Raw genomic sequence first — 57,671 nt, forward strand, 5'->3', positions numbered from 1 at the left:
CAGTTAGAAATAAAAGGATTTTTATAATGCATAAATTGTGAAGGGTTTTATAATAGGGGAAAGAAAATGAAACCAATTTTTTATACGTGATAAAGGAAGCATCACTGAAAAGACAATTTAGATACGAGTTCTCAACCATTCGAACTTACGATAGTTCTAAAACTCTCTCTATCCAACTAACAGTATTAACTAATGGTATACTAACGAAATTCGTTAAATCATCATAATTCTCATTTTTGGGGGGTTGTTTGATTAGGTTCTAATACGGTAGAGGATATTAATATAGATAACAAGCACACTTCCGCTATTGGATTTACCAATATAACCTGAGTGCTAATTTCAATTTATATGAAACTCTAGAAAAAATAATTAATTAAAAAGGCTAACAAGGTTTTCGCCTTAATCGACTCCTCAAAAATCAGTTTAACATTAAGTGCAGTGTTTACTATAAATGAGATTGTCTATCTAAACACCGTAAATAAATGGATGTTGAAGTAACCACAAAAGTGGGGGGGAAATTATTGCTACCTAGTTTAAGAGACTAAGGGAACAAAAATAGTTTGCTTTTTTATTCCCTTTTTTTAGACTCCCATCTCATGGTGAAGATGAATTCCTTACTTCTTTCATACCCTTATAAACAAAATAGAAACTTTAATTACTGAACTCTATTCACATTAATTTGATACTTTAACAATTAGCTTTATTGTCTACAAAGTTTAAGAACGTTGATAAGATTAAATATGCAGAAGTTGCACCAGGATCCTGGGCACCTATAGAACGTTCACCTAAACGGCTTGAACGACCTTTTTTGGATACGATATCTTTCGTTGATTCCATACCTTTTTTCGCTTCTTCTACCGCCGTACTGAAGGACGGAAGGAAATCATTAGACTCAGCAAATTGTTTCTCTAGGCTAATAAAGAATGGCTCAAGTGTATCAATCATTGTTTTATCGCCAACTTCTGCTTGTCCACGCTCTTTAATTCCTTTTGCAAAAGCAATCCAGTATTCAGCTAAATCAATATCGTTCATTTCCGTTTTACCTTTAACAACTTTGGCACCTCTCATAAATCCTGTAGCATAAAGTGGACCTACAGATGAGCCAACAGCACTAAGAAATGTTTTACCAACTGTTAAGCTGATTTTTGCACAATCTTGTTCTTCCGCAAGTTCATTGTTTAATTTTTCATTTACTGCTTGCCAACCGATAGACATAGTAACACCATGATCCCCGTCACCTAGTTTACGGTCAAGCTCACAAAGATAGTCTTTTTCCTTTTCAATCATTTCTACAATTTCTTTAAAATAATCTTTTAATTGTTTAGCTGTTAAATTCATCGTTGTTTCCCCCTATTGTATTCTTACTTTTGAACGAACATTGGGCAATCTACTGGGTGGTCGATTGCTCTTTCTAACTCTTCGTCTAATTTCATTAATGTAACGGAACATCCTCCCATTTCAAGAGAAGTAATATAATCACCAACGTATGAACGGTAGATTTCGATACCTTTTTCACGTAAAATTTGTTCTACTCTTCTATATACAATATATAGTTCCATTCTTGGTGTAGATCCAAGGCCATTCACTAGAACCGCTACTTTATCTCCTGAGTTAATTTCAATATCAGCTAAAATATCATGCACAAGACGATCTGCTACTTTATCAGCTGATTCTATAGGACCTTTTTCAATTCCGGGCTCACCATGGTGACCTAATCCAATTTCCATTTCATCATCACCGATTTCAAAGCTTGGCTCACCTGTTTGCGGTAATGAACATGGAGATAAACCAACACCCATAGAACGTGTATTTTCATTTGCCTTTTTTGCTACTCTTACAACGTCATCTAGGTTGTAACCAAAGTCTGCTGCTGCCCCCGCCGCTTTATAGATAAAGAATTCTCCGGCGATACCGCGACGTTTTTCTTTTTCTTCTTTTGGTGCAGATGCTACGTCATCTGACGCCAATGCTGTACCAACCTGAATATCTTCTTCTAGGTCAGCCATCTCTGCAGCCATACCAAAGTTCATTACGTCTCCAGCATAGTTACCATATAAATAAACAACTCCCGCACCTTTATCGATAGCTTTCGTTACTTCCAGAATTGGATCTGGAGATGGAGAAGCAAAGATGTTACCTACTGCTACACCGTCAGCCATTCCATCGCCAACATAACCCATAAATCCTGGCTCGTGACCTGAACCACCACCGATAAGAACGCCCACTTTTCCTTCACGAGTTTCTCTTGCTGTTACTAGTGCTCTATCATTTTCTGGAAGTTGTTTTATATGATTAGGATGTGCTTTTACATACCCTTCTACCATTTCTTCTACTACGTTTTTAGGATCATTGATCATTTTTTTCATACATTTCACTCCTTAATAACTAGTAATTTTGATTAATTAATTAATTTTACTGTCTTTTCAATGTCTCAACCACGTAACGTGATATTGGGGTATAAAAATTAATAATTCCATCCGTATCTATACATGCCGCAATTACACCATTTTCTGTTTCACATTGAATTACGACCAATTCAACATTTTCGTAATTAAGGATTTATAATCTTTATATTCATGATCTGCTATTACAATTTTCACCCTATCTACCACCATTGTTTTTTTTTGGATTTGAGAGCCTGTGTTTACAAATAAATCATTTTAGTACAATCCCTACCTGTGGATTTAAAAGCAAAAGGCGTCCTTAAATGCTAAACTTACTAGACTTATAAGTTAGTTAGTCCTTAATGATAGGATATAAGTTCCTTTCTACATATTTACCAATCTCTATGATTACTTCACTCGTGTTTGTTTGTGCTTCTGGTGTTTCTTCTTCAACGATCATCCAACCATCATAACCATAATCTTTAAGTACTTGTACACATTGAGGAATATCAATATCCCCTTCCCCCATTTTCTTCCACTCATGTTTGATAGAAGCATCTTTAAAGTGTACATGTTTGATTAATGGTAATGCTTCTTTAATAATTTCTACTGGATTCATATCTCCGAATTGGATGTGGCCGACGTCGGGAGTGTAGCCCATATACTTAGGGTCTAGTCCATTAAATAGCACATCGTAGTCCTCTTTATATATCCAATAAGAAGTTTTATAAGATATAGGATGAAGCGCTGTTACAATTCCATTCTCGTATGCACGTTTTCCAAGTTCGTTGGCACCTTTTATTATTTCCTTTTGTCTTTGTAATAAATTGTCCCTATTCGGTCCAACTCTCGAAGGTACATTTAAGATTGCTCCAGGAAAGTGATTTAGATATTTAAAATAGTAATCTTGCAATTCTCTCTCATTTTGGGATGACTTCCCATCTATAAATGAATGTGGTAATGTCAAAGAAGCTAATTTAAGACCTCTTTTGTCAAGCTCCTCTTTAAAGCGTTTTGGTTCATTTTTATATCTCCCTAGTAAAGCGACTTGCATATCTAATCCAGTGAAACCACCTCTCTGAACATCATCCATTATTTTATCCATAATATCAGCTTCAACATCATAATCTAAAACCCATGTAGAACCATGACATCCAAATTCTATCGCCATAATTTTATCCCCCTAATTCTCATAATCTTTGATTACTTAATTATAATAATAGATACTGTTGTAAACGTTTGCAGTTACATTCGTCTTTATTTTATCATTTACTTTCAATTTGTCAATATTGTTGTTGGTATTTATGTTAAACAAATATAATTGATAATACTAAGTAACTACAAAAATAAATAGGTAAGTTATCCTTATTCCTTGTTAACACTTATATATACCATAGATGTAGTATAGATTTATGGACACAACTTGGTTAAGTCATTAATATTAAACTAACGAAAGGTTGTGTCCGAATCATGAGTCAAAAACGGTATAATCAAGAATTTAAACAAACAGTAGTTGAGCTTTATCGCTCAGGCACTCCAGTCAGTCAACTCTCTAGCGAATATGGTGTTTCAGAAGTAACGATTTATAAATGGATTAAGCAACTCTCTCCAATTGAATGTGAACAGGAATTAACTTTGGCTGATATAGAAGCCATTCAAAAGGAAAATCTTCGATTAAAACAGGAGATCGAAATCTTAAAAAAGGCTATGACCATATTCGCGAGAAAATAGATGAGCAAGAACTGATTGACTTGATTACAAAAGAAAGCGAACATCATCCAATCCAAATGATGTGTCGTGTTTTAAAGATGCCTAAAAGTACGTATTATCAATCGTACGTATTATCAATCGTTTCACAAGAAGCCGAATAGCTATCATGTCGCCAACGAACAACTGCTTGAACGAATTCGAGCAATCCATAAAGAAAGTAAGGGTCGTTATGGGGCCCCTAAAATCTTTGAAATACTTAAAAAAGAAGGCTATACAGGCAGTATCAATCGAGTTCAACGTTTGATGAAACAAGCAGGCATCCAATCATGTATTGTAAAAAAATTCCGCCCAACACCAACACAAAAGCCCGTAGAAGAACGAGAAAATGTATTAAATCAAGATTTCACTACAACAACAATCAACGAAAAATGGGTAGCTGATATTACATATGTCCATACGCTTCGTGATGGTTGGTGTTATCTAGCGTCCGTTCTTGATTTACATACAAAAAAAGTGGTCGGATATAAATTCTCTCGTACCATGACAACAGAAATTGTGCTGGAAGCACTTCAGAATGCGATTCAAGATCAAAAGCCCGATCCCGGTCTTATCGTGCATACAGATTTAGGAACACAATATACAAGTGAAGCCTTTCAAAAACTACTAAAAAAACATGAAATGGTTCCGTCATTTAGTCGAAAAGGATGTCCATATGACAACGCTTGTATTGAATCTTTTCATGCCATATTGAAAAAAGAAGAAGTGTATCTAACCAAATACGAAAGCTTTGAGACAGCGAGAATTGCGTTATTTCAATTCATCGAAGGTTGGTATAATCGCAAACGAATTCATGGAAGCATTGGTTATTTGACACCGGATGAATACGAAAAAATGTGCCGAATAGCAGCGTAAAACATGGGGTACAGAACACTTCCCCCTTCACATTTTTTTGGCACAACAGCCATGGGTTTATTTCTCCACGTCCCAAGTAGATTGTCAAAGGATCTTTTCACTTTGACAATCTACTTGGGACGTGGAACAATCCATGAATGGTTGTTGTGCAAAAAAACTTAATCTTTTTGTGTCCAAAAACTTGACGTAGATCCACCATTTAATGGCTACCTTTATAGATATTAATTCCTTAAAAGTTCATTTTTCATCTTTTAATACTTTCAAATAATATCATTTTATTTACCTTTTAATTGTAAATCACACCATTTTGTTTTAATATAAAATAAAAACATAAAGTAAACACTTACATGGAGGTAGTTAATATGAAAATAGGATTTATTGGATTAGGCATTATGGGAAAACCAATGGCAAAGCATTTAATTAATACAGGATTTGATACATATCTATTTGATTTGAATAAAGATGCGGTAAATGAATTAGTAGAATTAGGAGGAATTGCTTGTAACTCAAATAGAGAAATGGTAGAAATGTGCGATGTGATCATCACTATGCTTCCAACAGGAAAGCATGTTGAACAAGTGTTATTTGCGGATGACGGTATCGTTAAAAACGCAAAATCCAATACATTAATTGTGGATATGAGCTCTGTATCACTAGAAGAGTCAAAATCCTTTGCTAGTAGATTAAAAAAATTAGGAATACATTATATAGATGCACCAGTGAGTGGTGGAGAACCTATGGCTATAAAAGGAAGCCTAGCAATTATGGCAGGGGGAGAGGAAGAACAATTTAATCGAGTTTTACCACTCTTTGAAGCGATGGGGGATAAGATCGTCCACGTAGGGACAAATGGAGCTGGAACAGTTGCTAAACTAGCAAATCAAATTATTGTAAGCATCAATCTAACTGCTTTGTCAGAAGCGTGTGTTTTTGCTAGTAAATCAGGTATCGACTTAAATAAATTATATGAGGCAATAAGTGGTGGACTTGCTGGTAGTGCTGTAATGGAAGCGAAAATGCCATTAATTATTGATAGAAATTTTGAGCCTGGTGGACGTATTGAAATAAACTTCAAGGACTTAGCCAATGTTCAATCTTCAGCAAACGCAATTGGTTTACCACTACCTGTCACACAGTTAGTTAAAGAAATATTTAGCTCAGAAATTGCTAATGGATACGCTAAAAAGGACCATTCATTTATTATTGACTTTTTTGAAAGGATGGGGAACCATCGAATACCAAAAGGTGGGAAAGAGATAGTTTGACAATTGGTTATCTAAGAGAGGCTAATCATGTAGATTAGTATATATTTTACCATTAATTTAGCCCCTAGTGGCCAATGTATTGGTTGCTAGAGGCTATCTGTTTCATTAATTTACGTGAATCAAATGATTTAAGCTCATACTAACTGAGAAAATTTCACACAATATTTATATATTAAGATTATCGATGGGATAATTTATTTAAAACTGTTATAAAAAGGTTCCAAAGTTGATACCGTAAACTCCTCCAATAGATTATCCCTCTATATAAATAGAAAAGAACTCTATGCTCATAGCTACAGAGTTCTTTTAAAAGTTTCCGAAATCTATTAAAGGAAAAGACTGATTAAAAGACTCATTGCGAAACCTACTAAAGAAACTATAACTGACATCATTGTCCAGGATTTAAGTGTATCACCAACACTCATTCCAAAATAACGGTTTACCATCCAGAAACCGGAATCATTTACATGGGATGCAATAACCGCACCTGAAGCGATTGATATTACGATTAATCCTAACATTGGTTCACTTACAGAAAGTGTAGCCAAAATTGGTCCAACAATACTCGAAGTTGTAACCATTGCTACTGTTACGGATCCTATAGCAATTCTTAGTACAGCTGCTGTTATAAAAGCAAACACGATAACTGGTAAATTTGCAGTTTCCATAAGGTTCGCTAACATTTCGCCGATTCCTGAAGCAACTAACATTTCACCGAAGATCCCACCAGCACCTGTAATTAGAATTATAATACCTGCAGGCTCAAGCGCTTTCGTAGTAATGTTTTGAATATCATCTTTAGTATAACCACGTCTTGTTCCAAAGATATACATTGTCAATAATGTTGTAATTGCAAGTGCTATATACGGATGACCAATAAACACTAATGCGTTATACAATGTTGAACCTTCAACCGTTAAAAACGGTGCGAGTGTATTCAATAAGATTAGTAAAAGAGGTAATAAAATAATAGAAAGAACACTAATAAAACTAGGTAATTCTTTTGTCTCTTGTCCATTTTCTCTCTTTTCAATTTCTTGCTCAATCGCTGCCGCTTGTTCATCCATCATTTCTGGAACTGGGACATAAATCTTTTTGGCGATATAATTACCGAATAATGGTCCAGCAACAATCATACAAATTATACCAATGATTAAACCAAAGATAATAACCCACCCAATATCTGCCCCAATAAGTGAAGCTGCTGCCAACGGACCTGGTGTAGGTGGTATCATACCATGTGCCGCTAATAGTCCAGCACATAACGGGATACCATAAAGTAATAATGATTTCCCTGTTTTCTTCTGTAATGAATATAAAATTGGCATTAGAATAACCAGAGCCACATCAAGGAATATTGGAATGGAAATAACTAAACCAGCAATAGCAAGTGCCCATGGCGACCTTTTTTCACCAAATTTGTCAAGCATTGTTTTTGCTAGACTTTCGGCACCTCCTGATACTCTTAAAATCTCACCAAACATCGCACCTAATCCAATGACAATTGAAATAAAGGCAACCGTTTCCCCCATCCCTTTGTCAAAAGTTGCAAATAAATCCTCTGGTGTCATCCCGAATGCTAGTCCGACAAGTACACTAACTACAATAAGTGCAAGAAAAGCTTGGAATTTCTGCCTCATTACAAGAAATAGTAGTAATGAGATACCAATTACCGCTACGGCTATTAGCCAAGTTAAAGAATCCACAGAATTACCTCCATTTTAACATAAGGTACTCCCAATATTGGGAATATTCAAATAATTATACTGAAAAGAATTAAAGAAGAAAGAGAAGTTAGTAGGGAAAACGAATATAATGGTATACGAATAAAAGTCTATGAATCTATACATACAACGTGATTAAACTTATCTATCTTCTCTTCCCTTTAAGAAATCTTTCAATTTACATAAATAATGACAAACACTCTTTTTATAGAATTAAAATTCTACTAATTATTAGTTAACAGATACTTTTGATTTCTTTGCTTCCTTCAGATCCTTTTTAACCCAGTGAATTAGTTCTTCTTCGCGTTCTTTTTCCATTTTTTCTGTCATTTCAGGTGTCCAATCATAGAATCCTTTTCCAGTTTTCGGACCAATGTGGCCATTGTCAACTAATTCTTTCATTTGTGGGAAAATTACTTTTCTATCACTTAAATCTTCAAAAAGATAAGATGTAATGGAAGCATTCGTGTTTAAACCACCCATATCCATAGTCATAAAAGGTCCGGTTACCCCAAAACGTCTTCCCAAACTATATCGGATTGCTGCATCAATATCTTCCATAGAAGCAATTCCTTCTTGAAGAATATATTGAGCTTCTCTAAAAATAGCGTATTGTAATCTATTACCAACAGATCCTAATACATCTTTCTTAACAAGGATTGGTTTCTTATTCATTGATTTAAGTAACGCTAAAGCGCGTTCTGCAGTCTTATCAGAAGTATGATCCCCACGAACTACCTCAACTAATGGCATTAGGTGTGCCGGAAGCCAAAAGTGTGTAACAACTGTTCTAGATGGGTTTTTCGTCAACTTAGCAATTGCAGTAGCACTTAGACCTGATGTATTACTTGCAATAATCGTATTTTCAGGACACATATCATCCAACTTTTGGAAGTACTCCTGTTTTAATTCGAGAATTTCTGGAATTGCCTCAATAATAAAAGTTGCATTAGCGACGCAGTTTTCCAGTGATTCTGTAAAATAAATTCTATTTGTGATGGCTTGCTTTTCGTCATTATCAAAAACTTCATACCCCACTAATCCATCTAATTTAGATTCAAGACTCTGTTTTGCACGATTGATATCCTCTTCATTCATTCCCCAAACTTTTACTTCAAAACCCGCCCATGCAGCTGTTAAAGCAATGGAATGTCCCATAATTCCTGATCCAACGATTGATAAATTTTCTTGTACTACCATAATAACACCTCATTAATTAGTTTTTATATTTTATGGTGATGCTTAGCTTAGTTTTTAGCATATATAACTGGCTCTAAAGTATGAACCACATAATTTCTAATTTGATTTACTGTTTTAGTTGGGTTTTCAAATGTTTCTTCCGTTTCTTCTTCTGTCATAATCCAACCAGAATATCCATAGTCTACTAGAGTTTGTACAAGGGCTGGAAAGTCTATATCGCCAGTACCCATCTTTCTCCATTCTAACGTGCTTGAGCAATCTTTAATATGAACATGCTTTATAATATCTAGATTATCTCGAACAACTTCAACTGGATTCATACCCCCCATTCTAATGTGCCCAGCGTCAGGAGTATAACCTATGAATCTTCTATCTAAACCATCAAATAAAACATCATAGTCTTCTTTGGTTCTAAAATAAGAAGTTGCCGGTGATGCAGGATGAAAAGAAGCTGTAATTCCTTTCTCAAAAGCTCGCATTCCCACAGAATTTGCGCAATTAATAATTTGCTTCTGTCTTTTTAATAGGTCATCTCTATTTTTTCCATTTCTAGCCGGTAGATTCAAAATTGGATTTGGAAAATGAGATAAATAGTTTATATAGTAATCTGCACGTTCCTTTTCCTCTTTTGTTTCCTCATCATGTTCCCAAGAAAATGGAATAGTGAGCGCCGCTAATTCTATTCCTCTTTTATCCAGAGCATCTTTAAGTCGCTCAGGATCATTCTTATGCCTTCCTAATAAGGCTACTTGTACATCAATACCTTTAAATCCAACATTTGCAACAGTATCCATAATGTCGTCAAGATAGTCTTCTTCCTTATCGTAATCTAATTCCCAAGTGCAACCATGACACCCAAACTTTATCATCACTTAGCCCCCCCTAAATTGAAATCGCTTTCCTTACGCTATACACTTATATTATCACTTATTATCAATTTGTCAATAATACTGTCGTTTGCTTTCATATTTTTTTGCTGTTTTCGAGTAATAAGGGGATACAGGACTTCCAATCATTAAAATAAATATATACATTACAATTATTCATTAATCAACATAAATGACTAATGTGATAGGATATTCTATTTAAGATATTAACTTAAAATCTAAGCCCTTAACTTGTGATCACTTTTAATCACATTTATAATTATATTAAATATTATCATTTGCTTTTGAATTAACAATACAGAAGTTATTATTGATTTTTTAAATATCCAATGAATGTGCATTATTCTTATATTGCAATTAATAGTCTTTAGAATTAAGATTAAATTACAATTACTCGGGGATGGGATTAAGGATGAAGATGTTTGTAAGTGAAAGAAGAAGCATTATAATGGAAACCTTGAAAGAGAAAAAGCGGGTTACTGTAAAAGAGTTAGCTGAAAGGATTGGAGTTTCGGAAGCAACATTACGAACCGATTTAAACCAACTTGAACAAGATGGATTACTTACAAGAACACATGGCGGAGCAGTATTAAATGGTGAATTAGAAATAGAAACAAGGTTTTCTGTTCGAAAAATGAAAAATAAAAAAGAAAAGCAGAAAATCGCATTAAAAGCATTAGAATTGGTACAAGAAAAACAGTGCATAATACTAGATGCTAGTTCCACAGTATTAGAGTTAGCAAGTTATATAAAAAAACAATCTACTCAATTAACCGTGATAACTAGTGGAATTCAAACAGCATTAGAATTAATAGAAAACCCAGAAATAACTGTCATTCTTGTTGGCGGAGTCATAACAAAAGGATCAGGTGCTATAGAAGGAACTTTAGGATTAAATATCTTGGATTCTGTCAACATAGACACGATGTTTACTTCGTCCAATGGGTTCACTTTCGAATCAGGGCTAACGGACTTTAATTTATATGAAGTAACTTTAAAAAAAGAAATGATTAAAAGGGCAGAAAATGTAATCGCTTTAATCGATTCCACCAAAATTGGGAAGAATTCGAGCGCAGTATTTGCTGAAACAGAGCATGTTGATACTTTAATCAGCGATAAGGAAATTGATAAGGAATTACTAGGAAAACTAACAAATAGTGGAGTGAGGGTAGTAATTGCGGAATAATATTATATCAAAAAAGGACTGTCAAATCGATTTGTGAATATGATAGTCCTTTTCTTAAAGTATAAAAGTATAAAAGTTTAAGGGCACTGACTAGTGTTCTTATGACAACAAATGCTTGTCTAAACGTCGAAGAATTTGTTCGAAACTCTTTGTATTCCACGCTGATCGTCCGATAAACAATCCATTTACATCTTCAATATCGCTATATTCTATAAAATTATCTAGATTCACACTTCCACCATACAATAATGGGATAGTTGATCCAACTTCACCAAACATTTCTACTAATTGCTTACGTAAAAATTGATGGATTTCTGCAACATATAGGGAATCTGCTGGAATTCCCCCTTCCCCAATTGCCCAAACTGGTTCATAAGCTACCATCGTATTTTTTACTTGTTCATTCGTTAAATCTTTCAAACAAACTTTTAATTGTGCTGCTAAAGATTCTTTAGATATACCATTATTTTTTTGATTAATATTTTCCCCAATACATACAAGGGGCTTCATGCCATATTTTAGTCCTGCATGTACCTTTTTATTAATATCTTCATCATTCTCGTTATAGTATTGTCTACGTTCAGAGTGCCCTAATTCAATAATATCAATGCCAATTTCGTCTAACATTTTAGCAGATATTTCCCCAGTATAAGCACCTTGATCCTCCCAATGCATATTTTGTGCACCAATATGAATTCTTGATTTTCCGGTTATTTCTTTAATCGGAATTAGCGCAGTGTAAGAAGGAATGATGAAAATTTCAATATTAGTATTAACGTTTTCTGAAATCCTTGCAAGTTCTTCCGTATAAGATAGACCTTCTTTTAAAGTTTTTGTCATCTTCCAATTTGTCCCAACCCAGAATTTATTTTTCATCCTTGTGTCTCCTTTGCCTTTTATTTTTATTATTACATGTTAAAAATAAAAAAAGCAATTATTTTCATTTGCCTTTAAAATGAAAACAATTCTATCAAATGTATAGAGAAATTATATGCACTTATATTATTAGCTTGACTAATTTTGTATTTGTTTTTAACCTTTAATCATATCTCCTACTTTCTTCTGTTGGAGCATTAAATCAACTAAAGAATTAATTCTCATGGGGGCACTTTTACGATTTACATTACACCTGGACTATTCTCATTTACTTTTTGCCGTCCGTACCATTCATAATTACTTCATAAGCTTCCAGTACATATAGTACAGTAATTTTTATGTACTCGAACTATTTATCAACTTTGTTTTAGGTATAGTTAAAGTTCTTTAAATGTGTTAATATTCCATTAATAAACCTTTTTCTTAATTCAAACATAGTTTTATCATTATTTGATAGCACTATTAAAACACGAAGTTGTAAGGATTGATGCTGGAATTCTCAGACCGTAGATTACAAGGGAAATATCTTAATTGCTCTTACTTTTAAAAAGGGGGATTATTAGAGTTAATACATCCACCGTACCAGATGAGTGTAACGGATTTTACGAACCTAATTAAAAAAGCACTCAAATATATGAGACACTCTTCCTGTTTTATAACAAATCTATCAGAGTACAAATGGTTTAAATAATATGACTTTGGCAAAGTTCCGTAATCAGAGGGGGTAATATACATGAGACTAGATCATGTTGGAGTTATGACTCAAGATATTGAAAAGGCTATTAAATTCTATGAAGAAATTGTAGGTATGACATTTAAACAAAAGGTATATCAAAATGATGGGGAAAAAATACTCGCTTTTCTCGGTTTTAAAAATGAACCTGAAACAGATCTTGAATTAGTACAGGATAGTGGCGAATATCCGATTGAAGGAAAAGTGAATCACATCGCTATTGCTATTGAAAATATTCAAGAATTCTTTGAACATATTAAAGAAAAAAATGTTAACTTTATTGAGGAAAAAATAATTACCCTTCCAAATGGGTATCAATATTTTTTCATTAGTGGTCCAGAAAATGAGAAGATAGAGTTTTTTCAAAGATAATATTATTAAGGGACACAATAAAAACATTTTCCATCAGTTACCCCACTGCTAATTACGAACAGCACTTGTATAGTCTACTTAGTGCTGTTCTTTTCTTTTGGCCACATCATTTATTTTATTTTTGTTTTCACTAGCGTTGCATAAAGTTTTCGGTAAAAAGTCAAGCGAAACATTTTATGTCAATATTATTAATAATAGGAACTTTCACTACAAAAATCCATAAAAAAACCTTATAATTAGGGTATGATAGTCCTGTCCAAATCCCTAACTATAAGGAGATAACCATGGACAATCATACCATAAAAACTGTATTCAAGGAATACATTCATCCATTAGATTCAAAAATAATACAAAAAATGATTGATCACGCCAAGATTGACAAATATGTCAAAAAGTTTGATGTGCTTACGTTTATGAACACGTTTATTTATGCGCAATTGAAGCAACTAGATAACCTTCAGCGGATAAGTGACACGATAAAACGCAAGAAAACCGTCCAAAGATTGGTTGGCATAGAAAGCATTAGTAAATCACAGCTATCTCGAAAAAATGGGGATATACCATCCGAGATTTTCCAGGTTATCCTGCATCATCTAATTCAAAAACTGCACCGCATACTTGGACCAAAAACGGCAGGCAAAGCACTTGGAAAGCTTCATCTGATTGATTCATCAACGATTTCGATGTGCCTTAGTCAATATGAATGGGCAGATTTTCGAGATACAAAATCGGGTGTGAAAATGCATACTTCCATTACTTTTTGCGAGGGCATTTCTTACCCAAATGAAGTCATTCTCACACCTGCAAGACCTGCAGATGAAACACAGCTAGATTCATTAATCGTATTAGATAAAAACGTTCTTCATGTATTTGACCGAGGCTATTTCAATTTTAAAAAGTTTGATACCTACTGTGCAGAAGGTATTCGATTTGTCACACGAATTAAAACGAACACGGTCGTACATGTCATCGAGGAATTACCGATTGATTCCTCTTCACCGATCACCCGTCATGCGGTAGTAAAGATCGGAAAGATGAAGAACCCGCTGCAACTCGTTGAAACTGTAGACAGTAAAGGAAATCAGATTCGAATTGTGTGTAATGATGCTAAAGTCAGTGCACAGGAAATGAGTGATCTCTACCGCAACCGCTGGCAGATAGAATTATTTTTCAAATGGGTCAAGCAGCATATGGTTATTAAAAAACTATATGGAAAAAGCGAAAATGCGGTATATAATCAAATCTATTTGGCAATGATTTCTTTCTGTTTAACCCTTTTAATGAAAAACAAAATTGGCTATAAAGGGACCTTGCTGGAAATGTTACGTTGGATACGGGATTTCTGTTCTCACTCCATCACAACCCTTATTTCTAAAGTATTCAAGGAACCAGAGCGATCATCCCGTGGTCGACGAAGGCTTGATCACGAAAAGGTCTTTCAAGTAACTGTTGCACAATACGAATTAGGAGATGTTTTGCTCTTAGACGATTTAACCTATGACCCAATCATCTAAAATGTTATATAAAATTCAGAAAATGGATAAAGGACTACCTTTAGAGCCCTGTTAACCTTTTTTCATAAATTAAATATAATTTATATCTGAAAATTTGTACATTTAAATTAAAGCTATAAATTAAATGGTTGACTTCTACAATTATTTTTTATGCAACGCTAGTGTTTTGTTTTATAGTAAGGAGAAATACTACAGATTACATTATAGTTTGTTTAAAATATAACGTTCTACATTTAAGTATAACTTTTTTCTTTATATAGATATACAAGTGAAGAAAAGTACCACAGAAACAGGCTACTTGTCCCATAACAAAAAGTATTGTCATAATACTGGATAATCATTGCCAAATGCTCCTTTATGAATGAAATGTCGCTTCTCAATCAATTTTCCGGTTTACCATTCGTTTCCATCCCCGGTACACACTAGCAATCTTAATCTCCCTGACTTTTTGTATTAACCTCGACGAATAAAGCATCATGTTCAAGTGGCCCGTCTTTTTCTAGAACAACCTCCGTATTTAGAATCTGTTAACGTATACCATATCAATGGAAATAAATCTCAAATATAAAAGGTCTACTAAACGCAACTGATGATAAATCCTATTAACATGAAAACAAATAGAAGAGGTACTCTTTTTCGAAAAAAGTACCTCTTCCATACTTTTCAGAGATAAATTACCTTATATTTAACTTATCTCTTGCAACTCTTTTTATATTTGGGTTTGTAAAAATATCAGAAGCATCATCACTAGGTGAAGAAAATTCCGTAATTACAGCTCCTTCAGGTCCTGCTTTAAACCAATGACGGATATCTGGATCAATGGTATATTGTTCTCCGGGTTCTAAAACTATTTCTTTACTGGATGTGTAAAAATTCCTATGTTTCTCTGGAAGAACTCCTTGTATTTTAGCATCTTCTAATTCTTCAGTACCCTCCACATATAAATATACCTTCCCCCACCTACATCTAAACGTTTCTTGTTTACCTAATTTATCATTAAATGATGGATGCATATGCTCGGGACATATTTGATCTGGTAATAATACCATTTCTTTTGCACAATACCTTTCATTATTTACATAAACTACTAAGTTTAGTGCTTCCTCTCTAATATTATTTAGACCAAAATCAGCATAATCAATATTCTCTATCTCTTTATCTGAAAGAACTACATTCGCCTTTTTATATAAGTTAATAACATCTTTCTTGTATTCTCCTGATATATAAGACATAATACCTCTCCTTTAAGGTGTTAAGAAATTTTAATTGAACTTAAATCAATATCTACCTCTTTATCATCACCAATATTAACTTGATCTCTACTTACCGGTTTCTTCAGAATAAATAATACTATTGCAGTGGCTAATGAGCCTATTAATAATGCTAGTAGGAATGCCCATGGCTGAGTCATGGTTACCATAGCTAGCATCCCCCCATGTGGTACTGCTGAATCAGCTCCCCATAGCATCGATAAGGCTCCACCGACCGCGCCACCAACACCTGTTGCAATTATACAGCGGAAGAGATCATTTAAAATAATCGGATAACACCCCTCTGTAATCATCACAATTCCCATAGGAAACGCCGTTTTTAATGTTTCCACCTCATTCTGTGAATAAATATTTTTCTTAAATGGTTTTTGGAAGAAGTATGCCATCGTCATTCCAAATGGTGTAACCATTGACGCTAACATTAAAACTGTAATTGGTTCGTAAATTCCCTCTACTTGCATACTCAACACAAAGGCAAATACAACCTTATTTACGGGTCCACCATAATCTATTGATGATAAAATTCCTATAATGATACCATAAAGCACTTTATCTGAAGTATCGAGTGCATTTAGGTAATCTTGCAAGAGTATTGTTCCCGCTGCTACAGGTTTTCCAATAACAAAGTACATGATGAGCCCAGACAAAACGGAAGATATAAGTGGAATTAATAGCATTGGTTTTAATCCCTCTGCCCAAAAAGGTACTTTTAATTTATCTGTAATGTACTTTGTTAAATAGCCAGTAATAAAACCTCCCAAAATTCCACCTAAAAAACCAGCTTGAATATTTATTGCAGCAAGCCCAATAACCATACCAGGTGCAATACCTGGTTTATCAGCAATGGAGTATGCAATACCAACAGATATTACTAACGGCAATAAACCTAAAACGAGTCCACCCATCGTAGTTAAAGTATCAAAAAATCCGAATCCCACTTCAATATCCGTAATCTGATTTCCGCCGCCGATATTACCAATTGCCAGCATAAATCCTGCGCCCACAACTACTGGGATTAGATAAGATATAGCAGTCATTAAATGTTTTTTTATTTGTAAATTTTTCACTTTCATCTACCTTTCAAGGTATAATTGAAACATGCTAGATTATAAAAAATAAACGAATCAAAAAACTTCTTTAACAAGCTACTTTTTTCTACACATTTAAAACTAGATAATTGTGATTCAGTTATTTACTTGATTTGATTCCTCAACAAGTTCCTCTACCCTTTTTATTAATTTCTTTGGAGCTCGAATAACAATTTCGGTTGGAATCTCTATTACCTTTTTATCTTTAAAACGTTCTTTTCCGGATACTTTAACATCCGCTGCAATAACCACAACATCCGCTTCCCTAATTTGTTCTTCTGTTAATTCATCTTTACGTCCAATAGTTCCTTGTGTTTCCATATGAATTTCGTGTCCAGCTTGCTGGGCGGCTTTTATTAACTTTTCCTTGGCGATATAAGTATGTGCAATTCCAGCAGTACATGCAGCAATTCCTATAATTTTCATACATATTCCTCCTTAAGAAAAACATCTTTTATTTCTTGAACACTTTTTGCATCTAACAAAGCGTCAACTGCAGAGTCATTTCCTAATTTTGTTGCAAATTCCGATAAAAGTAATAAATGATTATCTGCTGATTCTCTATCCTGATTAACTGCAAACAAGCAAACTACTTTAACCCCATTGTCATCTAGTGTTTCCCATTTGATTTCGTTTTGAAACTTACCAATGGCTATCCCAATATTGGTAACGCTCTCACTTTGACCATGAGGAATAGCGATATAATTCCCTATTCCTGTTGGTCCTTGCGCTTCCCTATCATATATATCTTTTTTAAAATTATTGACGTCATTAATATAACCAGCATCTTTTAATTTTTTAGAAAGTAAGGTTATAGCTTGATCCTTATTTTCTGCTACCAAATTAACAGCTATTATTCTTTCATCCAAAATTTCTCCTATTTTCATATAAGTCCCCCTACCTTCTCCTTAAAACTATCTAGAACATAGCATTTCGCCTTGTTAGCAGTATTAAAAATATCAATTTTATGATTGGCAGTTTTCCTAGCTTCGTAAATACAATTAGGAAATATTACATTTGGTTCTCTAATTTCTGGGTTATCTCCATTTAGGATTTCTCTTAATTTATTTGTAAAGGAGATCTTAATATCGCTCGAAATATTGATTTTTGCAATTCCTAATTTTATTGCTTCTATTACTTCATGATCAGGATTACTTGATCCCCCATGCAAAACTAAAGGGATATCTGTCACCTTGGATATTTCCTCTAAAATGTCTAAACGTATTTTAGGTTTAACATCTTTTGGATAAATACCATGCGCTGTTCCAATCGCTACTGCTAACGAATCAATATTTGTTCTACTTACAAATTCTTCTGCCTTTTTAGGGTCCGTATAAATTACTTCAGAAACCCCACCCTCTACTGTATTGCCAGTATCTCCAATTGTCCCCAATTCTGCCTCTACTGAAACTCCTTGCGCATGTGCAATCTCAACCACTTTTTGTGTCATTTTTATATTTTCTTCAAAAGGCAAGTGAGAACTATCAATCATGACAGAAGTAAATCCTAATTTAATAGCATGTATGACTTGCTGAATCGTAGATCCATGATCTAAATGTATGGCAATTGGAACCTTTGTATGCTGAGCCTCATAGATTACTTGAGATACAAAACTATCACGTAAAAATTCTAGTTCAAGAGGATGGATAGCCATTATAAATGGTGCATGTTTTTCTTCAGCACTCTCCATTACCGCAGTCAATAATTGACCACTACCAGCATTAAAAGCAGGAACAGCAAACTTATTCTCCTTGGCTACATCTAACATTTCCTTCCCAGTAATTAGCAAATCAAATCTCCCTCTCTATTTTTATTTAGAAAAGAATTGCTTAAGTACAATTCCTTTTCTTAAAAAGTATTTCTTCTGCGAATAGTCCAAGCCCAACTCTAACCTTCCCAATTTTTTGAATATTAACTATAGTCACATAATAATTAGAATATTTTCTTTTGTCAACGTTTTTTTACTAATTTTTTTCTTTAGTTTTTTTAACTTACTAAAAATATTGTAAAATACATTCCCATCCCCTATACTTAAATTAAAATAATAATTTTAAAAATTTTAACTAATGGAGAGATTCTTATGTTCGCTGAAAAAAGAAGAAGAAGAATTCTCGATATATTAAAAGAAGAGGAATCTATCTCAGTAAATGAATTAGCTCATTCCCTTAATGTTTCCCTTCCAACAATCCGGTCAGACTTAAACCTTTTACAAAAAGAAAATAAACTGGAACGAACTCATGGGGGGGCTGTTTTAGTGAACCCCAGCCCAAAGACTCCACATGAACAAAGTTATGATACTCGTGAAAAATTAAACATTCACCAAAAAAGGGAAATTGCTACTAAAGCTTATTCTTTAATACAAGATTCCGAGTGTATCATTCTTGATTCTAGTTCAACCTGCTTTGAACTAGCTAAACTATTAGAAAACAGTGAATTGGAAATTACAGTACTAACGAATGGCTTTAAAACAGCTGATTTGCTTAGGGAAAACTTAAATCTAACAGTTATATTGATTGGCGGAATCATTCGAAAAAAATCAAATGCGATCGAAAGTCTTTTAGGAGAAGAAATATTTGACAAAATTAATATTGACAAAGTATTCTTTTCTTCTTATGGAGTTTCATCCAAGAATGGATTTTCAGACTTTAATTTGTATGAAGTTGAATTGAAGAAAAAGATGCTTCAAGTTTCAAATCAGAATATCGCCTTAATAGATAGCTCGAAGTTTAATAACAGTTCTATTTCTAGTATTGCTAAAATAGGTGATGTATCAACCATCATTACAGATAAAGATATTGATCCATTTATTCTCAATAAATATAAGAAACATACTAACTTTATTGTTTAAAAAGAAGGGATTACTTAAAGAGTTCTAAAGGAGACTATTTCCGTGAAATATGTAATTGGTATAGATATAGGCACCAGTGCGGTAAAAATCATATTAGTTAATCAAGAAGGAAATGTCATACGTGAGATATCAAGAGAATATCCAATAATTCAGAATGGGAATGGTTTTATTGAACAAAATCCAGATGATTGGGTAAAAGAGACTATTAAGGATTAACTATACTTTTACAGAGATTTGATGGGAATCCGAATGACATAGAAGGCATAAGTTTTTCTGGTCAAATGCACGGACTTGTTCTATTAGATGAAAATAATAGCGTATTAAGAAATGCTATTCTTTGGAATGATGTACGTACTACAAAAGAATGTGAGGAAATATATAAACGAGTTGGTAAAAAAAAGTTACTAGATATAACAAAAAATCTAGCTTTAGAAGGATTTACACTACCCAAGATTCTTTGGGTGAAAAATAATGAACCTAAAATATTTAAAAAGGTAAAGAAGTTCTTACTACCAAAAGACTATGTACGCTACAAGATAACAGGAGAAATCCATACTGATTATTCAGATGCGGCAGGAACATTATTATTGAATCAAACCACAAAACAATGGAGTAGAGAAATTTGCGAACTCCTAAATATTGACCCTCTTATTTGTCCATCTTTAATTAATTCACATGAAAAAGTAGGTACCGTCACACACCATGTGGCTGAAATAACAAAACTTAGCACAACTACCAGTGTATTTGCTGGAGCGACGGATAACGCATGCGGGGCAATTGGATCAAATGTTTTAGAAAACGGAAAGGTTTTAGCAAGTATTGGAACATCGGGGGTGATTCTTTCATATGAAGAAAGTAATAACAAAGATTTTAATGGTAAAGTTCATTACTTTAATCACGCTGTTCCTGACGCATATTACACGATGGGGGTAACACTTTCAGCCGGACATAGCATGGCTTGGTTTAAAAACACCTTTGCCCCAAATGTTAGTTATCAACAACTGCTTTCTGAAATAGAATATATACCAGCAGAATCAAATGGGTTACTTTTTACTTCCTACATTGTTGGTGAAAGAACACCACACGTCGATTCAAATATACGCGGTAGTTTTATTGGTATTGACACTTCTCATGATATGAAATACTTCACCCGCGCAGTTTTAGAAGGTATTACTTTTTCATTAAACGAATCTATTGAGATTTTCCGTAGAAATGGAAATAGAATGGATACCATAGTTTCTATTGGTGGAGGCACAAAAAATAATACATGGCTTCAAATACAAGCTGATATCTTTGAAGCTCAGATTGCAAAATTAACAAATGAACAGGGGTCTGGAATGCGGGCTGCAATATTAGCCGCTGTTGGTTGTGGTTGGTATAAAACTCTAAAGAAGTGTGCATCTATCTTAATTAATACACATACTGTTTACTATCCAAAACAAGAAAATAGTAAAAAATATAAGGAACTATATTCCTTATATCAAGAAATATACGGGAACACCAAGCATCTAGATGAAAGACTAAAGAATTTCCGATACTGATATATAGGGATACCATCAAAAAGGAGTGCATTACTAAATTTATCTTTTTTATTTAATGCGCTTTTTTTATGTTAATATTTTTGCACATCTTACCTATCCCAAGAATAATTTGATTCAAAAAGGATGATATATATGCCTATAACATTCCTTGGTTTCTCAATTCTAGATGAATACGTCGGTAACCATAATTTCCGTTATTTTCATTAAAAATGGATTGGATAAGCTCTTCTAGTACCTAATCTAGGTTCTCCTTCTTCATCATTTTTATATGATAATGGTAAGAGGACTCAGGGATATCGACTACTCATAAGACATCTTTTAAATTGAATTCTTCTTTGTGTTCGAATGATAACACTGCCTGTGCTTTTCAAGATAGCTTTCGGATCCATCTGAAAAACTCGCAACTTTTTTAATTATTCTAACTCCAAAAGAAGAAGTTCGTTTTCTCTTTCTAATTTTTGTTCATCTAATGGCCCTTCCGAATCAGTTGGCTCCTTCCCTTGATCAGTGGGGATGATTCATCGTCCCATTTCCCTTAAAACTAGTAGCGTACCACCAGCAAAAACGCTAAGGTAATTCAAATATAAAAAGCCTAATTTCTTGCCGTTATTAGTAAGAAATTAGGTCTTAGTTACTTTAGTTGAACGCCTGTTTTTTAGAATTACATCAATCACAAGAGACTGAGTGTAGATAACACACTTAGTCTAAGTAACTACAACCCCCATACAGGACAACTAGCGCAAGGACAATGGACCTGCCCCCCACACTCAAAACCGAAACGTCTGCACAAGATCTTGCAAATCAGTTGCCATTTGTCTCAGCATTTGGGAGGAGGCGGAGATTTCCTCCATGGAAGCTGTTTGCTCTTCAGAGGCAGCTGCAACATTTTGGCTATTTGCAGAGGCTTGATCAGAAACCGTTGAAATCGTCTCTACTAATTCCACAATAGACTGTGAGCCTTCATTGACCTCCTCGATAATGTTAGATACATGGACAGATTGTTCCGCCACGTCCTCTACCATACTCGTAATCTCCTTAAAGGTATCACCTGTTTGATTTACCAGTTTAATTCCTTGATCCGTAGACTCTTTTCCTTCCTGCATTGAGTCTACTACTTTCCTAGTTTCATTTTGAATTTCCTCAATAATTTCACGTATATGGGCTGTTGCTTCGCCAGATTGATTAGCTAGTTTTCGTACCTCTTCCGCTACAACTGCAAATCCTTTTCCATGTTCCCCGGCTCGAGCCGATTCAATCGCAGCATTTAGGGCTAATAAATTCGTTTGTTCCGAAATTTTGGCAATAATAGTCGTTATTTCTCCGACTTCATTAGATTTTTCACTTAATACTTGTTCATTAAATTAAAGGAACTAGAAAGGTCACCGATTTCATCATTATTTTTTATCTCTATTTTTTCACCCCTAAGATTTCCATTTGCAATTTCACGGGCCATATTCGAGACTTGCACAATTGGCTTCACAATCAATCGCGATACCGACATCCCTATCACTACTAACAACCCCAATGAAACAACGGCCGAAATGATTAATAGAATAAAAGTTTGCTGAACCTTTTCCTTATTATCATGAATGGCTACTTCAATTTCTTTATTAGTAGATTCGGCTAATATTTTCGACTCATCTACCATTTTAGTAGCCATTGTACTCGGAATGTCCGCTAATGAGGAAATTAATTTTACTTGGGAATTACTATCTTGATACGGAATTGCTACAGTCGCAGCATCTAGAAACAACTTATTCATGATTTCTATTTTGCGTAGACTATCCTTTTCATCTTGAGTATTCACAAGTTCCCTTGAAGTATTAATCATCTCCTGTACATTCTGATTGGCTTCTTCCATTTCAGCTACTAAATCAGCATTCCCAGATAAAAAGAACGCACGCAAAAGGTCAATTTGACTCTTTGCTTGAATTTGGATTTCATCAATATGTTCCAAAATGGTTACATGCCGATTCATGATTTCTAAATTAGACTTCTCTACCGCTTTCAATTGAGTAAAGTAAATAGCCGAGGCACTAAAAAACACGATCCCTATTACTAAAAAACTCAAGACTATTTTTTTATTGATGGAAAAAAACTTATTCTTTTCTTTTTCACTTTTTCTCATATGCCTACCCCCGCTGAGCCTTTATTTATACTTGGCTACATTATCTTTCACGATTAGTTCTGCTGGAATATAAATCGGTTCTTTCGCTACTGTTTCTCCTTTAGCCATACGAAAAGCAGTACTCATCCCCGTTTGTCCCTGCTCTTTTGCATCTTGCAAAACAGATACTGCTAATTTTTTTGACTCGATATATTGGAGGCCATCTGGAGTCCCGTCAATTCCCGCAAAAATGATTTCATCACGAATCCCGGCTTCCTCAGCAGCTTCTATAGCCCCAATCGCCATTTCATCATTATTAGCAACAACGGCATCTATTTTAATATCAGATTCAATCCATGTTTTCATAAGACTTTTTGCTTCATCTTGATTCCAGTTTGCAGTACCTTCTGACACAACCTTCATCCCTTTATGTTTTTCGATGACCTGTTTATTTCCCTTAGTCCGGTTTACTTGAGATTCTTGGCCCATTGGACCATTAATAATAGCAATATTCCCTTTTCCTTTTAAAATCTGTGCAACCCTTTCCATTTGCATGAATCCGAAAGATACATCATCCGAACCGATGAATACACTTTCCGTTTCCAAACTAGAACGATTCATGAGTACAATCGGAATATCTGCCCTTTCCGCTTTTTCTAAAATTAATTCCGCCGCAATAACATCTACAGGAATAAGCATAATCGCATCTACTCCTTGCTCAATGAACTTTTCAGCCTGCTCAATTTGCTTATTGGAATCATTCTCGGCATCTATGTATTCCGCTTTCATTTCATTGGAATGTTCATCTACATATTCTTTGACCCCATCTAACAATAAATTAAGGAACGTGTCCTCATAATTAGCATGAGCAACCCCTATCACGATCTTGTCATTTTGATTTTCTTCTTTTTCTGTCGATACATCTTCGGCCGCACTACAACCTGATATCAAAACTGTTAAAAGAAAAATAATAGAAAAGCTCATTTTCTTCCACCCCATCACTCTCACTCCTATGTATGTATAATTTAGATATTTTGTACTAGTTCAATAGTAATATTAATGTAATTTTCAACAAATTACAAGATCCTGGGAGGAACAGAACCTTATAGCTATGTGACCGCAAAAAAGCCAGAGGGACAATAAACCTGTCTCTCTGGCACTTTTTATCCTACATGCTCCGAGGTAGTATTCGGTGATTGTGTGTCCGCAATCACTTTATTTTCCCCAGATTGGATTCCAGTAATTAAAATAATGATTGAAGCAACAATGAGCATGATTAGTGGAACTTGCCAACTGTTCGTTATATCGTGGAGCATACCGAACAATGTAGGTCCGATTGCTGCTAAAAGGTAGCCGAACGATTGGGCCATACCGGACATTTCCGCTGCCTGTTTCCCATCACTCGTACGAAGACTGAAAAACATCATGGACAAGCTAAAGGCACTTCCGCCTGCAATACCGATTAGAATAACCGAAATAACCAAGAAGAAATTACTACTTGTCAGTAATAATCCAGCGATTCCAGCGGCAAATAAAATAGCTGTGATGACCGATAAAACCTTTTGATTAGTCATTTTTTCTGCAATAACAGGGATGATAAAGGTTATTGGAATGATGGCAAACTGCATCAAAAACAACATCCAGCCAGCAGCACTAGCGCTATACCCATTAGCCTGCAATATTTCAGGCAACCAAGTAATCAGTGTATAGAAAATCAATGATTGTAATCCCATAAACAGGGTAATGTTCCATGCTAAAGGTGATTTCCAGATTGAATTACCTTTTTTCGATGGGCTTTCAGCTGCTTGCAGTGATTCACGCTGTTTTTGTTTTCCTAGTTGTGGAATCCACACGAGCAATGCAATGAAAGAAATAATTCCCCAAAAGATGAGCGATCCTTTCCATCCGATATTTCCAACTGATGAAATAGGTACGCTTAAACCGGAAGCCAAAGCACCAAAAAGGTTCATAAAAACGGCGTATACCCCCGTCATTATCCCGATTTTTAAAGGAAAATTCATTTTGATAAATCCGGGTAATAACACATTGCCAAAAGCGATTGCTATTCCAATAATCATCGTTCCGACAAACAGGGCGACGGAACCAAATAAAGACCGTACGATTATCCCACAAATTAAAAGAATTAAAGAAATAAAAATAGTCCATTCCATTCCGATCCGATTTGCTATTTTCGGAGCAAATGGGGAAAGAAGGGCAAATGCCAGTAAGGGTAAAGTTGTAATCGTTCCGGCTAACCCATTACTGATGCCTAAATCATCGCGAATATAGGATATTAATGATCCCACAGATGTTAAAGGAGCCCGTAAATTCGCACCAATTAAAATAATACCGATGAATAATAGCCAAGTTTTATTTCGTTCTTGTGTATTTTCTAAGGATGTTGAAATGTTTTTATTCAAAGCCTTACCTCCATTACTTTTATTAAATAAAGAAGACTTCCATCAATGGGGGGTCCTTCATTCCCGACTGTTGGCATCACGGACATTTCTTTTACAGTTGCTTGCTCTTTTGGCCGTGATAGCAGTTAGTCGCACTTATGGATCTTTACGGGCAGTTGATCTCCCACTTACTTCCTTTGTTCCCCAGAAGATTGAGGTGGGAGTCTTACTGCCCATTTAGGTGAGATAAATGCCCTACAATCGTTCTTTAAACGCATGAATATATTCATTCACATATTTTCTAGCCCCTTCGACATCCTGTTCCCGAATTGCTCGGACTAGTTCGTGGTGAATTTCCTTGTCATAATCGAATGGTATGTCCATGATCATGATGTCATGAATGGAGGAATATAAAGGGTCTGTCATATACTCATATAAATCCTGCAATAATTGATTATTGCTCGCTTTTACAATAGCTTTATGAAATGTAATATCCGCTATAACGAATTCTTCTATGTCGTCTTTTTTGGCTGCCGCCTGACATTGCGCCATACATACTTCAATTTCCGCTAAAGCTTCCTCCGTTCTATGTTTGGCGGCCATCTCAGCTGCCTCCCGCTCTAGTGCTAGTCGTACTTCTAGCGTATCGATTAAATTGGATTTTTCGATATGGCGATTGAAGGCAGCTTCCAAAGCGCTTGACGAACGAACAATCGTCCCGCTTCCTTGTTTTGTTTCCAATAAGCCCGCATGCACCAAAGCGTGAATAGCCTCTCTTAACGTATTACGACTAACACCAAATTCCTCCATAAGTTCCATTTCTGGTGGCAACTTTTCACCAATGGGCCACTTCTCGCTTTCAATTAGATACTCTATTTGGGAAACCACTTGATCCACTAAGGATACCCTGTTTGTCTTTTTTAGCATTTTTCCACACTCCAAATTTGTAGGATGATTGGGATATTGGATATTTTATCATAGCCAACATGTATTGTAAATGGAACCGAGAAAAATCCCACTGAATCTAATTTAACCCTTGACATCCATTTTCAAATCGTATATAGTTGATTCAATCAATTTAATATTCTTAATATTTCTTATCCAGAGAGGTGGAGGGACTGGCCCTTGGAAGCCTCGGCAGCGGACTTGTAAAAGTACTGTGCCAATTCCAGAAGCAATAAGCTTAGAGATAAGAAGAGTAACTTCGATTATCTGTGTAGTAAATCTCTTCTTATCTTTAAGAAGAGATTTTTTTGTTTTTAAAAGTTATTTAATGGAGGTGGTTTCATGTCTTTAACAAAAACAGAAAATGAACTTTTAAATGCGATTGAATTACTTAAAAGGAAACAATGGGTGGATTTGACGCATACATTCGGTCCAGATTCTCCACATTTTGCAGCATTTGAAGATGCAGAAATTACAACACTTTTTACACATGATGATGGATTTTTTGCGCAACGATTTAAATTTCCTGGACAATATGGAACACATATTGATGCACCAATTCATTTCGTTCCAGGGGACAGGCGTTACTTGGAAGACCTTGAATTAAAAGAACTTGTCCTCCCACTCGTTGTCATTGATAAATCAAAAGAGGCCGAGGAAAATAATGATTTTGTTCTTTCAGTCGATGATATTTTAGAGTTTGAAAAAGAGCATGGAAAAATAGAAGCAGGTACCTTTGTTGCACTTAGAACAGATTGGAGTAAAGGTTGGCCGAACAAAGAAGCTTTTGAAAACAAAGATGCAGATGGCAATAGTCATACACCAGGATGGGGAATTGCTGCACTCCAATTTTTGTTTGAAGAAAGGAGTATTAATGCCGTTGGACATGAAACATTTGATACAGACGCAGCAATTGATGTTCGAAAAAACGGGTCACTAATTGGGGAATATTATGTCCTTGAACAAGATACGTATCAAATTGAGTTATTAACGAATTTAGATAAAGTACCTGCAAAAGGTGCTGTTATCTTCAGTATTAGTCCAAAACCCGAGAAAGCAACTGGGTTCCCCGTTCGTTCTTTTGCTATTTTACCTGAAAAAATAATGAAAATATAGGAGAGATAAAAATGACAAAAACTCTAGTAAAAGCACCATTTAGAGCAGATCATGTAGGAAGTTTATTACGTCCAGAAAGAATCCATCAAGCAAGAAAGGATTTCCAAGCTGGCAATATTACAGCTAGCGAGTTATACAAAATAGAAACAGAAGAAATTAAACAATCTGTTGATAAGCAAATTGAGGTTGGCCTACAGGCAGTTACTGACGGAGAAATTCGACGTAGATTTTGGCATACAGATTTTATGGAGCATTTAAATGGGGTGGAAGGCTATGTTCCTGAAAGCGGGTTTGCCTTTAAAGGAGAAGAAACAGAAAGATATGATGTCCGAGTCGTAGGTAAGGTTTCCTTTAACCCGGAACACCCACATTTGAAAGACTTTTCTCTTTTTAAAGAAATTGTTGGGGATCGTGCAATTGCCAAACAAACCATTCCAAGTCCAAACCAATTTTTCAACGCTGGTATCCGTAACCTAGAAATCTATCCAGATATTGAAGAATATGCGAATGATATTATTCAAACATACCGTGATGCGATCAGAGCCTTTTATAATGCGGGTTGTCGTTATCTTCAATTAGATGATGTATATATTGCTGGATTAAATGCACCAGAAATTCCATTTAATGATAGCGGATATTCTAGAGAAAAATTAATTGACCTAGCATTACGTGTCGCTAATGGGGTATTGGAAGATAAACCAGAGGATTTAACGGTAACCACTCATCTTTGCCGTGGAAATTATCGTTCAAAATGGGCATTTGAAGGTAGTTATGCGAAAATCGCTCCAACCTTATTTGCCAATGAAAAGGTAGATGGATTTTTCCTAGAATATGACGATGACCGTTCAGGGGACTTCCAACCACTAGCATACATTCCAAATGATGGTCCAAGAGTGGTTTTAGGAGTATTCACATCGAAGCATGGCGAACTGGAAGATAAGGAAAATATTATTGCACGAGTGAAAGAGGCCTCTCAATATGTTCCATTAGAAAATCTATGCATTAGCCCACAATGCGGATTCGCTTCTACCCATCACGGAAATATTTTAACCGAAGAAGAACAATGGGCGAAGCTGAAATATATTGTGGATATTTCTAAAGAAATTTGGGGGTAAGTGATCCTCATGCAGGAAACGTTAGGATAAAATAAAATACCTCCTTTTCTATACAATAGGGGTAGTCAGCTATTTCGTCGACTACCCCTATTAAATTCTGTTATCCAGCTAAGTTACTTAGTAGTGCTTGGCGCGGACTTCGGCTGCAGAAACCAATTTCAATTAAAAATTCATGCATGCAACATTTGTTGAAAATTAGACTTGCGATACATCCATCTTTTAACATATCTAAGAAGAATATCATTTGTATGATTGTTTTTTCCGATGATGGTCCGGATTTCTCTTTGATTCTCACTCGTCGGGGTTACCGGGTATTCCCCACAAATATCAAGCCCGATGACATCTTTGTTTCGGAAGAGCACTTGTAGCATTTTCAGCATTTGTTTTAGTCGCATCGTTCCGTGATCCCATCCAGTTAAAGCATCTTCTGGATGTAGTACATCTTTGTCGATACTAATGTATACAGAATCCGTCGGTATATAATTTAAAATAGATTTTATGATAATAGCAAGATTTGATTGAAGAGAGTCTTCTGTTAAAAATTTTACTTTATTATGAATAGAGTTGGGGATGTGATTGGGAGCATCTTCACTCACACCAATCATACATACTTTCTTTAACATGGGGAGAGTATTCAGGGAATCTAGGACCCAGGATCCGCAAGAAATCAAGTCATTGCTTGGGCTAGGAAGCGTGTCTGTGTGATGATCAAATAAAATTAAACTGTACGGTTTCTTTATATTGGATTGTAATACATGAGACACATAATGATAGTTTCCACTACCTAAGAAATAGATTGTGCTTCGTTTTTGACCGATTATTTTATTAGAAATATCCTTAAGCGTTTCTTTTTCGCATAATAAACTTGTATTTTCCATCGACTCAAGTTCTATCCATTCATAAGGATAAGTTTGATAAAATGTTTGCTTTTTATAGGACCCATCAAAATTTAATAAGGCCACACTACTATCCATTTTGATTTTCCTCCTTCTTAAATTTACTTTGTTTACTTTTTCACTTATAGACTAATATGTAATAAGGAAACTTCTATTGTTTTATTATAACATTTTTATCTTCTTAAAATGCTAGAATTGCTCAAATGAGCCGGAGGGATAGGCCCCTCCGGCTCATTTGCGGATTAAGCAGGTACAGTTTCTTTATTAACCTTTTTGCTTTCCTTCGCCATGGCTTCTAATGCTACCTGATTCAAATAGTTTACTGGCTTATTATAATGAGGTTGGAAAAAGAAATCAGTTAATGCTAGTTGTTCAATGGTCATGTTGTTTGCAATACCAACGCTTATTGTGTTAATCGCTTGGGTAAAGTCAGCATCAGAAATTACTTGAGCACCAACAATGCGATGTGTTTCTATTTCGTAGACTAGTTTTAATTGAATCAATGCATTTTCCGGCATAAATTCTGGCCGATACTGATCTTCTATATACGCACTGTCGACAGATAATCCCGCTAACGTTGCAGCACTTTCGGTTAAACCTGTTGACGCAATGTTATGGTCATATATTTTCAAACCTGATGTACCTTGTGTTCCGGGATGTGCTAATACTGGTGTGACAAGATTATGGGCTACAAGCGTACCCATTCTTACCGCGTTGGTAGCTAATGGGATATAAGCTGGCTGTTTTGTTGCATTATAATATACGGCACAGCAATCACCCGCAGCATACACGTCTTTTACACTTGTTTGCATATATTCATCAACGATAATGGCACCATTTCCTAGCATATCGATTTGACCTTTAAATAATTCTGTATTAGGTCTAAATCCAATACACATGACAACTAAATCCGCTCTGTATTCACCTTTATCCGTGATTACCTTTTCCACAGTGTTTGTTCCTTCAAATTTGGAAACAGTTTGTCCAAGTGCTAATTCAACGCCTCGTTCGGTAAATGTGGTTTCAACAGGTGCTGTAAAAGTATCATCCAAATAGCGATTTAAAATTCTTTCTTCACTATCAATTAATGTTACGTTTTTGCCATTTTGTTCAAAGGCTTCCACTAGTTCAACACCAATGTATCCCGCTCCAACAACGACAACATTTTCAACGGATTCAGAACGTTTGATGATTTCATTGGCGTGAGCGAAGTTTTTACATAATAAGACGTTTTCTAAATCAGAACCTGAAATCGGTGGTGTTACAGGCCAAGAACCAGAGGTAATAATTAATTTATCATAGTTATAATCTTTTGTTTCATTTGTTTTCATATCTCTTGCTTGTAACTGTTTGTTATTTATATCACAAGATGTCACTTCATGATTCATATGCATACGTACACCTTGTTTTTCAAATTGTTCTACAGAAGCGTAAAATAGCCCGTTTGGATCGTTAACTACTCCACCTACATAAAGGGCAATACCACAAGATAAGAAGGAAACATTATCATTCTTTTCAAAAACATCTATTTGTGCATCGGGATAAAGATTTAATATATTATTAATCGCTGCTGTTCCAGCGTGTGTACATCCTATAACTGCTACTTTCATAATCAATAAGCCTCCAATATATTTAATCGTTCAACATTTCACATTTAGTAGAACAATTAACTTAAATAATTAACAATATGACTATAACACCTCGATCATATATTGACAAGTATATGTGATTATATTCACAAATGTTTTACACAATGTCCCTTCCACCTATCATGAACATATTTTAATGGAAGAAGGGCAATGGGCGAAACTATCATACATTGTGGATATTTCTTACATATTTACAAACTATTATTCTAAAAAATCGGTACTCAAACCAGGAAGATCACACTCTGCATCGAGATATCAGTACTCGCACCAAGATATCAGTACTCTCTGCTCCAAGATATCAGCGCTCTATTCCAAGATATCAGCGCTCTACTCCAAGATATCAGCGCTCTACTCCAAGATATCAGCGCTCTGCTCCAAGATATCAGCGCTCTGCTCCAAGATATCAGCGCTCTGCTCCAAGATATCAGCGCTCTGCTCCAAGATATCAGCGCTCTGCTCCAAGATATCAGCGCTCTGCTCCAAGATATCAGCGCTCTGCTCCGAGATATCAGCACTCTGCTCCAAGATATCAGCGCTCTGCTCCAAGATATCAGCGCTCTGCTTCAAGATATCAGCGCTCTGCTCCAAGATATCAGCGCTCTGCTCCGAGATATCAGCACTCTGCTCCGAGATATCAGCACTCTGCTCCGAGATATCAGCACTCTGCTCCGAGATATCAGCACTCTGCTCCGAGATATCAGCACTCTGCTCCGAGATATCAGCACTCTGCCCTGGGATCGATGAAGGACAAGTTAAGGTAACTCGCCAAAGGAATGTTAATCCTTTGGCAATAGCGTCTTAGCAATGCTTTCATCCAGTTCCTCAAAGTCATAGAGGGATATCGTATCATATAGTTCTTTTCTTGTTTGCATATCCGAAATCCCCTGCTTTTGAGTTCCTTGCTCTTTAATTAAGGAAAATATCCGCTCATAAGCTTTTGCGGCCACTCTCAAAGACGTCACTGGATAGATCACCATGTTAAAGCCCATACTTTCAAATTCTTCTGCAGTGATATATGGTGTCTTTCCGAATTCCGTCATATTCGCTAAAAGTGGGACATCAATATTCTTAGCGGCCAATCGAAACTCCTCATCCGACTGTAACGCCTCTGGGAAAATCCCGTCCGCTCCGGCTTGTATATAGGCTTGTGATCTTTCCATTACTGCATCTAGACCTTCAACTGACCGTGCATCTGTCCGTGCAATAACGACTAAGGATGGAGCAACTTCTTTCATCGCTCTTATTTTTTGAACCATTTCTTCTGTGGAAACAAGTTGCTTTCCGTTCAAGTGACCACATTTTTTAGGGAGCTTTTGATCTTCTATTTGAACAGCGGCTACATTCGCCTCGACCATTTCTCTTGCCGTACGAGCGGCGTTCAAGACACCACCAAATCCTGTATCAATATCAACAAGTACTGGTAAATTCGTGGCCCGAATAAGGTCCCTCGCCCTTTCTGCTATTTCCGTTGATGTGATAATTCCAAGGTCAGGAAGCCCCCTGCTCGCTGTATAAGCACCACCCGACAAATAAAGTGCCGAAAATCCTGCATTTTTTGCAACAAGCGCTGCCATAGCATCATGCGCCCCAGGGATTTGCAAAATAGATTCTTCATTGATTAATTCTTTAAATTGATTTGCCAATTCTACTTGGGATGATTGTTGATCGACTATCCAAGCCATGAATAAAGCCCTCCTTTATGGATTAATTAGAAACTAAGGCATTCGCCATTAGGCTGGAGAACGCCTTAATTGTACTTGCAGAGAGTAAGGTTTATCCTTTCTGCTATTAGACAAATAGTTCCATGAATTCATTCACATGCATCGAACGGATTTTATCATCATACAAACACACTTCTTCTATTTTCTTTCGTTGTTTTTCTGTATAATGTGTCGATAGATTGGAGGAAAATTTCGCGATAATTTTCGGAAATGCTTCCTCTCTTCTAAAACGGTGACCTAATGGATACTCGCATTCCACTTTTTCTGTTGATGTCCCATCTTTAAAATGAACCTGAACCGCATTAGCGATCGAGCGCTTATTCGGATCAAGGTAATCTTTGGTATATTCTTTGTTTTCCGTAACTATCATTATATCTCGTAACATATCAATGACTGGATCTGCTGCAGCTTCATCCTCGTAATCCTCTGCGGTAATATCCCCTTTTAAGAGTCCAATTGCCGTAATATATTGCAAGCAATGGTCGCGGTCTGCAGGATTGTTTAAAGGGCCTTTTTTGTCAATAATACGAATAGCAGACTCATGAGTTGTAATTTCTATTCTATCAATCTCGTTTAAACGATCTTTTACTTTCGGATGCAACTCGATAGCCGCTTCCGCCGCAGTTTGGGCATGAAATTCAGCAGGATAGGAAACTTTGAATAATACATTTTCCATCACATAGGAATCTAACGGACGAGCAAGTGTTAAGGTTTGTTTGTTAAATAAAACATCTTGGAATCCCCAATCTGGTGCCGTTAATGCGGATGGATAGCCCATTTCTCCCTTTATAGCTAACAAGGATAGAAATACCGCTCGACTAGTAGCATCCCCTGCAGCCCATGATTTACGAGAACCCGTATTTGGGGCATGCCGATACGTTCGTAAACTTGAATTATCAATCCAGGCATTGGACAATGCGTTATTAATTTCCTCCCTGCCACCACCTAACATTTTCGTAACTACAGCAGTCGTTGCAACTTTGACAAACAAAACATGGTCAAGACCCACACGGTTTAAACTATTTTCCAACGCAAGCACACCTTGGATTTCATGAGCCTTAATCATCATTTCCAATACATCGTCCACAAGAAGAGGAGGTTGCCCTTTAGCAACACGAATTTGGCTAATATAATCGGCAACCGCCAATATGCCACCCAAGTTATCGGATGGGTGTCCCCATTCTGCCGCTAACCACGTATCATTATAATCAAGCCAGCGGATCATCGTTCCTATATTAAATGCCCCCTGCACTGGATCAAGAACATGAGATGTTCCGGGCACACGAGTTCCATGTGGTACGATTGTCCCAGGTACAACAGGTCCAAGTAACTTCGTGCATTCTGGGTAACTGAGTGCAAGAATGCCACCTCCTAATGTATCCAACAAAACATAACGAGCCGTTGTATAAGCTTCTGTACTCGTAATATCTTTGTTTAGAACATAGTCCGTAATTTCCTCTAATAATGGATCGGTTTTCGTTTGTTCGTTTACTTTTAGCAAAATCCTCTTCCTTTCCTATTAAATTTTCTATATGATAAGTATGAGTGCCTGTCACTTATCGGCGGGCGGTACACAACTCCCCAGTTGATCGAATTACCGCTCGCCAATATAATGTACACGTGGCCTGAAAAGTCGATTGTTTTGATGTTGTTCGATTACATGAGCACATAATCCAACTGTCCGTGCGCTAAAGAAGATTGGGGTATACAATGCAATTGGAATTCCAAGCATCCAATATACTGGAGCAGCATAATAATCAAGATTAGGGTATAGGCCTTTTTCTTCCTCCATTATCTTTTCTCCAGCTTCACACATTTCTAACAATAAAAAATCACCTTTTTTCTCACAGAGTTGCTTTAAAGATTCCTTCATAATAGATGCCCGTGGATCCATTTTCTTCATATATACACGATGTCCAAACCCCATAATCTTTTCCTTCCGTTCCAACTTACCCATTAGCATTTTTTCAAATCCAGCGACTGTTTTAGCTTCTAGCAACATATGCATCACAGCCTCATTCGCTCCCCCGTGCAAATTCCCTTTTAGTGATGCAACTGCACCAGTTAAGGATCCGTATAAGTCGGATTGTGTGGAAGCTATGACTCTCGCTGTAAATGTTGAATTTGGCATTTCGTGCTCACTATATAAAAGTAGGGATCGATCAAAAATTTCCATTTCTTGTTCTGATGGCACTTTTCCGGTTATCATATATAAAAAATTCGCACTATACGGTAGATCTTTACGTGGGGAAATGGGCTCATCGTTAGTTAGAATTCTATAGCTATTTACGGTAATGGTCGGAAGCTTTGCTAATAGTTCATAGGCCCGGTTTTTATTCACTTCTATAGAACGATCATCCATGTTCTTATCAATGCCGGCTAAAATAGATAAACCAGTCCTCAATCCATCCATCGGGTGTAACCGCTTAGGCAATAAAGAAAAAACATCGTTTACAAAAGTAGGAACATGGTATTCAGCCTTCAGCTTTTCTTCCATTTCACTTTTTTCTTCTAAATTAGGTAATTTACCTTCTAAAAGCAGATGCGCAACATCCAAATAATCATATCGCTGCGACAATTCAATAAGATCATAGCCTCTTAAGATGATTTTTTCTTGTTCTGTATCAAGCAAAGAAATCGCTGTTTCTGCTGCAATAACCCCTTCAAGGCCTGGAACAAAGTCAATATTCGTTTTCATCAAACTCCCCCTCTTGTCCTAGTAAATCTTTTCGTACATTGTCGAAAGCCCTTTCAAAATTAAGTAAATAAGCCTCCTCTTTCTCTTTATTTTCTGCGTAAGCACGAATCTCTTGTTTTATTTGTGAATAACACACTTGCAATGTAGATGCTTGATCAACAACTAAATTATTCATCATGATTTCCTTTAACCTTTTAATAAAATAACTAACGGTCCCATACATTGGGTTTTCCTCCAAGTGTTCCGATTTTATTTCAGAAAACAAAAAACAACTCCCTATAGAAGTTGTTAGCATGCATAAACACATAAAAAGCGGATTAAGATGAAGCATGATAACAATGGCTATCATGTCAACCCAGTCGCATCTAACACCTCCTATCCTCGTAGGTTTGGATGTTGCTAGAATAGGCAGGTCTCCTGGCTCATGGTCATCACTTTTCGAACCTTCCCATTTTCATATGAATGAAAACAGTGGTATATAATCGAATCGCTCCCATACACAGTTGCGGGACAGCATCGGATTTTAACCGATTTCCCTTTTAAGCAATAAAAAGATTGCATTAAAAAAGTATTTTATTGCACCTATTCCTTAAACCTATTGAATTAGTCCAAGTATAACATCGTCGCTTTAATATTTCAATAATTACATAAATTTTGTATATTCCAAGAGCCCAGAATAACGGACTCCGGGAGTTTGACACCCTTAAATAAAAAAAACGCGCAAAAGCCTTGGTACGGCTTTATTTTTTTGTCAAATTTTTCATAATTTTATTGCGTAACATTTCGTAATATACTATAATTAAGGTAACATTAGCTGCTTTGGGGGTAATTTTATGCGTATTAAAGTGAGTCGTTCTAAAAATTCCAAGTCTTATTTTGTAATTAAAGATATTTATCGGGGCAATAAAAGGACAACCAAAGTTGTTGAAGCCTTGGGAAATGACAAAGAAATTTTAGAAAAGCATCCTGGTGTGGATCCCTATACCTGGGCAAAAGAATACGCTAAAAAGTTAACACTGGAAGAAAAGGAACGAAACTATAAAATCGTCACCAAATACAGTCCTGCCAAGCAAATACCATTGAATAAACAGACGCTATTTAATGCTGGTTACCTCTTTTTACAATCTATTTACCATGGGTTAAAACTGGATAAAATTTGCCAGAAGATATCTCAGGAGTATGAATTCAAATATGATCTGAATGAAATACTTTCGCGCCTTCTTTATTTACGGATTCTACATCCGACCTCTAAAAAAGGAACGTTTGAACATTCGAAAGACTTACTTGAACCTGCACATTTTCAGTCACATCAAATTTATCGGGCACTTGGTGTCCTCGCCGAGCAATCAGATTACATAGAGGAAATGGTGTATAAAAACAGTCTAAATGTAGTGGATAGAAACACACAGATTCTATATTATGACTGCACAAACTTTTTCTTTGAAATCGAAGAAGAAGACGGTTTAAAACAATATGGAGTTTCTAAAGAAAATCGCCCCAACCCAATTGTTCAAATGGGACTGTTCATGGATGGGTCAGGCCTTCCACTTGCTTTTAGTATGACACCTGGAAATAGAAATGAACAAACAACCTTGAAACCGTTGGAACGTCGTATTTTAAAGGACTTTAACCTTTCAAAATTTGTTGTATGTACAGATGCCGGTCTATCTTCAAATAAGAATCGGATATATAATACTCGAGGAAAACGCGCCTTTGTAACTACGCAGTCTATCAAAAAACTGAAGAAATTTTTGAAGGAATGGTCTCTGGATCCTGAAGGGTGGCGAATACCAGGAAGTAATAAAAAGATAAATTTGAATGACATTCGCAATCTCGAAAATGACCAGAGAACGTACTACAAAGAGCGTTGGATCAAGGAAAATGATCTAGAACAAAAGTTAATTGTCACCTACTCCCCTGTTTATCAGCGTTATCAATCATCCATTCGAGCTAAACAAGTTGAACGAGCGAAGAAAAAGATGGAAAATCCAAGCTCGTTGAATAAACATAATCAGAATGACCCAAAGAGATTCATTAAAGCGACACATGTAACAGACAATGGTGAAATTGCGGATAAGACGCAAGCAACTCTGAATCAGAAACAGATTGATAACGAATCCATGTATGATGGATTTTATGCCGTATGTACCAATCTAGAATCAACTATTGAGGAAATAATTAAGATAAATCATGGGCGATGGGAGATTGAGGAGACATTCCGAATACTAAAAAGTGAATTCCAGGCTCGACCAGTTTACTTGCAAAGAGAAACCCGAATAAAGGCACATTTTCTAACATGCTTTTTGTCCTTATTGATCTATCGCATTCTAGAAAAAAAGTTGGATGAAAGATTTACATGTCCTGAATTAATTAGTACGTTAAGAAATATGAACATGCTAGAATTGGATGGAGAAGGATACATACCTGTATATACTCGAACAGAAATTACGGATGCATTACATGATGCATTTGGCTTTAGAACTGACTACGAAATAGTTACTCAAAAAAATATGAAAAAAATTTTTAAACAAACCAAAAGGGAAAAATAGTACGCAGTTTTATGCCTTAAAAAAATCGCCATAAACATTGATTTAGCAGTGTTTTTGGCGATTTTTAGTGTCAAACATGAGAGTATAACATCGTCGCTTTAATATTTCAATAATTACATAAATTTTGTATATTCCAAGAGCCCAGAATAACGGACTCCTCTTGTTATTATCTGTTTCGGGGATTTTGTAATACTAGCACCTCTAATACTATAATTGACTTAAATTAATGAATAGATAAGGAGCGATGTATGAATGAACCCAAAAGATGCATTAACGGAAACGATGAACATCATGAATAGTCACGTCTCTGTTCGCCAATATACTTCAGCACCTATACCAAAACAACATTTGTTAGAAATGATTCGTGCGGGACAAAGCGCTTCTTCCTCTAACTTTGTTCAAGCATATTCCATCATTCGTATTACAGACTTAGAAAAAAGGGAGAAAATTGCCAAATACTCAAGGAATCAGCATGTGAAAGAAGCTTCGGAATTTCTTTTATTTTGTGGTGATTTAAAACGATTGGAACATGCTTGTTTGAAACATGGAGTAGCAATGGAGCATGATAATCTTGAAAACTTTCTTGTCACTACCATTGACACAGCTTTAATGGCACAAAATATTATCGTTGCTGCAGAATCACTTGGTTATGGTGGTTGTTATATTGGCGGCGTGCGAAATAATCCGAAGCAAATCGGGGAAATTGTCGGATTACCAGATAAAGTATTCCCTTTATTTGGATTATGTTTAGGCACACCCTCCGTCATCAACGACGTAAAACCTCGACTCCCTGTAAATGCTATTCTTCATGAGAATACATACCTTGAGGAAAAATATGAAGATATGCTGGAGGAATACGATCAAACAATGAGCGATTATTATCAGTCTAGAGCTAGTAATAATAAAAATATAGGCTGGACTGAAACGATGGCCGATTTCATGAGAAATAAAAGAAGAACCCATATGCGAGAATATATGAAAAGCAAAGGCTTTAATTTGCCATAATTAGGGGTAAATCTCTCGTCCCAATCACCACTACTTTGACTATCATAACTTTCGGCACTTGCAACCTGTCCCCCGACTCCATATGATTAGACTTATATCTGAAAATTCGATACATTATATATAAGCCACTTAATTATTTGGAGGTTAATATATGAGCGAACTAGTTAAAGGTCAATTTGCTAGAACAAGAAAAGCTTTATCTCAAGCGTTAGAAGGTGTTTCGTCCGAAGTTTTAGAAATTGTTCCAGAAGGATTCAACAACAATATTCATTGGCAAGTCGGTCATATCCTGGTCGTAACCGAGCACTTTTTCTTCAAAGGTATGGAAAAGATCCCAGCAAATTATAACGAAATTTTTGGACCTAGTACAAAACCAGATGACTGGACAGGGGATATTCCTAAAGTAGAAACCTTAATCGAACAATTAAACGAGCAACTGGTACGTATTAAAGAAATTCCTAGCGAAGCATTTGATCAAAAACTACCTAAGAGATTCCTAGGTAATGAGACTTATGGAGAATTGGCTGCAACGGGGGCTTTCCATGAGGCAATGCATTTAGGTCAAATTCAATCATTGAAACGAATTATTGAAGCTACTAAAGTAAAGTAAGGATGTATGAAAATAACCGCCAATGCCTTGGCGGTTATTCGTCCTATCCCCACGTCTCCCCTATTTCGTTTTCAATTCCAAAGGTACTTTTATCACTTCTTCTAATTCTTCTCCGTTAAGCACTTTTTCCACTGTAGAAACTGCTTCTTGTCCCATAAGGTCAGGTTGTTGTGCAATCGTCGCGGTAAGTTCACCGGCTTGAACAGAAGCTAATGCATCTTCTACTCCATCAAAACCAATGACAACGATATCTTTACCTGCCGCTTTAATTGCTTCTAAAGCTCCGAGGGCCATCTCATCATTATGTGCAAACACCGCTTGAATATCGCCTTTTCCTTGTAACGTGTTTTCCATGACGGTTAATCCTTTCGTCCGATCAAAGTCTGCTGGTTGACTTGCCACAATATCAAGCTGTTTATCCGCAATATGATGGAATCCTTCTCCACGTTCTCTTGTTGCAGATGCACCTGCAATACCTTGAATTTCTGCTACTTTTGCACCTTCACCAAGTTGTTCCAAAATAAAGTCAGCTGCCATTTCTCCACCAGCTACGTTATCTGAAGTAATGAGTGTTTCTACTTCCCCGTTATCTGCGGAGCGATCAATCGTGATAACAGGAATACCCGCATTATTTGCTGATTGTACGGCAGAAGAAACTGCTGCAGAATCGGTCGGGTTAATTAAAAGAACATCCACGTTTTGTTGAATTAAATCTTCAATCCCACTAATCTCTGTTGCAGCGTCATCTTGAGCATTAACAACGATAATCTCATATCCTTTTTCCTCCGCATCCGCAACAATGGCGTCACGAAGCGAAACAAAGAACGGGTTATTCAATGTTGAAATACTTAATCCGATTTTTACATTTTCATCTTCACCTAAACCATCCTTGACAAACGGACTTTCCATGGAACATGCTGTTAAAAAGACCATCATCAAAACCATCGCAATTGTGACTAGCTTTTTCATTCTTTTCACCTCTTATGATCTCTTTCTGTCTATTAATACTGCAATTAAGATAACGACACCTTTTACAACTTGTTGATAGAAAGATGAAATACCGAGTAAGTTCATCGCATTATTCAAAATACCGATAATTAAAACCCCGATAAACGTACCTGCAATACGTCCTTTACCACCTGCAAGACTTGTACCACCAATAACAACTGCGGCAATAGCATCCATTTCATACGCTTGGCCTGCTGTTGGCTGTGCTGAGTTCAAACGTGAAGTTAGAATCATACCAGCTAATCCTGCCATCATTCCACTAATGGAATAAATCAGAACTTTCACTCGATCTACTTTAATACCGGAAATAAGTGCAGCTTTTTCATTTCCACCAAGAGCATACGTTTTACGTCCAAATGCCATTTTATGAAGCATGAACCATAATACAATAAACGCAAGAATCATCGTTACCGCTGGAACAGGAATACCTAGAAAATATCCTTTACCGAACAATTGAAATGCATAGGAATCTCCAAGTCCAGTAATTGGTTTACCTCCTGTGTAGACAAGAGTTAATCCCCGGAAAATAGTCATCGTTGCAAGGGTTACAATAAATGGAGCCAATTTTCCTTTTGCAATTAACACACCATTAAGCGCTCCAAACACCGCCCCAAGTATTGTACCAATAATAATGGCAAGAATCGGATCTATTCCAGCTACCATCATTCCAGCTGAAAGAGCACTCGTTAAAGCGAGGATTGACCCTACGGATAAATCAATTCCACCAGTCAAAATAACAAAAGTCATACCGAACGCAATCAAACCATTGATAGATATTTGTCGTAATAGATTCATAATGTTGGCCGGATCCATAAATGATGGATTTAATATCGTAACAACGACGATCAGACCGACTAACGCCAATAGAGGAAGAAATTTATTCCAAATCGTTGATAGCTTTGCTGTTTTCACTTTAATTACCCCCTGTAGCAAACGTCATAATTTTTTCTTGTGTTGCTTCTTCTCTAGCTAATTCACCAGAGATCTTCCCCTCATGAATAACTAGAATTCTATCACTCATCCCCAACACTTCAGGAAGATCTGAAGAAACCATGATGATTGCGAGTCCTCGTTCGGTTAACTCATTCATTAAATTATAAATTTCACGTTTCGCACCAACATCGATTCCTCTGGTAGGCTCGTCCATAATTAAAACTTTAGGAGAAGTACCAACCCACTTAGCTATTACTACCTTTTGTTGATTTCCCCCTGATAGATTACCAGCCTTCGTTTCTTGGGACTCCATTTTTACTTTTAATCGTTCCACCATCATTTTTACAAACTGTTTCTCATCCTTTGCTTTCACAACTCCATTTGGGGCAAAACTTTCTAAATTCGTTAAAGCTATATTTTCACGTATGGAGAAATCTAGAACTAACCCCTCATCTTTTCTATCCTCTGTAATAAAAGCTAAGCCTTGTTTTGCAGCACTTGATGGATTTTTAATAGAAATGGGGTTTCCATTCATGATTATTTCTCCACGATCGTAAGGGTCAATCCCGAATAATGCACGCATAATCTCGGTTCGTCCTGCACCCATCAAACCAGATATCCCGAGTATTTCTCCTTCCTTTATGGAAAAATGAATATCTTCAAAAACGCCTTCTCTTGTTAACCCGTTTACTTCCATAACCGTTTCCCCGTATTTAGGGTTTCGTTCTGGATATCTATCTTCTAACTCACGCCCAACCATTTGCTTCACAATTTCATCAAAGGAAGTATCTTTAATGAACGAGGTTGCCACAGATACACCATCACGCATGACCGTAATACGATCACATATTTCAAAGATTTCTTCCATTCGATGAGAAATATAGACAAGGGAAACACCAGTTGCAGTAAGCTCCTTCATAATTTGGAACAACAATCTAATTTCTCTATCCGTTAAAGCAGCAGTTGGTTCATCCATGATAATTACTTCTGCATCAAGCATCAGTGCTTTTGCTATTTCGATCATTTGTTGCTCACCGACAGAACATGTTCCAGCTTCTTTATTTAACGGAATAGAAATATTCAACCGTTTAAAAACGCCTTCTGCTAACGTTTTCATTTCCTTCTCTTTTAAAACACCTAGTGCATTTCGTTTCTCTTTTCCAATAAATAAATTTTCCAAAACAGTCATTTGTGGCCAAATATTTAATTCTTGTCTAATAAAAGCAAGTCCAGCTTCTTCTGCTTGTTTTGAATCACTAAACACGGTTTCCTTTCCATCAATCGTAATCTTTCCTTGATCCTGATGGAAAAGCCCCGTTAAAATATTCATTAACGTTGACTTTCCTGCTCCATTTTCACCCATTAGCGCATGAATTTCCCCAGGCTCTAATTCAAAATCTACTCCTTCGAGAACCTTATTAGCTCCAAAAGCTTTGTGAATATTTTCCATCAAAATTCGCATATCAATCACCCCTCTTTTTATAAAAAAGACTTCGTCAGCGGGGGTTTTCCTTCATCCCCCACTGATGTTAGTCGCACTTATCGGAACTTTACGGGCATTAAGACTCCCGCCTACCTCCTTTGTTTCTCCAGAAGCCTGAGGTAGAAGTCTTACTGTCCGTTTAGGTGGGAGAAAAAGACACCAGCATGTAATATACAATTAGAATATGCAGTGATTTCTCCTGTTCGAATGATAGCCTTCGCATTTGCTGTCAGTTGTTTAAACTGCTCATGTTTCACATATTCCATATCGTGACCAAAAAACATTTTCATAAATTCATGTTGATTTGGATTAGTATCTTTCATTTCTTCTGCGATTGTCACCTTTTCAATAACCATGTCATCCACGACTGCTTTTACTACCTCCTGAAAAGAAGGCGTACCAGGTGTAAGTGCTAAATCTATTTTTAATACTCCATCTGGAACGGGTAGACCCGCATCGCCAATAACGATGGTATCGGTATGACCCAGATCGACTAATACTTTTGCTATATTGCTATTTAAAATGCCATTCTTTTTCATTGTTTAAAAATTCCCTTCCACTTCTTCTCTAGTTGGCATACCACCTTGTGCTCCAAACTTCGTAATCGAAATGGATGCTGCACGATTCGCGAATCGCAGTGCCTCCTTTATTGTTTTCCCTTCCGCAACAGCAACTGCAAAAGCTGCATTAAATGTATCCCCAGCTCCCGTAGTATCCACTGCTTCTACAACAAAGGACGGAACAACTTCCTCGCATTCTCCATTAAAATAACGAACTCCATTTTTTCCTTCTGTAATTAATAGCTTATTTGGATAACGAGCGAGTACCTCGGAACGATTCTCCTCCCCAAACATAACAGTAAACTCATGTTCATTCGGTGTAAGATATGTTGCAGATTCAATAACGTTATCGCTTATCTTCCGTGCGGGAGCGGGATTCAGTAACCATTTTTTATTAAATTGATTGCAAAAATCTGCAATGTATTCAACCGTTTCCTCTGGAATTTCTTGTTGTACCATGATCATATCTGCTTCCTTTAGAATAGAATCAGCTTTTTCCAAATAGGATGGTGTGACCTCATCATTTGCACCTTTTACAAAGATAATGCTGTTATCTCCTTCAGCAAGCGTGATATGTGCTGTACCAGAAGATAAATGTGGAACGGGTTCCACATGGTTTACAGAAACACCATTTTTCTTTAAATTATCAAGTATTTCCTTACCAAATGCATCCTTTCCAACTCGGCCAATCATGGATACATTAGCACCCAGTCTTGCTGCAGCTACGGCTTGATTGGCTCCCTTCCCTCCAGGAACAGTCTGAAACGATTCTCCAATTAGTGTTTCTCCAGCTTTTGGCCTTTTATCAGCTGTAACGACTAAATCCATAGAGGAACTTCCAACAACTACAATATTTACCATCTTAATCTCCTACCTTTCTTGTGGACTCTCTTTCCACAAATTGAACGGGTAACTTACAATGTATATTCGGTAAAACTTCCTGTTTTACTTTTTTAATAATGATTTCCGCAGCTTTAGCGCCCATTTCATACGCAGGCTGACGAATCGTTGATAATCCCGGATAAACGATTTCACATATAGAAATATCATCGAATCCAATGATTTGTACATCCTCTGGAATCCTTCGACCAGTACGCTGTGCTTCATTCATGACGGCAACTGCAACGATATCATTACAGGCAAGAATTCCATTTGTGTTCGGGTATTTGTCAAACAATGTTTTCACTGAATTGCTTGCCCCTTGGAACGAAAGCTTGGAATCGAATACATTTATCTTCACACCAGCCTGCCTTAACGTTTGAAACGAAGAAACAAACCGCTCATAAACAGGCTTCACTTCTACCGGGCCTCTTATAATGGTGATTTCCTTACAGCCAAGCTCTACTATCTTCCGAGCAGCTAACTTGCCTCCTTCAAACTGGTCTGCATACACAGCAGGCAAACTCTCTATCGTTCGATCTAGCAAAACTACTGGTATATTTAGGTTTTTCAACATATCACTGTGAGCCTCATTAACAGAAGCAATAATACCCACAACATTATGTTGGATAAACGTATCAAGGTAGTCAATTTCCTGCTCTAAATGCTCATCGCTATTACCAATAATCAATCGATAGCCTTCTTCCCGAAGTTGATCTTCCACTCCCCTAGCCAACGCTGGAAAAAATGGATTCGTTATATCTGGAAGTATTAATCCTATCAATTTTGACTTTTGCTTAAATAATGACCTAGCCACTTCATTCGGTTTATAATTTAATTTATGAATCGCATCTAATACCGCTTTTCTCGTATCTTCATGCGCATAACCACTATTATTCAGTACCCGTGATACCGTAGCAGCTGAAACTCCAGCTTCTTTCGCCACATCACGAATCGTTATCGCCATATCCATCCTTCTCCTATCCGGAACCGGTTACATATTTATTTTAACATGTTTATTTTTAAATGTCGAGATGGATCCTTGGGAACCTGTTTCTATGATCTTTAAGCAATTAAAATCAATCACATGTAGCTGCTTCCAAAATTGTAACCATCTCCATAAATTCTAATAAAATATTTTAATCTTGTTGACATCTGATTATGAATTTTTAAGGAGTGTGTGTTATGCCAGCCATTATTGGAAGTGAATATATCAATCGAATCGACCGCCTTCAAACGGAAGTATGGGTAGATGATCACTCTGTCACTGGAAAAATTTCTGAGCATCCAGCATTTAAAGGGGTTATGAGAAGTCAAGCAGAGTTATATGACCTGCAACATGAAAAGGCATTACAAGATAGGATGACATACCCTTCTCCGTTAACGGAACATCGGGTAGGAATGTCTTATTTGCAACCTAAAACGAAAGAGGATCTAATGAAAAGACGCAACATGATTCAACAATGGGCCCAATCCACTAATGGCATGATGGGAAGAAGTCCGGATTATATGAATACCGTGGTGACGGCACTTGCATCTTCTGCAAACTTTTTAAAAGGAAAAGAAAACTGTTTTCCCGAACATCTAGTATCTTTTTATGAATATGCCCGCGAAAAAGATTTATCCATGACACATACATTTGTAAATCCTCAAGTCAATCGTGGACAGTTTTACTTTGAAGATTTAGACGATGGGCCAATTGCCGCAAAAGTCGTGGATGAAAACGATGAAGGCATTATCATCAAGGGAGCACGGCTATTGGCAACACAGGGTGGGATAACAGACGAAATCGTGGTGTTATCAAATGGCGGAGTACAAGATAAGGCCAATGGTTTTGCATTTGCTATCCCAAATAATACAAAGGGACTGAGATTTATCTGTAGAGAGTCATTTGTTGGTGGGGATTCTACATTTAACTATCCATTAAGTTCCCGTTATGAAGAAATGGATACCCTTGTAGTCTTTGATAACGTGCTTGTTCCGTGGGAGCGTGTGTTTTATTATAACAATATAGAAGTCTCCAATACTTTCATTACTGCTAGTTCATTTCTTCCGCTTACATTGCACCAATCCGTATCCAGACAGATTGTGAAAATCGAATTTGTCCTAGGTGTGGTTCAATCCATCATTGATACAATCCATATTGGTGAATACCAGCACGTTCAGGAAAAGGCGTCTGAAATCATTGTTGCATTGGAAACGATGAAGGCATTGGTTATCAAATCGGAAGTGGAAGCTGAACTGGATGAATGGGGATTTATAAGACCCGATCGAAAAACGTTACAAGTAGCTAGTGTTGTATTCCCACGTGTCTATGCAAGATTCAGTGAAATTATCCAGCAACTTGGGGCTAGTGGATTAATGTCCATCCCAACAGAACAAGCATTTCAATCATCACTTAGGGGAGATTTGGATCAATATTTGCAATCGAAAGCCGATGATGCTGAATCACGTGTTAAGATTTTCCGCCTAGCTTGGGATATGACAATGAGCGCTTTCGGCACACGCGAGATCCAGTATGAACGCTTTTTCTTTGGTGATCCAATTCGGTTAACCAGTATGTTGTATTTTTCATATGATAAGGAACCTTATGTGAAGCGGGTGAAGGATTTGTTGGAAATGGATTAATTTTGAATCTGGCTATCGTGCCAGATTCTTTATTTTTAGCTAGGGGAACCATGTGGATAGGTCTATTCCTCCAATCAAAGCTTTTTAAAAACAAAGAGTAGTGTTTTACAATGCGAAAAACACTGCTACATTAATTGGGACGGGGAAAGATAAGTCCTCTGATACATTTTCCAAATGCTGTTTTTACACAAATTAGTTTAATTTCGTAAAGAAGACTTCCATCAGTAGGGGTTTTCCTTCATCCCCCCATAACAGAGACAGAACCCTTAACGCCATAACCATTGACTTAACAAATCCTTAAAATATATGATAGGGTACGTTCAATTAATAAAGCGTAAGGAGTATTTCATGAAAAACAAGTCGATACTTATCATCATGTTCATTTCTATCATTGTGTTTTTTTCCATTACATTTATTTTTACAGGAGAAAAGGGAACTAACTACGATCAGAATATTGTAAATTGGGTTTATGATATCTCGACAACGACAATCGTTAAAATAATGAATGTTATTTCCCTAATAGGGGCTAGTGAAGTAATTTTATTCATTACATTGGTCATTGCCGCTCTCTTTGTATTAAAAAAAGATTGGTATCACACGATATTCTTTTTATCATTATCAGTTGGTGGAGTGGTTTTAAACTTTCTTCTAAAAATATTATTTCACAGGGAGCGTCCGGGTAACGATGTTAGTAACATCGAAGTATTCAACTTTTCACTGGAAATCCCATCCTATAGTTTCCCTAGTGGTCATACGATGAGAAGCACCATTTTACTTTTGTTTCTATTATATCTCGTATTTCGTTTAATAAAAGGTAATTTACTAAAAACGGTTTTATCCATAATCGGTGTATTTCTAATTATAGGCGTAGCGTTAAGCCGCTTGTTCCTAGAAGCACATTATTTATCTGATACAATCGGTGCCGTTAGTATTTCAGTTGCTTGGTTTTGTTTAGTATATCTAATCGTGAAAAAATACGACCATCAGGAAAAAATAAGTCCCTTTTACTATCGTTCGCGGTAAATAGAACCAGAGGGGCAGGACCCTTCCCAATCTCAATAAATGGTAAATTCAAATATAACTATCCGGATTTCAGTATGAGTCTGGGTAGTTATTTTATTGAAAAAGGTTGAGAATGAGTTGTCGTTTAAACGGAATGTAGATCCGGTGAGTACTTGTCGGGAGAATGAGTTACCTTTTAAAGTTAAAAAATTTTTCAAAAAAAATTAACCGTGCTATCAGGGAAGCACCGAAAGTAAATCTTACTAGCAATACAATGGGTTTTTGTCATTTCTCTAAAAGCAACCACAAAGTCACCTCTATTAACTAGGGTATGATATACTTCCAAAAGACATCTCCCCCGAAAGAAGGTATCGAAATGAAAATAGATGCACCTAAAATAGCTCATGATTTAATACCTAGAAATTTTGCGGATATTTATAATGAGATAGATCCAGAATTTGAAATGAGTCTTATCACGGATTCTGAGTTTTCCAATGAAACCCTTGAACGAGTACGATTATACAATTGTGTAATTAAAAACTGCAAATTCATGAATACCGACTTCAGCAGAATCGATATTACCGATGTGCGCTTTGAAAATTGCGATCTTTCCAATACAAATCTAGGCAATGCTTCTATGAATAGAGTCGAATTCCATAATTGCAAACTTCTTGGGAGCAATCTAACCGAGTCGTACATTGGCAATGTTAAGTTTAAAGATTCCATTTTAAATATGGCGATGTTTGGGAATTCAAAGTTAGAGAAATTAATATTTGAAGATGTATCATTAGAAAGTGCCGACTTTTATGATTGTAAACTAAAAAAAGTTGAATTCCTTTCTTGTAATTTGAATAGGGCAAGTTTTGAGGATACATCATTAAAAGGAATCGATATAAGCTCATCATATTTTGAGACTTTAATTGTTTCTATTGATAATTTGAGAGGGTGCCAAGTATCTTCCCTTCAAGCCATCCAGTTTGCATCGTTATTGGGATTGAAGATTAAAGATTGATGATGGGCACATGAAGTCAATCGGCGGATTATGGTAAAAGGAGCTGTGCATCAACAGCTCCTCCTTTCATCATCAATAATCCTTTTGCTTAGGAGCTGGATATCAGCAGACATGTGCTTGACATCAGTAGTCAGCACTAGTTTATCAGCAGGTCGGACGATTGATATCGGTAATCGGCACCCGGATATCAGCAGTCGGACGCTTTTTATCAGCATTCAGCTCTCGGATATCAGTAGTCATGCGCTTGATATCAGTAATTGGCACTGAGATATCAGCAGACATACGCTTGATATCAGTATTCGGCGCAAACCGCAAATCGAGTGGCGGGGTCTAGACATTCCTGTGGATCTACGTCAATATTCCTCCTGCTCCCCTTCTTTAACAGAAGCTGTCGCGGAAATATCTTCTTCTTCCACTCTTTGGAATCCTTTATCTAATTGTCCAGCGTTTTCAATATCTCCAGAAGTTTTGTATCCAGCAACTTCAGCATTGGATGTTGTTCCATAAAGCTCCATGCCGCCAAGTTTTACGTTAATCTTTTCATTTAATTTCTCTTTGTTGTTATTTGTCATTGTGAGCACCTCCTATCAGTAATGTATCCTAATGGGTAAAAATTATTGATCATGATAGATTAATTTTTTTCCTCCAATTCAGGCGAATCAGCTGAAGCAACCAAGAAGGATAGAATGATGGAAACGATGACCACAAGAAATGGTGCAATAAAAATTAAAAAATCCTCGAACATAAGGGGTGTCACTCCTATTTTTTATACTTTCCCTGTACATATTCCTTATTAAATAAAAACAATTTAAATACGAGATACAACGACGGGAGGAGCAATGCAAATCCCAGAATAAAAACGACAACTAGAGAAATAGCCATGGCACGGTTGGTAAATCCCTCATGGATGGTCAAAATCGGATAGAGTATATATGGATAATGGGATATACCGTATGCATAAAAGGCAAACATAAATTGTCCAATCAAAAGCCATACTGCTGTTCCATAGTTTTTTCGATTCCAAATGAACCAAACCGTTAAGACCCATAAAATGAAGGATACGGCAAACATCCACCACAAGTTGATGATTTGCTCATAATGTTCTGGGTTATGAAAACTCAACTCATAGACAATTCCACCAGCGGTAATGATGAGTGGCAATGCCCAAATTAACGCATACTTTCGCATTAGATTGGTTGCTTCTACATCCCCCGTTTGATTGGCATACCACGTAAGAAAAACAGCCGAAATATACAATACTGCTACAATACTTAACACAACAATGGACCATGATAACGGGCTAGTAAAAAGCGCCGCGTAATCTAACACTGGACTCCCATTAGTTAGATAAACGAATCCTCCTTCTGATATCGCCAGAACAGTCGATAAGGAGGCCGGAATTAATAACCCTGTTAATCCATACATAAATGCATAACCTTTATGCCCCCTAGAGCTATATGTCTCAAACGCATAATAAGATCCCCTAATGGCCAAAAGGATTAATCCGATACTCCCTGGAACAAGAAAAATCGTTCCAATGTAATAAGCCGTTTGTGGAAAAAAGCCAACGATTCCAACGAAGAAGAAAACAAAGAACACATTGGTAATTTCCCAAACTGGAGATAAATACTGTTGAATAATTCTTGATAAAATATGTTGCTTCCCTGTGATAATACTATACGCATTAAAAAATCCCGCACCATAATCAATGGATCCGATAATGACATAACCGAAGAGAAATGTCCAAAGCACTGTTATTCCTAAAATTTCTAAACTCATGGTGAATCATTCCCTTTTAGTTCTACTTCGATTGGATTATTTTTAAAGATTCGGCGTAACACCACAACGGTACCGACCCCTAAAACGATATACAATAGAGCAAATAAAACAATCATGACATTGACATAATCACTGGATGTTGCCGCTTCTTCTACCGTCATGATTCCCCGGAGTATCCATGGCTGCCTTCCTACTTCAGCTAACCACCAACCAAATTCCATTGCAAGAAAGGCTAACGGCCCACTTAATACAATCAACCAACGAAAGAATGTAGATCTTACAAAGGCCCAGTGACGTCTAATCCCCATCCAATAAATAAGGGAAAGAACCAATAAGAACATCCCAATTGTTACCATGGAATCAAAAAAATAATGGACAATGAGGGGAGGTGTTTCTTCTGGCTTAAATTCATTCAATCCGATCACTTCTGCTGTAGGATTACTATGTGCAAGAATACTTAGCATATAGGGAACCTTTATAGCATAGTGGACCTCTTGGTTTTTATCCAAAAAGCCATACATGACCAAAGGTGCTTCTCCCTCAGTTTCAAAATGCCATTCAGCCGCAGCTAATTTTTCTGGTTGGTATTCAGCAAGAAGTTTTCCGGAAAAATCACCAATAATAGCAGATGCAATAGAAAAAATCAGTCCAATTTTCATCGTTAAGTATAGGGCTTTTTTATAATAGACATGCCTAGAACCTTTTAATAACTTAAATGCGGTAATCGATGCTAATAAAAATGCAGCAGTCATATACGCGGTTGCCACGACATGAGATACTTTCGTCGGCATGGCTGGATTAAACATGGCCGCAATCGGATTTGCATGAACAAGTGCACCATCCACCATCTCAAATCCTGTCGGTGTATTCATAAACGAATTGACAATCGTAATAAAAAAAGCAGACATTCCCCCACCGATGGCAACTGGGATTAATAATAAAAAGTGTTTTCTCTGATTATCAAAACGATCCCACGTATAGGCATAGATTCCTAAGAAAATGGCTTCAAAGAAAAAAGCAAAGGTCTCCATAAATAGCGGTAAAGCGATAATCTGCCCCGCAATTTCCATGAAATTCGGCCAAAGCAGAGAAAGTTGAAGTCCAATAATTGTACCTGTCACAACCCCAACTGCAACAGTCACCATGTATCCTCGCGACCAGCGCCTCGCCATAATAATATAATGTTCATCATTTTTTCGAATTCCAATCCAGTGTGCAATCATAATAAACAATGGCACGCCAACCCCAATGGTTGCGTAAATAATATGGAAGGTAAGAGTCATTAATGTTAAAAATCTACTAGCCAACACTGGATCTTCAAATAGCATGTTCACGAATCCTCCTTTAACCTAAAGGCATAACTTTCAAGTATAATTGTTCCATACTTGTAGTTTGCACGAGTATTCATTAATTATCCATGGGGTCTTAGGTCACTTATCCGTGGACATTTGAACGTCATTTTAAAAAAGTTAAACTAGGACGAGGAATTTCCCCTTTGGTGAATGAAATAAGCCGTTTTGAGAAACATAACAATTGGTGCATAAGAGAAAGGTGGCACTATCATGAATTTATTTAGGAGGATGAAGATGGGAATTTTAAGTGGTAATCCCCAAGATGAACCGATGCACTATGGGGAAGTATTTGGTACATGGTCCTTTTTATTAACGGCAAAAGGAGCAATTGCAGGTTATCAAACTCACCTAAATCATGCTGGTGATGAAGATTTGTTAAAGTTGCTTGAGGAAACTATTAACAATGGCCAGCAAGAAATCCAACAAATTGAAACGTTATTAAAAGAAAATGGAGTTGGATTACCTCCAAGTCCACCCGAACGACCTAAAGCCCACTTAGAAGACATTCCAGCTGGCGCACGTTTTACTGACCCAGAAATTGCCGCGATGTTATCAGAAAATATTGCAGCAGGATTGGTCGCATGCAGTACGATTATAGGGCAATCCATTAGAGAAGACATTGCCGCGATGTTTGGACAGTTTCATATGCAAAAAGCAGCACTCGGGGTTAAGGCTCTTCGATTGAATAAAGAAAAAGGATGGTTAATTCCTCCACCATTACATCATTATAAAGCTGATGATTGTTAAAAGTCGAAAGGAGTTGCCATGAACGGTAACTCCTTCGTTTGTTTTAGTGAGATTCGCGGTAAAGTAGAGGCTCGAACAAACCCCAGTAAAGTAAATGAAGAACGGACCCGTGGAAATTTTCGGACCCGTTCTATTATGTTTTAAAAATGGGAAAAAATATCCGTGGACTTTTTGCTTGAAACAGGCAGACTTGCTTATCATCAGCGGATGATTTTATTATAGTTTGTTATACTAGTTGACCGCCTTTTTTGGAATACGTCATAATTCCTTCCGCCGCTCGATAAGCTAATGCCCCAACCGTTCCCGTTGGATTGTAACCACTATTATGTGGAAAAGAGGATGCACCTACAACAAATAGATTATCCATATCCCACATTTGTGAATAGTTATTGACGGCCGACGTATCTGGATTGTCTCCCATTATTACTCCGCCTGTATTATGAGTTGATTGATAAACAGTAATATCATATGGTCCAAGTTCTTCCATAGCATCCACATGATCAGCACCCATCTCTTCAAGAATCCTTTTGGCCTTTTTAGCTGTAAACTTGGCCAGTTCCCGATCTTGATCCTCAAAATCAAATGTCATGCGAAGGAGTGGGTCTCCGAACGTATCCTTATATGTTGGATCGAGATCCAAGTAATGATGGCGAAATGGCATACTTGCTCCCATTGCACCGACAGATAGTGAGCGATTAGCATACTTTAGTGATTTATCCTTAAACTCTGCTCCCCAAGAAGGTGTTCCTTTAGGAACTGGATTGTTTTGAATCGGCCTTGCACCAGTTTGAGTTAATGCTAAATAGCCGCCATGAATAAAATTAAGGTCGGAATGATCGAAATTATCACCGTTAAAATCGTCAATTACTACTCCCAACGCTCCCGCGCCAGCAAAATTATTAAACTCCATGTCATCGTAAAAACCAGTTGCCGCACCCTTAACGACTTGATAAGCATAATTTTTACCGATTACGCCAGTACCAGTAGCTGGATCATAAGGGCGTCCAATTTTGGATGTTAATAAAAGCTTAGTGTTATTGAATACATAGCTCGTTATTACAACTACATCCGCTGGTTGTTCAATTTCCTCTCCGGTCGTCAAGTCGGTATACAGTACACCTGTTGCTTTTCCATCCTTATGTAGGATTCGACGTACCCATGAATGTGTACGCAAGTCAAATTTTCCTGTTTTATTAGCAACAGGGATAACCGTTACAACAGGATCTGCTTTTGCTCCATACTCACAGCCAAATCGTTCGCAAAAGGAGCAATATTGACAAGCTGCTCTAGATATCCCATCTGGGTTTGTATATGGTTCAGATAAATTTGCTGATGGAACGGTATATGGGTGATAGCCGAGCTTTTTTGTTGCTTCTGTAAACATCTTCATTTGTGGGGAATGCTTCATTGGCCCAGTCGGATATTTATCGGAACGTTTTCCCCCTAGTGGGTTTTCTTCTCCTGAGATACCTGCCATTTTTTCAAACTTGTCGTAATAAGGCTCTAATTCATTATACGTTATGCCCCAATCTTGGATAGTCATCCCTTTAGGAATTTTCTTTTCCCCATAACGATCCACCGTTTGGCTACGAATTTCGAAATCATAAGGAAGGAAGCGATATGTCTGTCCATTCCAGTGTACCCCTGCTCCACCGACTCCTTCCCCCATTAAAAATGAACCATAATGTCTCATTGGCAAAGCGCGCTTTTTTTCATTACTTCTAAAGGTCAGTGTGGACTTAGATAAATCCTGGAACAATTCATAACGCAGTGCATACCTTAATTCATCATGCACCATATAATAATCCTCGGTACTTCGCTCTAATCCTTTCTCTAGACCAACTACAGAAAGTCCCTGCTTCGTTAATTCGGAGGCAATAATACCTCCTCCCCACCCAACACCAACAATTACAACATCCGTTTTTGGCATTTTTTTAACCATACGTTTTAAACCACCTTATTTACAAAATTATTTTTCATATATTCTTACAACAAATAATGATCATTACATATGATCACGTAAGCTTCGAGGCTCAATTTTTTTAAAGCCCTCTTCAATAACATCGAGATAATTCATTTGATCCCCCGGATAGTCACGCATTCTCCAACCGTCCATATCAATATTTCCACCGTAAAGCGGATCACTATACAACCCTTCCAAAGTTACACCACGAAGCATATTAAAAAATCCGCTAGCAGAAATAGTTGAAAGTTTTACCTTATCGGACTCAAAATCTTTTAAGATGTCATCTTGTTCCTCTGTCGACAGTTCACTAAATTCCTTCTTATATTTTTGGTGGGAATAATTTTGCAGTTCCCGCAATCCTACGCGGAAAATTTCCCGACGTTTTAACCGGCCTTGATAACCTTGCTCTTTTTCGCCATGAAAAAAAGGAGGTTCCATATAATCTCTTGAATTAAATCCATAAGATCCCGCTAATTGATGGTCAATATAAAACGGCACACCAAGGTCCTTTGCCCCCGGACCGTTATGATCCTTTGGAAAGATACGTTCGGTAGCTGCTTCCACAGTTTTAAATTCGGCCTGACTAAAAAACATTAAGGCTTGGTTATAGTTTTTGGTTTCATTTGCAGCTTGGCGCTGTTGCTTGTTATCTTCAGTACGCCAAGGAATCAAGCCTCCAATTACACCACCAACTGCTAGTCCACCAACTGCTACACCTGAACTTTTGATAAACCTTCGTCTGGATATTCTTTCTTCCTCAGATGTTTTATTTTCATTATCCTTTGTCACAGAATATTCCTCCTAACCTACTTACTTTAAATGTAGTATGGACCAAAAATAACCATTCATACATTAATAATTTTTGGGTAACCTAATGATTAACTACATTACAATTTGGAGGTAACAAACAATGAAGAAAATGAAAATAACAATTGCAATGGTGATAATCGTTATTAGCATGCTTTTAAGCGCATGCAACAACGATAACCAAGAACATGGTGATAACGATAACAGTAACAACAATACTGAAAATGTTAGTAACACAGCAAATCCTGATCATGGAAACAGAGATATATCAAATCCTGATATCATTCCAAGTGAAACCGATGCTAAAAGCAGGACAACAAACCTTCACGGAAATACATACAATGGAATAGGACAAAACATTTACAGTTCCATTGGTAGCTCTGGAATCCATGAGGGTGGCGTTTCTTCCTATTTTGAGTCCATTTTAAAAGGAGAAGGCATTACAGGTATTAAAGTTTTCGTAATTGACGATTCAATCGTTTTAGCTAGAAATAAAGCCGAAACTACCAATCATCAATACGATAATATGCAACGAAATTTACTTAGCGGAGACGAAGGTATGTCTGGAAAAGGAGAACCAGATGGAGTCAATCCTAAAAATGATGATCATGATAATTTATCCCAGGCAAAAGCTATGGTAAATGAGCTATTCAACGGCAATGTAAAAGTTCTGACAGTCACTAACCCGGATGCAACAACGATCATCGAGAACATAAAAGATGATATTCAAGGAGAAGATTACAAATCTGCCTCTGACAATTTATTACAATTGTTAAACATGGCAAAATAGAAATACTTCATATACAAAAAGACATTACATAGTTGATCAAAATAACATGTAATGTCCTTTTCTTTTACAGGCTAGCCTCGTTTTTTATACCAGACTTCAAGTTGAATGGGACGTTTTTGGAAGAAGTTTTTCTCCATGTTGAAGGAGTTCGAACACAATCATTTATACATTTAACAAAAGCGCAAGCGCCCGTTTAACGACGTACGGACTGGACTGAGCCGTAGGAGATAAAGGAAACACGACGAACGGGAGTGAGTCGATGTTGACTTATCGTACGGAGGTGAAGGAAGTCTCGCTACGGCTTTAGCGCTGGAGCTGGACGTGGCCTTCCTTATGATAAGATTTAATAAGCTAAATTTTTATACATTCTTATCTCTTAAAAAATACTCAAGGCTTGCCTTCAT

At 36.6% G+C, this 57,671-nt stretch carries 53 protein-coding genes, 2 pseudogenes and 2 riboswitches; of the genes and pseudogenes, 19 read left to right on the forward strand and 36 right to left on the reverse strand.

Annotated elements, in window-relative coordinates:
* Positions 1 to 687 precede the first annotated feature (687 nt).
* The 3 genes from dhaL to MHI02_RS17800 all read right to left on the reverse strand — a co-directional run bounded on the left by dhaL (position 688) and on the right by MHI02_RS17800 (position 3,555).
* Positions 688 to 1,338, reverse strand: coding sequence for a dihydroxyacetone kinase subunit DhaL (gene dhaL, locus MHI02_RS17790; RefSeq protein ID WP_341166189.1), 651 nt, complete (start codon positions 1,336 to 1,338; stop codon positions 688 to 690).
* A 23-nt stretch (positions 1,339 to 1,361) separates the two neighbouring features.
* On the reverse strand, positions 1,362 to 2,366 hold the full coding sequence (locus MHI02_RS17795; RefSeq protein ID WP_341166190.1) for a dihydroxyacetone kinase subunit DhaK: 1,005 nt from the start codon (positions 2,364 to 2,366) through the stop codon (positions 1,362 to 1,364).
* A gap of 370 nt (positions 2,367 to 2,736) precedes the next feature.
* Positions 2,737 to 3,555 carry a sugar phosphate isomerase/epimerase family protein gene (locus MHI02_RS17800; RefSeq protein ID WP_341166191.1) on the reverse strand — a complete coding sequence of 273 codons (819 nt, stop codon included), beginning with the start codon at positions 3,553 to 3,555 and terminating at the stop codon, positions 2,737 to 2,739.
* Between the two features lie 299 nt (positions 3,556 to 3,854).
* Here MHI02_RS17800 and MHI02_RS17805 point away from each other — a divergent pair, with 299 nt between their 5' ends.
* The 3 genes from MHI02_RS17805 (at position 3,855) to MHI02_RS17815 (ending at position 6,271) form a co-directional block, all read left to right on the forward strand.
* Positions 3,855 to 4,115, forward strand: coding sequence for a transposase (locus MHI02_RS17805; RefSeq protein ID WP_047184434.1), 261 nt, complete (start codon positions 3,855 to 3,857; stop codon positions 4,113 to 4,115).
* A 96-nt stretch (positions 4,116 to 4,211) separates the two neighbouring features.
* Positions 4,212 to 5,006 carry an IS3 family transposase gene (locus tag MHI02_RS17810; protein ID WP_341166214.1) on the forward strand — a complete coding sequence of 265 codons (795 nt, stop codon included), beginning with the start codon at positions 4,212 to 4,214 and terminating at the stop codon, positions 5,004 to 5,006.
* Positions 5,007 to 5,353: 347 nt separating this feature from the next.
* Positions 5,354 to 6,271 carry a 2-hydroxy-3-oxopropionate reductase gene (locus MHI02_RS17815; protein ID WP_341166192.1) on the forward strand — a complete coding sequence of 306 codons (918 nt, stop codon included), beginning with the start codon at positions 5,354 to 5,356 and terminating at the stop codon, positions 6,269 to 6,271.
* A 326-nt stretch (positions 6,272 to 6,597) separates the two neighbouring features.
* Here MHI02_RS17815 and MHI02_RS17820 read toward each other — a convergent pair whose 3' ends face one another.
* From MHI02_RS17820 to MHI02_RS17830, 3 genes are all read right to left on the reverse strand, one after another.
* Entirely contained in the window at positions 6,598 to 7,977 is a 1,380-nt protein-coding gene (locus MHI02_RS17820; protein WP_341166193.1) for a GntP family permease, read from the reverse strand.
* 249 nt (positions 7,978 to 8,226) lie between these two features.
* The gene (locus tag MHI02_RS17825; RefSeq protein ID WP_341166194.1) at positions 8,227 to 9,195 is read right to left on the reverse strand and encodes a 3-hydroxyacyl-CoA dehydrogenase family protein; all 969 of its coding nucleotides are present in this window, start codon (positions 9,193 to 9,195) and stop codon (positions 8,227 to 8,229) included.
* Between the two features lie 47 nt (positions 9,196 to 9,242).
* On the reverse strand, positions 9,243 to 10,064 hold the full coding sequence (locus MHI02_RS17830; protein WP_341166195.1) for a sugar phosphate isomerase/epimerase family protein: 822 nt from the start codon (positions 10,062 to 10,064) through the stop codon (positions 9,243 to 9,245).
* A gap of 430 nt (positions 10,065 to 10,494) precedes the next feature.
* Between MHI02_RS17830 and MHI02_RS17835 the strand changes: the two genes are divergently transcribed.
* On the forward strand, positions 10,495 to 11,268 hold the full coding sequence (locus MHI02_RS17835) for a DeoR/GlpR family DNA-binding transcription regulator (RefSeq protein WP_341166196.1): 774 nt from the start codon (positions 10,495 to 10,497) through the stop codon (positions 11,266 to 11,268).
* 99 nt (positions 11,269 to 11,367) lie between these two features.
* On the opposite strand, the gene MHI02_RS17840 is transcribed toward MHI02_RS17835, so the two are convergent.
* On the reverse strand, positions 11,368 to 12,144 hold the full coding sequence (locus MHI02_RS17840; protein WP_341166197.1) for a triose-phosphate isomerase: 777 nt from the start codon (positions 12,142 to 12,144) through the stop codon (positions 11,368 to 11,370).
* Positions 12,145 to 12,877: 733 nt separating this feature from the next.
* On the opposite strand from MHI02_RS17840, the gene MHI02_RS17845 reads away from it, so the two are divergent.
* Together MHI02_RS17845 and MHI02_RS17850 are read left to right on the forward strand one after the other, a co-directional pair.
* Positions 12,878 to 13,249: a VOC family protein gene (locus tag MHI02_RS17845; RefSeq protein WP_341166198.1), complete on the forward strand. Its 372-nt coding sequence runs from the start codon at positions 12,878 to 12,880 to the stop codon at positions 13,247 to 13,249.
* A gap of 284 nt (positions 13,250 to 13,533) precedes the next feature.
* The gene (locus MHI02_RS17850) at positions 13,534 to 14,763 is read left to right on the forward strand and encodes an IS4 family transposase (RefSeq protein ID WP_341165787.1); all 1,230 of its coding nucleotides are present in this window, start codon (positions 13,534 to 13,536) and stop codon (positions 14,761 to 14,763) included.
* Between the two features lie 674 nt (positions 14,764 to 15,437).
* Here MHI02_RS17850 and MHI02_RS17855 read toward each other — a convergent pair.
* The 5 genes from MHI02_RS17855 to MHI02_RS17875 form a co-directional block, all read right to left on the reverse strand.
* Entirely contained in the window at positions 15,438 to 15,995 is a 558-nt protein-coding gene (locus MHI02_RS17855; protein ID WP_341166199.1) for a D-lyxose/D-mannose family sugar isomerase, read from the reverse strand.
* A 20-nt stretch (positions 15,996 to 16,015) separates the two neighbouring features.
* Entirely contained in the window at positions 16,016 to 17,107 is a 1,092-nt protein-coding gene (locus tag MHI02_RS17860) for a PTS fructose transporter subunit IIC (RefSeq protein ID WP_341166200.1), read from the reverse strand.
* A gap of 111 nt (positions 17,108 to 17,218) precedes the next feature.
* Positions 17,219 to 17,548: a PTS fructose transporter subunit IIB gene (locus MHI02_RS17865; protein WP_341166201.1), complete on the reverse strand. Its 330-nt coding sequence runs from the start codon at positions 17,546 to 17,548 to the stop codon at positions 17,219 to 17,221.
* Positions 17,545 to 18,009, reverse strand: coding sequence for a PTS sugar transporter subunit IIA (locus tag MHI02_RS17870; RefSeq protein WP_341166202.1), 465 nt, complete (start codon positions 18,007 to 18,009; stop codon positions 17,545 to 17,547). Before MHI02_RS17870 ends, MHI02_RS17865 begins: the two co-directional genes overlap by 4 nt.
* Entirely contained in the window at positions 18,006 to 18,911 is a 906-nt protein-coding gene (locus MHI02_RS17875) for a ketose-bisphosphate aldolase (protein ID WP_341166203.1), read from the reverse strand. Before MHI02_RS17875 ends, MHI02_RS17870 begins: the two co-directional genes overlap by 4 nt.
* 291 nt (positions 18,912 to 19,202) lie before the next feature.
* Here MHI02_RS17875 and MHI02_RS17880 point away from each other — a divergent pair, with 291 nt between their 5' ends.
* Together MHI02_RS17880 and xylB are read left to right on the forward strand one after the other, a co-directional pair.
* Positions 19,203 to 19,970 carry a DeoR/GlpR family DNA-binding transcription regulator gene (locus MHI02_RS17880; RefSeq protein WP_341166204.1) on the forward strand — a complete coding sequence of 256 codons (768 nt, stop codon included), beginning with the start codon at positions 19,203 to 19,205 and terminating at the stop codon, positions 19,968 to 19,970.
* 42 nt (positions 19,971 to 20,012) lie between these two features.
* Positions 20,013 to 21,511 (forward strand): annotated as a pseudogene (xylB, locus tag MHI02_RS17885) (xylulokinase).
* A gap of 139 nt (positions 21,512 to 21,650) precedes the next feature.
* Here xylB and MHI02_RS18625 read toward each other — a convergent pair.
* The 6 genes and pseudogenes from MHI02_RS18625 to MHI02_RS17910 form a co-directional block, all read right to left on the reverse strand.
* Positions 21,651 to 21,743: pseudogene (locus MHI02_RS18625) on the reverse strand (IS3 family transposase); the annotation flags it as partial.
* A gap of 535 nt (positions 21,744 to 22,278) precedes the next feature.
* Positions 22,279 to 22,827, reverse strand: coding sequence for a methyl-accepting chemotaxis protein (locus MHI02_RS17890; RefSeq protein ID WP_341166215.1), 549 nt, complete (start codon positions 22,825 to 22,827; stop codon positions 22,279 to 22,281).
* A gap of 26 nt (positions 22,828 to 22,853) precedes the next feature.
* Positions 22,854 to 23,639, reverse strand: coding sequence for a HAMP domain-containing protein (locus MHI02_RS17895; protein WP_341166205.1), 786 nt, complete (start codon positions 23,637 to 23,639; stop codon positions 22,854 to 22,856).
* Positions 23,640 to 23,660: 21 nt separating this feature from the next.
* Positions 23,661 to 24,617: a substrate-binding domain-containing protein gene (locus MHI02_RS17900; RefSeq protein ID WP_047185643.1), complete on the reverse strand. Its 957-nt coding sequence runs from the start codon at positions 24,615 to 24,617 to the stop codon at positions 23,661 to 23,663.
* Between the two features lie 164 nt (positions 24,618 to 24,781).
* Complete coding sequence (locus tag MHI02_RS17905; RefSeq protein WP_047185642.1) at positions 24,782 to 26,038, reverse strand: CynX/NimT family MFS transporter; 1,257 nt, start codon at positions 26,036 to 26,038, stop codon at positions 24,782 to 24,784.
* Between the two features lie 234 nt (positions 26,039 to 26,272).
* The gene (locus MHI02_RS17910; RefSeq protein ID WP_341166206.1) at positions 26,273 to 26,944 is read right to left on the reverse strand and encodes a FadR/GntR family transcriptional regulator; all 672 of its coding nucleotides are present in this window, start codon (positions 26,942 to 26,944) and stop codon (positions 26,273 to 26,275) included.
* A 167-nt stretch (positions 26,945 to 27,111) separates the two neighbouring features.
* A riboswitch (SAM riboswitch) is annotated at positions 27,112 to 27,213 on the forward strand.
* A 91-nt stretch (positions 27,214 to 27,304) separates the two neighbouring features.
* On the opposite strand from MHI02_RS17910, the gene MHI02_RS17915 reads away from it, so the two are divergent.
* A complete protein-coding gene (locus MHI02_RS17915) occupies positions 27,305 to 28,078 on the forward strand; it encodes a cyclase family protein (protein WP_341166207.1) in 774 nt (257 codons plus the stop codon).
* A gap of 11 nt (positions 28,079 to 28,089) precedes the next feature.
* A complete protein-coding gene (locus tag MHI02_RS17920) occupies positions 28,090 to 29,193 on the forward strand; it encodes a 5-methyltetrahydropteroyltriglutamate--homocysteine S-methyltransferase (RefSeq protein WP_060667675.1) in 1,104 nt (367 codons plus the stop codon).
* A gap of 170 nt (positions 29,194 to 29,363) precedes the next feature.
* Here MHI02_RS17920 and MHI02_RS17925 read toward each other — a convergent pair whose 3' ends face one another.
* Positions 29,364 to 30,167 carry an arginase family protein gene (locus MHI02_RS17925; RefSeq protein WP_216883873.1) on the reverse strand — a complete coding sequence of 268 codons (804 nt, stop codon included), beginning with the start codon at positions 30,165 to 30,167 and terminating at the stop codon, positions 29,364 to 29,366.
* A 164-nt stretch (positions 30,168 to 30,331) separates the two neighbouring features.
* Positions 30,332 to 31,699, reverse strand: a complete 1,368-nt coding sequence (locus MHI02_RS17930) for an FAD-dependent oxidoreductase (RefSeq protein ID WP_047185986.1) — start codon at positions 31,697 to 31,699, stop codon at positions 30,332 to 30,334.
* Positions 31,700 to 31,814: 115 nt separating this feature from the next.
* On the opposite strand from MHI02_RS17930, the gene MHI02_RS17935 reads away from it, so the two are divergent.
* Positions 31,815 to 32,540 carry a hypothetical protein gene (locus MHI02_RS17935; RefSeq protein WP_341166208.1) on the forward strand — a complete coding sequence of 242 codons (726 nt, stop codon included), beginning with the start codon at positions 31,815 to 31,817 and terminating at the stop codon, positions 32,538 to 32,540.
* Here the strand turns inward: MHI02_RS17935 and prpB are convergent.
* From prpB to MHI02_RS17955, 4 genes are all read right to left on the reverse strand, one after another.
* A complete protein-coding gene (prpB, locus tag MHI02_RS17940) occupies positions 32,515 to 33,420 on the reverse strand; it encodes a methylisocitrate lyase (RefSeq protein WP_216883871.1) in 906 nt (301 codons plus the stop codon). The genes MHI02_RS17935 and prpB overlap by 26 nt on opposite strands.
* A gap of 106 nt (positions 33,421 to 33,526) precedes the next feature.
* Positions 33,527 to 34,960: a bifunctional 2-methylcitrate dehydratase/aconitate hydratase gene (locus tag MHI02_RS17945; protein WP_341166209.1), complete on the reverse strand. Its 1,434-nt coding sequence runs from the start codon at positions 34,958 to 34,960 to the stop codon at positions 33,527 to 33,529.
* 93 nt (positions 34,961 to 35,053) lie between these two features.
* A complete protein-coding gene (gene mmgD / locus MHI02_RS17950) occupies positions 35,054 to 36,157 on the reverse strand; it encodes a citrate synthase (protein WP_341166210.1) in 1,104 nt (367 codons plus the stop codon).
* Entirely contained in the window at positions 36,141 to 36,422 is a 282-nt protein-coding gene (locus tag MHI02_RS17955; protein WP_341166211.1) for a hypothetical protein, read from the reverse strand. The genes mmgD and MHI02_RS17955 overlap by 17 nt, the downstream gene beginning before the upstream one ends.
* Before the next feature lie 125 nt (positions 36,423 to 36,547).
* Positions 36,548 to 36,758: riboswitch (cobalamin riboswitch) on the reverse strand.
* Between the two features lie 232 nt (positions 36,759 to 36,990).
* On the opposite strand from MHI02_RS17955, the gene MHI02_RS17960 reads away from it, so the two are divergent.
* From MHI02_RS17960 to MHI02_RS17970, 3 genes are all read left to right on the forward strand, one after another.
* Positions 36,991 to 38,706, forward strand: a complete 1,716-nt coding sequence (locus MHI02_RS17960; RefSeq protein ID WP_047184088.1) for an IS1634 family transposase — start codon at positions 36,991 to 36,993, stop codon at positions 38,704 to 38,706.
* 252 nt (positions 38,707 to 38,958) lie between these two features.
* Positions 38,959 to 39,711 carry an oxygen-insensitive NADPH nitroreductase gene (gene nfsA / locus MHI02_RS17965; RefSeq protein ID WP_341166212.1) on the forward strand — a complete coding sequence of 251 codons (753 nt, stop codon included), beginning with the start codon at positions 38,959 to 38,961 and terminating at the stop codon, positions 39,709 to 39,711.
* A gap of 151 nt (positions 39,712 to 39,862) precedes the next feature.
* The gene (locus MHI02_RS17970) at positions 39,863 to 40,321 is read left to right on the forward strand and encodes a DinB family protein (protein WP_060667683.1); all 459 of its coding nucleotides are present in this window, start codon (positions 39,863 to 39,865) and stop codon (positions 40,319 to 40,321) included.
* Positions 40,322 to 40,381: 60 nt separating this feature from the next.
* On the opposite strand, the gene rbsB is transcribed toward MHI02_RS17970, so the two are convergent.
* The 6 genes from rbsB to MHI02_RS18000 all read right to left on the reverse strand — a co-directional run bounded on the left by rbsB (position 40,382) and on the right by MHI02_RS18000 (position 46,151).
* Positions 40,382 to 41,290, reverse strand: a complete 909-nt coding sequence (gene rbsB, locus MHI02_RS17975; RefSeq protein WP_060667684.1) for a ribose ABC transporter substrate-binding protein RbsB — start codon at positions 41,288 to 41,290, stop codon at positions 40,382 to 40,384.
* Positions 41,291 to 41,302: 12 nt separating this feature from the next.
* Positions 41,303 to 42,241 (reverse strand): ABC transporter permease subunit, encoded by a 939-nt coding sequence (locus tag MHI02_RS17980; RefSeq protein ID WP_370447411.1) that lies wholly within the window; start codon positions 42,239 to 42,241, stop codon positions 41,303 to 41,305.
* Between the two features lies 1 nt (position 42,242).
* Positions 42,243 to 43,724 carry a sugar ABC transporter ATP-binding protein gene (locus MHI02_RS17985; RefSeq protein WP_047185978.1) on the reverse strand — a complete coding sequence of 494 codons (1,482 nt, stop codon included), beginning with the start codon at positions 43,722 to 43,724 and terminating at the stop codon, positions 42,243 to 42,245.
* A 149-nt stretch (positions 43,725 to 43,873) separates the two neighbouring features.
* Complete coding sequence (gene rbsD, locus MHI02_RS17990) at positions 43,874 to 44,284, reverse strand: D-ribose pyranase (protein ID WP_047185977.1); 411 nt, start codon at positions 44,282 to 44,284, stop codon at positions 43,874 to 43,876.
* 3 nt (positions 44,285 to 44,287) lie between these two features.
* Complete coding sequence (gene rbsK, locus MHI02_RS17995; protein ID WP_047185976.1) at positions 44,288 to 45,166, reverse strand: ribokinase; 879 nt, start codon at positions 45,164 to 45,166, stop codon at positions 44,288 to 44,290.
* Between the two features lies 1 nt (position 45,167).
* Positions 45,168 to 46,151 carry a LacI family DNA-binding transcriptional regulator gene (locus MHI02_RS18000; RefSeq protein ID WP_060667686.1) on the reverse strand — a complete coding sequence of 328 codons (984 nt, stop codon included), beginning with the start codon at positions 46,149 to 46,151 and terminating at the stop codon, positions 45,168 to 45,170.
* A 218-nt stretch (positions 46,152 to 46,369) separates the two neighbouring features.
* Here MHI02_RS18000 and hpaB point away from each other — a divergent pair, with 218 nt between their 5' ends.
* The 3 genes from hpaB to MHI02_RS18015 all read left to right on the forward strand — a co-directional run bounded on the left by hpaB (position 46,370) and on the right by MHI02_RS18015 (position 49,826).
* The gene (gene hpaB, locus MHI02_RS18005; RefSeq protein WP_204797711.1) at positions 46,370 to 47,812 is read left to right on the forward strand and encodes a 4-hydroxyphenylacetate 3-monooxygenase, oxygenase component; all 1,443 of its coding nucleotides are present in this window, start codon (positions 46,370 to 46,372) and stop codon (positions 47,810 to 47,812) included.
* A 348-nt stretch (positions 47,813 to 48,160) separates the two neighbouring features.
* Positions 48,161 to 48,835, forward strand: a complete 675-nt coding sequence (locus MHI02_RS18010) for a phosphatase PAP2 family protein (protein WP_204797712.1) — start codon at positions 48,161 to 48,163, stop codon at positions 48,833 to 48,835.
* A gap of 355 nt (positions 48,836 to 49,190) precedes the next feature.
* Positions 49,191 to 49,826, forward strand: coding sequence for a pentapeptide repeat-containing protein (locus tag MHI02_RS18015; protein ID WP_060667688.1), 636 nt, complete (start codon positions 49,191 to 49,193; stop codon positions 49,824 to 49,826).
* A 353-nt stretch (positions 49,827 to 50,179) separates the two neighbouring features.
* On the opposite strand, the gene MHI02_RS18020 is transcribed toward MHI02_RS18015, so the two are convergent.
* Genes MHI02_RS18020 through MHI02_RS18030 form a run of 4 tightly spaced genes read right to left on the reverse strand, consistent with a single transcriptional unit; the run spans position 50,180 to position 52,933 of the window.
* Positions 50,180 to 50,398, reverse strand: coding sequence for a hypothetical protein (locus MHI02_RS18020; protein WP_047185971.1), 219 nt, complete (start codon positions 50,396 to 50,398; stop codon positions 50,180 to 50,182).
* 59 nt (positions 50,399 to 50,457) lie between these two features.
* Positions 50,458 to 50,571, reverse strand: coding sequence for a cytochrome bd oxidase small subunit CydS (cydS, locus tag MHI02_RS18630; protein WP_371690282.1), 114 nt, complete (start codon positions 50,569 to 50,571; stop codon positions 50,458 to 50,460).
* Positions 50,572 to 50,585: 14 nt separating this feature from the next.
* A complete protein-coding gene (locus tag MHI02_RS18025; protein WP_047185970.1) occupies positions 50,586 to 51,605 on the reverse strand; it encodes a cytochrome d ubiquinol oxidase subunit II in 1,020 nt (339 codons plus the stop codon).
* Entirely contained in the window at positions 51,602 to 52,933 is a 1,332-nt protein-coding gene (locus MHI02_RS18030; RefSeq protein WP_216883975.1) for a cytochrome ubiquinol oxidase subunit I, read from the reverse strand. The genes MHI02_RS18025 and MHI02_RS18030 overlap by 4 nt, the downstream gene beginning before the upstream one ends.
* A gap of 258 nt (positions 52,934 to 53,191) precedes the next feature.
* On the opposite strand from MHI02_RS18030, the gene MHI02_RS18035 reads away from it, so the two are divergent.
* Positions 53,192 to 53,704: a DUF3231 family protein gene (locus tag MHI02_RS18035; protein WP_341166213.1), complete on the forward strand. Its 513-nt coding sequence runs from the start codon at positions 53,192 to 53,194 to the stop codon at positions 53,702 to 53,704.
* Between the two features lie 226 nt (positions 53,705 to 53,930).
* On the opposite strand, the gene MHI02_RS18040 is transcribed toward MHI02_RS18035, so the two are convergent.
* Positions 53,931 to 55,646, reverse strand: coding sequence for a GMC family oxidoreductase (locus MHI02_RS18040; RefSeq protein ID WP_047185967.1), 1,716 nt, complete (start codon positions 55,644 to 55,646; stop codon positions 53,931 to 53,933).
* Positions 55,647 to 55,709: 63 nt separating this feature from the next.
* Complete coding sequence (locus MHI02_RS18045) at positions 55,710 to 56,459, reverse strand: gluconate 2-dehydrogenase subunit 3 family protein (protein WP_047185966.1); 750 nt, start codon at positions 56,457 to 56,459, stop codon at positions 55,710 to 55,712.
* A 121-nt stretch (positions 56,460 to 56,580) separates the two neighbouring features.
* Between MHI02_RS18045 and MHI02_RS18050 the strand changes: the two genes are divergently transcribed.
* Positions 56,581 to 57,267 carry a hypothetical protein gene (locus tag MHI02_RS18050; RefSeq protein ID WP_204797715.1) on the forward strand — a complete coding sequence of 229 codons (687 nt, stop codon included), beginning with the start codon at positions 56,581 to 56,583 and terminating at the stop codon, positions 57,265 to 57,267.
* Positions 57,268 to 57,671 lie beyond the last annotated feature (404 nt).

It is taken from the genome of Oceanobacillus sp. FSL K6-0118 (assembly GCF_038006665.1).
Classification (GTDB): Bacteria; Bacillota; Bacilli; order Bacillales; family Amphibacillaceae; genus Oceanobacillus; species Oceanobacillus caeni.

Bases quoted from the DNA above. Each gene is read 5' to 3' on its own strand.
- MHI02_RS17850 (WP_341165787.1), top strand. From the start codon at position 13,534: ATGGACAATCATACCATAAAAACTGTATTCAAGGAATACATTCATCCA.
- MHI02_RS17795 (WP_341166190.1), bottom strand. From the start codon at position 2,366: ATGAAAAAAATGATCAATGATCCTAAAAACGTAGTAGAAGAAATGGTA.
- MHI02_RS17900 (WP_047185643.1), bottom strand. From the start codon at position 24,617: ATGGGGTGGAAGAAAATGAGCTTTTCTATTATTTTTCTTTTAACAGTT.
- MHI02_RS17855 (WP_341166199.1), bottom strand. From the start codon at position 15,995: ATGTCTTATATATCAGGAGAATACAAGAAAGATGTTATTAACTTATAT.
- hpaB (WP_204797711.1), top strand. From the start codon at position 46,370: ATGCCAGCCATTATTGGAAGTGAATATATCAATCGAATCGACCGCCTT.
- mmgD (WP_341166210.1), bottom strand. From the start codon at position 36,157: ATGAAAACGAATATTGACTTTGTTCCAGGCCTTGAAGGGGTTATTGCA.
- dhaL (WP_341166189.1), bottom strand. From the start codon at position 1,338: ATGAATTTAACAGCTAAACAATTAAAAGATTATTTTAAAGAAATTGTA.
- MHI02_RS17895 (WP_341166205.1), bottom strand. From the start codon at position 23,639: ATGAGAAAAAGTGAAAAAGAAAAGAATAAGTTTTTTTCCATCAATAAA.
- MHI02_RS17910 (WP_341166206.1), bottom strand. From the start codon at position 26,944: ATGCTAAAAAAGACAAACAGGGTATCCTTAGTGGATCAAGTGGTTTCC.
- MHI02_RS18030 (WP_216883975.1), bottom strand. From the start codon at position 52,933: ATGCTATTTGAAGATCCAGTGTTGGCTAGTAGATTTTTAACATTAATG.
- MHI02_RS17960 (WP_047184088.1), top strand. From the start codon at position 36,991: ATGCGTATTAAAGTGAGTCGTTCTAAAAATTCCAAGTCTTATTTTGTA.
- cydS (WP_371690282.1), bottom strand. From the start codon at position 50,571: ATGTTCGAGGATTTTTTAATTTTTATTGCACCATTTCTTGTGGTCATC.
- MHI02_RS18035 (WP_341166213.1), top strand. From the start codon at position 53,192: ATGGGAATTTTAAGTGGTAATCCCCAAGATGAACCGATGCACTATGGG.
- MHI02_RS17915 (WP_341166207.1), top strand. From the start codon at position 27,305: ATGTCTTTAACAAAAACAGAAAATGAACTTTTAAATGCGATTGAATTA.
- MHI02_RS17860 (WP_341166200.1), bottom strand. From the start codon at position 17,107: ATGAAAGTGAAAAATTTACAAATAAAAAAACATTTAATGACTGCTATA.
- MHI02_RS17970 (WP_060667683.1), top strand. From the start codon at position 39,863: ATGAGCGAACTAGTTAAAGGTCAATTTGCTAGAACAAGAAAAGCTTTA.
- rbsK (WP_047185976.1), bottom strand. From the start codon at position 45,166: ATGGTAAATATTGTAGTTGTTGGAAGTTCCTCTATGGATTTAGTCGTT.
- MHI02_RS18000 (WP_060667686.1), bottom strand. From the start codon at position 46,151: ATGGCGATAACGATTCGTGATGTGGCGAAAGAAGCTGGAGTTTCAGCT.
- MHI02_RS17800 (WP_341166191.1), bottom strand. From the start codon at position 3,555: ATGGCGATAGAATTTGGATGTCATGGTTCTACATGGGTTTTAGATTAT.
- MHI02_RS17830 (WP_341166195.1), bottom strand. From the start codon at position 10,064: ATGATAAAGTTTGGGTGTCATGGTTGCACTTGGGAATTAGATTACGAT.
- prpB (WP_216883871.1), bottom strand. From the start codon at position 33,420: ATGGCTTGGATAGTCGATCAACAATCATCCCAAGTAGAATTGGCAAAT.
- nfsA (WP_341166212.1), top strand. From the start codon at position 38,959: ATGAACCCAAAAGATGCATTAACGGAAACGATGAACATCATGAATAGT.
- MHI02_RS18025 (WP_047185970.1), bottom strand. From the start codon at position 51,605: ATGAGTTTAGAAATTTTAGGAATAACAGTGCTTTGGACATTTCTCTTC.
- MHI02_RS18050 (WP_204797715.1), top strand. From the start codon at position 56,581: ATGAAGAAAATGAAAATAACAATTGCAATGGTGATAATCGTTATTAGC.
- MHI02_RS17870 (WP_341166202.1), bottom strand. From the start codon at position 18,009: ATGAAAATAGGAGAAATTTTGGATGAAAGAATAATAGCTGTTAATTTG.
- MHI02_RS17845 (WP_341166198.1), top strand. From the start codon at position 12,878: ATGAGACTAGATCATGTTGGAGTTATGACTCAAGATATTGAAAAGGCT.
- MHI02_RS17805 (WP_047184434.1), top strand. From the start codon at position 3,855: ATGAGTCAAAAACGGTATAATCAAGAATTTAAACAAACAGTAGTTGAG.
- MHI02_RS17985 (WP_047185978.1), bottom strand. From the start codon at position 43,724: ATGCGAATTTTGATGGAAAATATTCACAAAGCTTTTGGAGCTAATAAG.
- MHI02_RS17840 (WP_341166197.1), bottom strand. From the start codon at position 12,144: ATGAAAAATAAATTCTGGGTTGGGACAAATTGGAAGATGACAAAAACT.
- MHI02_RS17880 (WP_341166204.1), top strand. From the start codon at position 19,203: ATGTTCGCTGAAAAAAGAAGAAGAAGAATTCTCGATATATTAAAAGAA.
- rbsB (WP_060667684.1), bottom strand. From the start codon at position 41,290: ATGAAAAAGCTAGTCACAATTGCGATGGTTTTGATGATGGTCTTTTTA.
- MHI02_RS18040 (WP_047185967.1), bottom strand. From the start codon at position 55,646: ATGGTTAAAAAAATGCCAAAAACGGATGTTGTAATTGTTGGTGTTGGG.
- MHI02_RS17835 (WP_341166196.1), top strand. From the start codon at position 10,495: ATGAAGATGTTTGTAAGTGAAAGAAGAAGCATTATAATGGAAACCTTG.
- MHI02_RS17825 (WP_341166194.1), bottom strand. From the start codon at position 9,195: ATGGTAGTACAAGAAAATTTATCAATCGTTGGATCAGGAATTATGGGA.
- MHI02_RS18020 (WP_047185971.1), bottom strand. From the start codon at position 50,398: ATGACAAATAACAACAAAGAGAAATTAAATGAAAAGATTAACGTAAAA.
- MHI02_RS18010 (WP_204797712.1), top strand. From the start codon at position 48,161: ATGAAAAACAAGTCGATACTTATCATCATGTTCATTTCTATCATTGTG.
- MHI02_RS17920 (WP_060667675.1), top strand. From the start codon at position 28,090: ATGACAAAAACTCTAGTAAAAGCACCATTTAGAGCAGATCATGTAGGA.
- MHI02_RS17930 (WP_047185986.1), bottom strand. From the start codon at position 31,699: ATGAAAGTAGCAGTTATAGGATGTACACACGCTGGAACAGCAGCGATT.
- MHI02_RS17815 (WP_341166192.1), top strand. From the start codon at position 5,354: ATGGAGGTAGTTAATATGAAAATAGGATTTATTGGATTAGGCATTATG.
- MHI02_RS18015 (WP_060667688.1), top strand. From the start codon at position 49,191: ATGAAAATAGATGCACCTAAAATAGCTCATGATTTAATACCTAGAAAT.
- rbsD (WP_047185977.1), bottom strand. From the start codon at position 44,284: ATGAAAAAGAATGGCATTTTAAATAGCAATATAGCAAAAGTATTAGTC.
- MHI02_RS17925 (WP_216883873.1), bottom strand. From the start codon at position 30,167: ATGGATAGTAGTGTGGCCTTATTAAATTTTGATGGGTCCTATAAAAAG.
- MHI02_RS17865 (WP_341166201.1), bottom strand. From the start codon at position 17,548: ATGAAAATTATAGGAATTGCTGCATGTACTGCTGGAATTGCACATACT.